Genomic DNA, 56952 nt, shown 5'->3' with positions numbered 1-56952 from the left:
CGACGGCGTGCGGGATTCCGACTGGTTCGAGCAACTTGCCAGGCGCGTGGCGGCCGCGCGCGGCGTGCTTGGCGCCGTGACCTATATGGTTTCGGATCTCGACGAACTGCTGGACCGCATGTTCCGCGCGGCGATCGCGCATGGCCTCGATCTCGATTTCCACGCCGACGAGACCGACAACATCGATGCGGTTTCGCTGAGGAAGATCGCGGAGGCGGCATTGCGCCATCGCTTCGAGGGAAAAATCCTCGTCGGCCACTGCTGCTCGCTGGCGCGCCAGCCGGACCATCATGTGCTCGACACGCTGGACAAGGTGGCGCAAGCGGGGATCGCAGTCGTCTCGCTGCCCATGTGCAATCTCTACCTCCAAGACCGCCGCCATGACGGCACCACGCCGCGCTGGCGCGGGGTGACGCTGCTGCACGAAATGAAGGCGCGGGGCATTCCGGTGTCGGTGGCCTCGGACAATACCCGCGATCCGTTCTACGCCTATGGCGACCTCGACATGCTGGAGGTCTACCGCATGGCAACGCGCATCCTGCATTTCGACCATCCGGTCGGGGACTGGCCGAAGACGGTCGCCGCGACGCCTGCGCAAGCGATGCGGCTGGACGGGGCAGGGATTCTGCGCGCCGGTGTGCCCGCCGATTTCATCATCTTCAAGGGGCGAAGCTGGACCGAGCTTTTGTCGCGGCCCGAATCCGATCGCACCGTCGTGCGCGACGGAAAACCCATCGAAGCCGAACTGCCCGACTACGCCGAACTCGATGATCTGATGGTGGGGGGATGATGGATATCGCAGCGCTCAAACGCGATCTCGATGGGCTGAAGATCGAGGACAACGAAAAAATCGTCCAGCAGAAGAGCCGCGATTTTTACTGGTACAGCCCCGTGCTGAAGCGCCAACTTGATACCGTCACCGGCGATCTCATCGTCTCGCTGAAGAACGAGGCCGAGGTGATCCGCGTGCTGGCCGCCTGTCATAGGCATGGCGTGCCGGTCACGCCGCGCGGCACCGGCACGGGCAATTACGGTCAGGCAATGCCGCTGTCGGGCGGCGTGGTTCTGTCGCTTGCCGACATGAACGAGGTCACGTCGATCTCGCCGGGGCGCGCGGTGTGCGGGCCGGGCGCGATCATCGCCGATATCGACAGGGCCACTCGCGCGCATTCGGGGCAGGAACTTCGCCTGCACCCGTCCACTTACAACACCGCTTCCATTGGCGGTTTCATCGCTGGCGGATCGGGCGGCGTCGGTTCGATCAATTTCGGCGGCTTGCGCGATTTCGGCAATGTGCTGCGCCTGCGCGTCGTCACCATGGAGGCCGAGCCGAGGGTGCTCGATCTCACCGGCGAAGACCTGCACAAGGTAACCCATGCCTATGGCACCAACGGCATCATCACCGAAGTGGAGATGCCGCTGACCGCTTCCTACGACTGGGTGGACGTGATCGTCGGATTCGACAGTTTCATGGGCGCTGCGCGCTACGGCAATGCGCTCGGCTGCCAGGACGGGCTTCTGACAAAACTCATCACCCCGATCGCCGCGCCCGTGCCGCAGGACTATTTCAAGCGACACCAGCGCTTCTTCCGGCCCGGCCAGAGCATCTGCCTGGTGATGGTGGCGCCGCATTCGCTGGACGCTTTCCTTGCCTTCACGCGCCGGGAGGGCGGCGAGGTGATCTTCAATGCGGCGGCCATGACGGATGAGGAGAAGAAGGGCCTGCCGCCGGTCTTCGAGTTGGCCTGGAACCACACGACGCTTAGGGCACTGCGCGTCGACCCGTCGATCACCTATCTGCAGTCGCTCTACCCGTTCCCCAACCAACTCGCGCTGGTGGAGAAGATGGACGCCATGTTCCCGGGCGAGGTGTTTTCGCATCTGGAGTTCGTGCGCTTCGACGGCAACATCACCTGCTTCGGCCTGCCGCTGGTGAAGTTCACCACGGAGGAACGGCTGGAAGAGATCATCCGCCTGTTCGAGGAAAATGGCTGCCCGATCTTCAATCCGCACCGTTACACGCTGGAAGAGGGCGGCATGAAGCAAACCGACGAAATCCAGCTGGCCTTCAAACGCGAGGCCGACCCGCAAGGGTTGCTCAATCCGGGCAAGATGATCGCCTGGGAAAACCCGGAATATGATTATCGGTCCGGCCGGACTTATCTCTTCAAGGGGCTGGAGAAGGTGGGATGAGCGCGGCATGAAAGTCCTCGTCGTCTATTGCCACCCCGTGCCGGAGAGCTTTTGCGCGTCGGTACGCGACACAGCACTCGAGGCCATAGCTGCCAAGGGTAGCGAGGCGCGGCTGGTCGATCTCTATGCCGAGAATTTCGATCCCGTGATGCGCGATGGCGAGCGGCGGGAATACAACGATCGCGCCCCGACCGATCCGGCGCTGGCCGCGCATATCGAGCACCTGAAATGGGCCGAGGCCATCGTCTTCGTCTATCCGACCTGGTGGTACGGCCTGCCGGCGATGCTGAAGGGCTGGCTGGATCGTGTCTGGGCGACCGACGTTGCCTTCCAATTGCCGAAGGGGCCGGGGCCGATCAGGCCGCTGATGACCCATGTCTCCAAGATTGCGGTCATCACCACCTGTGGTGCGCCACGCTGGTGGTCGCATGCGGTCGGTCATCCCGGCCGCAAGACGATCCTGCGCGGCATACGTTCGCTCTGCGGCTGGCGCTGCCGTACACTGTTCCTGGCGCACTACCTGATGGACAAATCGACGCCGGAGACTCGCGCCGCGTTTTTGCGAAAGGTGCGGCGCAAGCTGGAGGCGTTTTGAGGGCTTCCCTCCCACGGAGGAAGGGCATGGATGACTACGCCCTGACCCGCTCCGCCTTCGGATCATACATCGGCTTCAGCGAAGCTTCGGCCTCAAAGCGTTCGCCCGCGATCTCGATCTCATATTTCGCGCCGAGAATGTCGGCCTCGCTCTGGCCCTTGGCGGGCACGTAGCCCATGCCGATGGCACCGCCGAGATGGTGGCCGTAATTGCCGGACGTCACCGTGCCCACGATCTTGCCGTCGCGTACGATGGCCTCGTTGTGGAACAGCAGCGGCTCCGGATCGGTGAGGCGGAACTGCACCATGCGGCGATCGAGGCCGGCTTCCTTCTTGGAGAGCACCGCGTCGCGGCCGATGAAGTCACCCTTGCCGGTCTTCACGGCAAAGCCGAGGCCTGCCTCCAGCACGTGATCCTCATCGGTGATGTCGTGGCCGAAATGGCGGAACGCCTTTTCGATGCGGCAGGAATCGAGCGTGTGCAGGCCGCACAGTTTCAGGTCGAACTCGCGGCCGGCCTCTTCCAACGCCTCGAAGACGTGCGCCGTCTGGTCGGTCGAGACATAGAGCTCCCAGCCGAGTTCGCCGACATAGGTCACGCGATGGGCGCGGGCCAGCCCCATGCCGATCTCGATTTCCTGGAAGGTGCCGAAGGGATTGTTCTCGTTGGAGAAATCGTTGGGGCTTACCTTCTGGATCAGATCGCGCGAGCGCGGGCCCATCAGGCAGAGCACGGATTCGGAGGCCGTCACGTCAGTGATGACGACGAACTCGTCGCGCACATGCTTGCGCAACCAGGCCAGATCACGCTGCAGCGTGGCGCCCGGCACCACGGCGAAGAAGGCGGTCTCCGACAGGCGCGAGATGGTGAGATCGCTTTCGATGCCGCCGCGATTGTTCAGCATCTGCGTGTAGACGATCTTGCCCGGCGCGACGTCGAGATCGTTGGCGCACATGCGCTGCAGGAAGGCGAGCGCATCACGGCCCTCGATGCGGGTCTTGCCGAAGGAGGTCATGTCGAACAGGCCGACATTGTTGCGCACGGCCAGATGTTCCTCGCGGCCGTTCTCGAACCAGTTCTGCCGCTTCCAGCTGTAGCGGTATTCGCGTTCCTGGCCCTCCTTGGCGAACCAGTTGGCGCGCTCCCAGCCGGCGACCTCGCCGAAGACGGCGCCGCGCGCCTTTAGATGCTCGTGGATGGGCGAACGGCGCACGCCGCGCGAGGTCACCACCTGGCGATAGGGGAAGTGGTCGGCGTAGAGCAGGCCAAGTGTTTCGGAGACGCGCTCCTTGAGGTAGGCGCGGTTCTTCTGGAACGGCTGGGCGCGGCGAATGTCCACTTCCCAGAGGTCGAAGGGCGCTTCGCCGTCGTTGATCCACTGCGCCAGCGCCATGCCAGCGCCGCCGGAGGAGACGATGCCGATCGAGTTGTAGCCGGCCGCCACCCAGTAGCCGCCGAGTTCCGGCGCTTCGCCGAGATAGTAGCGGTCGTCCGGCGTGAAGCTTTCGGGGCCGTTGAAGAAGGTGTGGATGCCGGCGGTGCCAAGCATGGGCATGCGGTTCACGCCCATTTCGAGGATCGGCTCGAAATGCTCGAAATCTTCCGGCAGCTGGTCGAAGCAAAAGTCTTCGCGGATGCCTTCCATGCCCCACGGCTTCGCCTTGGGTTCGAAGGCGCCGAGCATCATCTTTCCGGCGTCTTCCTTGTAGTAGGCGCACTCGTCCGGCACGCGCAGCACCGGCAGACGGCCAAGGCCGTCGATGGCCTCGGTGACGAGATAGAAATGTTCGCAGGCGTGCAGCGGCACCGTCACGCCCGACATGGCGCCGAGTTCGCGCGCCCACATGCCGGCGCAGTTGATCACGATGTCGGTCTCGATCGTGCCCTGTTCGGCGCCTTGGGCCCAGGAAACGCCGGTGACGCGGCCATTTTTCTGGTGGACGGCGGTGACTTTCACACCCTCGACGATCTTCGCGCCGCGCTGGCGCGCGCCCTTGGCAAGGGCCATGGCGATGTTGGCCGGGTCGCACTGACCGTCGAGCGGCAGGTGCACGGCGCCGACCACGTCGGAGACGTTGAGATGCGGATACATCTCCTTGACTTCCTGCGGCGAGATCTCGCGCACGTCGACATCGAAGGCGCGGGCCAACGAGGCCTGTCGGTAGATCTCGTGCTTGCGCTCTTCCGTCAGCGCCACCGTGATGGAGCCGACTTGGCGCATGCCGGTGGCAACGCCGGTTTCCTCCTCAAGCTTGACGTAGAGGTCGGCGGAATATTTCGCCAGCCGCGTCATGTTCTGCGAGGCGCGCAGCTGGCCGATCAGGCCCGCTGCGTGCCAGGTGGTGCCGCAAGTAAGCTGCTTGCGTTCCAGGAGCACGATGTCCGTCCAGCCGAGCTTGGCGAGATGATAGGCAACGGAACAACCGGATACGCCGCCGCCGATGATGACGGCGCGGGCCTTTTGCGGCAGGGAGGTCATGCGATCTTGCTTTCCTTGGATGGGCTGTAGGAGGCGACGAAGCGGCGCAGGCGTTGGGCCGCTTCCATCAAGGTTTCTTCAGGCTGGCAAAGGCTGATGCGTATGTGGCCGGCCGCAGATTCACCGAAGCTCAAGCCCGGCATGACGGCGACGCTTTCAGCCTCGAGGAAGCCGAAGGCGAATTTCTCGCAGTCGGGCTCGACGGCGCTGATGTCGAGCATGACATACATACCGCCCGCCGAGCCCCGCACGGCGACGTTATTGAGACCGTGCACCGCATCGAGGAACACTGTGCGGCGCGCTGCGTAGCGTTCGGCGATGTCCTTCACGCCATAGCCGTTCTCCAGCGCCTCGGCCGCGGCGCGCGAGACGAAATCGCCCAGGCCGTAGGTGGTTACGAGGTTGAGGCTGGCCAGAACGGTGATGAGGTCCTTCGGGCCGGTCAGCCAGCCGATGCGCCAGCCGGTCATGCCATGGCTTTTCGACATGGAGTTGATGACCAGCGTGCGCTCGGCCATGCCGGGCAGCGCACGGGGCGACAGGTGCTCGTCGCCGCCGAGTGTCCAGTAGACCTCGTCTGACAGGAGCCAGAGGTCGTGCTTGCGACAGACTTCAGCGAGGCCTTCGAGGCTTTCGCGTGTGTAGACGGCGCCGGTCGGATTGTTCGGCGTGTTGATGAGGATGGCGCGCGTGTTGGGCCTCACCGCCTTTTCGATGTCCTCAGCACGCGGCTGGAAACCATCTTCCGAGCGCGCCTCGACCACGGTGAAATCAGCACCGGCCGCGCGGAAGGTCGGCGGGTAGGTGGCGTAGTAGGGCGCCACCACGATGGCGTGGTCGCCCGGATCGAGCACGGCCTGCGCGGCGGCGTAGAGCGCAAGCTGGCCGCCCGGTGCGGCGAGAATCTCGTCCGCGGTGGTGGGTACGCCGGTCGACTGCGTCGAAATCCGCGCCATGGCCTCGCGCAGGCGCGGAATGCCGGGAAGCTGCGTGTAGTGATGATAGCCGCCGCGCACGGCGGTCACGCAGGCTTCGACGGTCTCGGTCGGCGTGTCGAAATCGTGGTCGCCGACGGAGAGCATGATGATGTCCTCGCCAGCCTCCTTGCGGGTGATTGCTTCCAGATGCACCTCCCACCCATCCTTGCCGGAGGGGGTGATGCCGGACACGCGGGCGGACGGCTTAGGCATCGAAGGCTCCTGCGATTTCGAACCCATCGGCGACGAGGCGGTCGCGCAGGGCGGCGATGTGTTCCGGCCCGACCTCGCAGCAGCCGCCGATGATGGCGGCGCCGCGCTTCACCCAGCCGATGGCGAAATCGGCATAGGCGGCCGGGTCGAGATCATGACGGGCATGCAGCACGTCGACGGTGCCGCCATGCTTGAGCGCCTCGACGGCCGTGAAGCCGTTGGCGTATGCGCCAACCTTGCCGCCAAGCGCGAGTAGGTCGGCGAAGGCTGCATCGACCGCCTCAGGGCGGCAGCAATTGATGAGCCGCGCGGCGAGTGGCATGTCGCCAAGGGCCGCGTTGGCGGCGGCGAGGTTTTCGCCGCTACGCAGGCGCGGTTCGCCATGGTCGGCCAGCGTCCAGGAAACCCAGACCGGCTTGCCGCTCTCCGTCGCGGCGGTGACGGCGGCGCGTGCCTCGTCGGCCGAAGCCATGGTCTCGCAAAGGAACAGGTCGACGTGATCGGCCTGTTCGGCGACCACGCGGCGATAGATGTCCAGCGTCTCCTCATAGGAGATGGTCAGCGCCGGCGCATAGCTGCCGAACAGCGGCGGCAGGCAGCCGGCGATCGCCGCGTCTCCGGCCTCGTCGCGCGCCGCCTTGGCGAGCTCGATGCCGCGCCGCTGCAGCGGCTTGAACAACTCGGCCGCGCCCTCGCGCTCCAGCCGCTCGGGCGTGGCGGAGTAGGTGTTGAGCGTGATTACCCGGGCACCCGCCCGGATGAACTCCGCATGCAGGCCGCGCACCAGGTCGGGCTCGTCCATCAGCACCTTTGCCGACCACAGCGGCGTGGGCTCGCTTTTGCTTCGCCGCACGAGTTCCTGACCCATGCCGCCATCCGTGATGACAACCCTCGTCATGCACGCAACCTTTCGTTCTTCGGGTCCCACAGCGGCTGGTCTTCCTGCACCACCGCCGGGAAGTTCTCGCCGAAGATTTCTACGTGCACCTTGGTGCCCGGCTCGGCGAGATCAGCGCGGATCATGCCGAGCGCGATGGATTTGTCCACCCGGTAGCCAAAGCCTCCTGACGTCGTTTCGCCGACTACCTTGCCGTCGTGCCAGATGGTCGACATGTAAGGCGCGTCGCAGTCACCGGCCTCGACGACCAGCGTGACGAACCGCTTCGAAACACCCTGCTGCTTCTCGTTCTGGAGCGCTGCCTTGCCCTTGAACTCGGGCTTGTCCCACTTGACGAAGCGTTCCAACCCGCCCTGCAGCACGGTATAGTCTGTCGATAGGTCACCCTTCCAGGCGCGGTAGCTCTTTTCCAGGCGGAGACTGTCAAGCGCGAACATGCCGAACGGTTTCAGGCCGTGCTTCTGGCCAGCTTCCCAGACGGCGTCGAAGATCGCGGCTGTGTCCTCGATCTTTGAGTGGATTTCCCAGCCAAGTTCGCCGGCAAAGGAAACGCGCACCAGCTGGCACCAACGCCCGGCAACCTGCGCGCTCTGGTGGGTGAGCCACGGCTTTGACAGGTCGGCGTCGGTCAGTTCGCTAAGAATTGCACGCGAATTCGGGCCTGACAGGATCTGGCAGGAGAAGTTGTCGGTCACGTCCTGCAGCGTGATCTCCGTGCCCGCGGGCAGATGCTTCTGCAGCCACTCGAAGTCGTGCCACTGGGCGACCGCGGCGGTAATGAGGAAGAAGAAATCCTCGTCGATTGCCATGATCGACATTTCGGTGACGATGCGGCCGGCCTCGTCGGCGAAGTAGCCGAGGCCGATGCGGCCGGGCTTCGGCACTACGCCGGTGATCAGCGTCGACAGCCAGGCGCGCGCGCCGGGGCCCTGCAGGCGGAAGCGCGAGAAGCCGGGCAGGTCGAGGATGCCGGCGGCGTCGCGCACGGCCAGGCATTCCTCGCGGATTCTTTTCTCCCACGGTCCGGAGCGCTGGAAGGTCTGGGTCGACTCCTCGGACAGATCATCGCCGGCTTGAGCGAACCACGTCGCGCGCTCCCAGCCGTTATAGGCGTTGAACTGCGCCCCGAGCTTCTTGATGCGGTCGTGGATCGGCGAATGCTTGCGGTCGCGACCGGCCGGCCAGGCGTGGCGCGGGAACCAGATGGCGTATTCGTTGCCATAGATTTCCATGCCCTTGGCCACCGCGTAGTCGGGTGCGGCGGCAAACGAGGTGAAGCGGCGCGGGTCGCACGACCACATGTCCCATTCGGTCTGGCCCTGCGTGACCCATTCGGCCAACACCTTGCCGGCGCCGCCCGCCTGGGCGATGCCGAAGGTGAAGACGCAGGCCTCGAAGGCATTGGGCACGCCCGGCATCGGGCCGATCAGCGGGTTGCCGTCCGGCGCGTAGGGGATAGGGCCGTTGATGACCTTGGAGAGGCCGGCCGTGCCGAGGATCGGCACGCGGCGCACGGCGTCGTCCAGATACCATTCCAGCCGCTCCAGATCGTCCGGATAGAGCTGGAACGAAAAATCGTCCGGCATCGGATCGTCCGCGGTAGCCCAATGGGCGCGGCAGTTGCGCTCATAGGGGCCGAGGTTCATGCCGTGCTTTTCCTGGCGCAGATAGTAGGAGGTGTCGACGTCGCGCAGCAGCGGCAGTTTTTGGCCGGCTTCCCTCGACCAGGCGGCCAGTTCGGGGATTTCCTCGAACAGGATGTACTGATGGCTCATCACCATCATCGGCACTTCGCGGCCGAACATGCGGCCCACTTCCTGTGCGCGATAGCCGGCGGCGTTGACGACATATTCGCAGTGGATGTCGCCTTGCGCGGTGGAGATGACCCATTCGTCGTTTTCGCGGCGCACGCCGCTGACGGGGCAGAAGCGGATGATCTTGGCGCCCATGTCGCGTGCGCCCTTGGCCAGCGCCTGGGTGAGCTGGGCGGGGTCGATGTCGCCGTCGTTCGGGTCGTACAGCGCGCCTTCCAGCTCATGCGTCTCGATGAAGGGATAGCGGCCCTTGATTTCGTCGAGGCCGATCACCTCGATGTCCATGCCCTGGTAGCGGCCCATGCCCTTGGCGCGCTGGAACTCGCGCATACGCTCCTTCGAGTGGGCGAGGCGCAGCGAGCCGGTGACATGGTAGTTCATCGGGTAGTCGACTTCGTCCGCAAGCCCCCGGTAGAGCTCAGTGGAGTAGCGCTGCATGTTCATCAGCGACCAGGAGGACGAGAAGGTCGGCACGTTGCCGGCGGCATGCCAGGTCGAGCCGGAGGTCAGCTCGTTCTTTTCGAGCAGCACGCAGTCGGTCCAGCCGGCCTTGGCCAGATGGTAGAGCGCTGAGACGCCGACCGCGCCGCCGCCAATGATGACCACACGTGCCGTTGTCGGAAACTCCGCCATTCAATCCTCCTCAATGCGTCATCCGGGCACCGGCCTTCTTAGCCGTTGCTCGTCAAAGTCAATGTTGTCCTAATAGACCGGCGGCGAGATCACCCAGATCACCACCGCCGGTTCTTCTCCTGGATTCTTCCACCGGAACGGCTTGCCGCCGAACCGGAAACTGTCGCCTTCGGTCAGATGGTGCCATTGGCCGTCGACCTCGATGTCGAACTGCCCGGACACCACATAGCCCGCTTCCTCTGTCGGCCGGTTGGCGGGCTTTTTCAGCTCGGCGCCGGGCGCGAATTCGGAACGCAGCATCTCGAAGCTGCCGCCAAGGTCCGGCGACAGAAGTTCTTCCACCAGCCCGGTCTCGCTCGTGCCGAGCGAGCGGCGGCGGCCGGCACGCACGATCACGCCGCGCTCGGCCTCGTCGGGCACGTCGTGGCCGAAGAACAGGCTGACCGGCACGTCGAACAGCTCGGCGAAGGCGCGCAGGTCCCCGATGGACGGCGTCGACAGGCCGCGTTCCACCTGGCTCAGCCAGCCGACCGAGCGGCCGAGCGTCAGCGCCACTTCCGAAAGCGTCAGGCCACGCGCCTTGCGCAGCGCACGAAGATCGCGCGCCAGCAGCGCGTCGGCACTGCTTTCCGGCGGGCTTTCGGTCGCTCCGTGATGGGCCTTTTGCGGCGGCATGAAAATTTCTCCTCAATTTTCACCAGATGACAGTTCGATGAAAAATTCAAGGGGAATTTCATGAAATGCAGGTATTGCTTGCGAGACCGGGGAGGCTGGTGCAAATGCTTGGGCGACCAGGGCGAGGGGGGACGTTCCGGTTGCCGACCGCATTGAAGAGGGACAGGTCATGCTGGCACGTGGAACCGGGGAGCTTTCTAAGGACGTGGCTGACGCCGTCGACGAGGCGATCAGATCGCGCCGTTCGGTGCGCGCTTTCCTGTCGACCCCTGTCGATGACCAGACGGTCCGCGAGATACTGGAAGTTGCCGCACGCGCGCCCTCGGGCACCAACATGCAGCCCTGGAAGGTCTATGTCACCAAGGGCGAGACCAAGCAGCGCATCGGCGACGCGATCCTGAATTCCGGCATACGCGCCGAAAAGGTGGCGTGGGACGAATACAAATATTACCCGGACCAGTTCTTCGAGCCTTATCTCGCGCGCCGCCGCGCCAACGGCTTCGGCCTCTACAGCGCGCTCGGCATCGGTCGGCGCGAGGTGGAGCGCATGCGCGCCCAGCACGACCGCAACTTCATCTTCTTCGACGCGCCGGTGGGCATGATCTTCACGATCGACCGCAGGCTCAACCAGGGTTCGTGGATTGACTATGGCATGTTCCTGCAGAACATCATGATCGCTGCGCGGGCGAGGGGACTGGACACCTGCCCGCAGGCGGCCTTCGCGCCCTATCACCAGCAGATCAGGCCGATCCTGGACATTCCGGACGAGGAGATCGTGGTCTGCGGCATGGCGCTGGGCCATGAGGACACGAGCAAGCCCGAAAGCACTTTCCGCACCGACCGCGCCCCGCAAGAGGAATGGGTCACCTTCTGGAAGTGAGGCGGCTCAGCGCTTGCCGCCGATATAGGCGCAGCACTCCAGCTCCACCAGCGCGCCCAGTGCGAGGCCGTTGGCGCCGAATGCCGAGCGCGCCGGCAGACGGTCCGGGTCGAAATAGCTGACATAGACCTTGTTGAACTCGGCCCATTTCGACATGTCGGCCAGCATCACCGTGCACTTGAACACATCGGCGAAGCTGAGCCCGTTTTCCTTCAGCACCGCGCCGATGTTTTCCATCGCCTGGCGCGCTTCCGCTTCCATCCCGCCCGGAACGAGCTCCATCGTCCCGGGCCGGTTGCCGAGCGCGCCGGAGAGATAAAGAACATCGCCGACGCGCACCGCCTGACTGAACGGCAGCTTGATCGCCCTGGCCTCGGGCGAGTTGATGAATTCCATCATTTTGTCCTCCCTCGTAATGGCCGCTGGCGTCCCGGGCTATCGCACCTCGTAGCCGACTTCCTCCGACGCATGGCACAATGCCGTCCAGAAACTGCGCGCGAAGGAGCGGAAGACATAGAGGTCGAACTGCGTCGGCGCGGTACGCTGGATCTGCGCGAAGACGTCGTGATGCACCGTCGAGCGGCCGGCGCCGACGGGGAAGGCGGTGGGAGAAAAGTCGATGGCGAAGAATTTCGCCAGCACCCATTCCGCCTTCGGGCCGGCGACGCGGATCGCGGTGCGGCCATGCGACAGGTCGGTCACTGTGCCCACCGAAATGTCGACCTGCTTGTCGAAGGCTTCCGCCAAACCTTCCTTCTCATCCACCACGAGGAACTTTCCGGGCGCGAAGCCGAAGGCTGCCTTGGCATCGCCCGGCGCGCCACCACCTGCGCCGTCCGGCAGCGTCATGCCGGCCACCTTCTTGACGGCCGCGATGATGGCTTTTTCCTCCCCGGGCCAGGCCGCGAGCTGGACAATGGAACCCGGCGCGGTTTCCGAAAGATAGACGCCGACGCCGTCGGAAAAATTGCCGTGCGAGCCGGGCTTCCACACCGGCTTCAGCGGGGATTCCTGCTCAACCATGCATGCGGCTCCCTTCCGGGTCATAGAAGTGGTGGCTGACGATCTCGACCGGTCCGAAACGCTTGCGCAGCGGATCGGAGACGAAGGCGCGGGTGCCCCGGCGGCTCTTGCCGTCCTTCACCAGCGCCAGCGCGATGTATTTTCCGAGCGTGGGCGAATAGCACATGGCCGTGACATGGCCGATCGAGTCGCGCGGGCCGTCCTCGTGCAGTTGCTCGACGATATGCGCGCCGCCGTTCACCGGGCGGTTGTCGAGCGGGATGATGCCGACGAGCTGCAACCGGCCCTCGCCGACAAGCCCCTCGCGGTCCATCATGGCCGAGCCGACGAAGGGTTTTTTCTTGGACAGCATCCAGTCCAGATGCAGGTCGCGCGCGGTGGTGCGGCCGTCGATCTCCGCGCCGGTGACATGGCCTTTCTCGATACGCATGGTGCCCAGCGCCTCGAGACCATAAGGCACGATGTCGAACGGCTTACCAGCCTTCATCAGCGCTTCCCATACATGGGTGCCGTGGCCGGCGCCGCAATAGACCTCGTAGGCCAGCTCGCCGGAGAAGGAGAGCCGGCAGATCATCACTGGCGCGCCGTCGATCTCGCCATGAATGATGCCCATGAAGGGTAGCGTCTCGTTGTCGACCTTCGTGCCGGTCACGCATGCGGCGAGCACGTCGCGCGACTTGGGGCCTGCGATCGCGGCGCCCGCCCACTGGTCGGTCACAGAGGTGAGCTGCACCTTCAGCTCCGGCCACACCACGTCGAGCAGATATTCCAGATGCTGCATCACCTTGCCGGCATTGGCCGTGGTGGTGGTCATCAGGAAGTCGTGCTGGCCGAGCCGCCATGTCGTGCCGTCGTCGAGGACGAGACCGTCCTCGCGCAGCATCAGGCCGTAGCGGGCCTTTCCGACCGGCAGGGTCGAGAACGTGTTGGTGTAGACGCGGTCGAGGAATTCGCCCGCATCCGGCCCCTGCACGGCGATCTTGCCGAGCGTGGAGACATCGACGAGGCCGACGCCCTCGCGCACGGTCTTCGTCTCGCGCACATATGCTTGCTCGACCGTCTCGCCCGGCAGGCCATAGATCATGGGGCGGTGCCACAGGCCTGCGCCATACATGATCGTGCCGTTTTCGATGTGCCAGTCGTGCATCGGCGTCAGCCGGTCGGGCCGGATGTCGCCATAGCGTTCGGCCGCCAGCGAGCCCACCGAAACGGGCGCGAAGGGCGGGCGGAAGCGTGTCGTGCCGACTTCCGGAATCTGCTTACCAAGCGCGTCGGCCATGATGGCAAGGCCGGGCACGTTGGAGTTCTTGCCCTGGTCGGTCGCCATGCCGAGCGTGGTGTAGCGCTTCAGGTGCTCGACGGAGACAAAACCTTCCTGATGGGCGAGGCGCACGTCGTCGGCCGTCACGTCGTGCTGGTGGTCGACGAAGGCTTTTCCCTTGGCTTTGATTTCCAGGACGGGGGCCGGCTTCGGGTCGAGCCCGTCGGCGTCGACCGCCGGCAAGTCAGGCTCAGCGGAGGCGGGCGCATTGGCTGCCTTCAGGCCGGCGGCGTGACCCTCGGTCAAGGCTTCGGCAGTAGCGAAGCTGCCGTTGAAGGTACCGGCGCCGACCCAGTTCTGCGTCGCCTGCGGTGGCAGGAAGGCCTGGAGTTCGTCGTCCCAGACCGGATTGAGACCTGCCTGGCTGGCGAGGTGGATCGTCGGCGACCAGCCGCCCGACACCAGCAGGCAGTCGGCCTGGATGTTGCGCGGATCGCCCGAGAGATTGCCTGTTGCGGCGTCGATGCGCTGCACCTTGATGCCGCTCAGCTGGCTGCCGCCTTCGGTGTCGATCACGGCCTGTCCGAGAAGGTGCTCGCCACCGACCCTGCCGGCGATGTCGCGCGCGGCATCTGAGACCTCTGCGCGCACATCGATGATCGCGGAAACCGTCCCGCCGGCCTTCTTAAGCGCGAGCGCTGTGCAATAGGCGCTGTCGTTGTTGGTGAAGATCGCGACCTTGCGACCCGGCAGCACGCCATATTGGTTGACATAGCGCTCGGCGGCGCTGGCCAGCATCACGCCCGGGCGGTCGTTGCCGGGAAAGACGAGCGGGCGCTCCAGCGCACCCGTGGCCAGCACCACCGCTTGGGCGCGGATGGTCCACTGCCGATGGCGCGGCTCGCCCTTGGCGGGGGTGAGCTTGTGGTCGGTCACGCGCTCAAGCGCTGCCAGCGTGTTGCTGTCGTAATAGCCCCAGACGGTGGTGCGCGGCAGCACGCGCACATTGTCCCGTCCCTTCAGGTCGCGCAGCATGGCGGCCGCCCAGTCGGCGGCGGCCATGCCGTCGATGGTTTCGTCAGACCAGTTCGCCGAACCGCCGGGCGTTGCGTCGAGATCGGCGAGGATGACGCGCGCGCCCTTGTCGGCGGCCGCTCTCGCCGCCATCAGCCCGGCCGGACCGGCCCCCACCACCAGAACGTCGCAGAAGGCGTTCATGCGCTCGTAGCGCGACGGGTCCTTTTCCGTGCCGGCGCGGCCGAGGCCCGCGGCGCGGCGGATGAAATATTCGCAGAACATCCAGAAGCGGGTGCCCTTCAGCGGGCCGATCACCGGTCCCATGAAGGTCTTGTAGTAGAAGCCGGCGCCCAGCACCTTGCTGCCGAGCTGGTTGATCGCGCCGATGTCGAAGGCGAGCGACGGGAACCGGTTCTGGCTTTCAGCCACCAGCCCGTCATAGATCTCGATCATCGTGGCCGGGATGTTGGGTTCGCGCACCGCGCCGTGGAGCACGGTGACGAGCGCGTTCGGCTCTTCCACGCCCGCCGTCAGCACGCCGCGCGGCCGGTGGTATTTGAACGAGCGACCGAACAGCGTCACGCCGTTGGCCAGCAGGGCAGACGCCAGCGTGTCGCCCGCATGCCCGGTATAGGGCCGGCCGTCGAAGCTGAAGCGGATGGTGCGCAGACGGTCGATCCGACCGCCCGATACGGCGCGGCGCGGGCTCATGCCTGGGCTCCCGTCTTGCGATGGCCGCCTGACTTGCGGTGCCCGGCGTCGCGGGCGAAGCCGACGCTGGAGATCTCATGCGTCAGCGTGTTGCGCGTGACCTTGAGATGCGCGCGGCAACCGCCCGAGTGTTGCCAGATTTCATGGTGCTCGCCGCGCGGGTTCAGCCGGTCGTAGACATAGGCATTCCATGCCTCCTGGTCGGTGGAGGCAGGGTCGGGGCGCGTGCGGTTGCCATCGCCTTGATAGGTGTATTCGGAGACGTCGCGCGGGCCGCAATAGGGGCAGGTGATCAGCATCGCAAATGTCCGCTCAGTGCAGGCGAGGGGTCGCGCCCTGGCCCTTGTCGTCGATGATGGCGCCGCGGTGGAAGCGGTCAAGCGTGAAGGGCGCGTTGATTTCGTGCGGCTCGTCCTTGGCGATGGTGTAGGCAAAGGACCAGCCGGAGGCAGGCGTTGCCTTGAAGCCGCCGTAGCACCAGCCGCAGTTCAGATACATGCCGGGCAGGGGGCCGGTGGTGATGATCGGCGAGCCGTCCATCGACATGTCGCACAGGCCGCCCCAGGAGCGCAGCACGCGCACGCGCGCAAGGCTAGGGAACAGCGCCAGCATCTCGCTGTTCACTTCCTCGACGATGGGCAGGTTGCCGCGCTGGGCGTAGCTGTTGTAGCCGTCGAGGTCGCCGCCATAGATCAGGCCGCCCTTGTCGGACTGGCCGACATAGAAGTGGCCCATGCCGAAGGTCACGACCGTGTCGAGGAACGGCTTTAGCGACTCCGACACGAAGGCCTGCAGCACGTGGCTTTCGATCGGCAGCCGATCGATGCCGGCCATATTCATGACATGCCCGGTGGAGCCGGCAACGGCGACCGCGACCTTCTTGGCGCGGATTTCGCCGCGAGTGGTGGTGACGCCGACGACACGGTCGCCGTCCTTGATGAAGCCGGTGACTTCGCAATTCTCCAGAATGTCGACGCCGCGCCGGTCGGCGCCGCGCGCATAGCCCCAGGCTACAGCGTCGTGACGGGCCGTGCCGGCGCGCCATTGCATCAGCCCGCCGATGATCGGGAAGCGGGCCGAGCCGGAAACGTCGAGCGCGGGCATCAGCCGTTTGATCTCGGCCGGCGTCATCAGGACGGAGTCGGCGCCGGAATGGACGATGGCATTGCCGCGACGTGCGTAGTCGTCAAGCTGGCCGGGCGTGTGCGCGAGGTTCAGCACGCCGCGCTGCGAGAACATGACGTTGTAGTTGAGGTCGTGGGAAAGGTTCTCCCACAGCTTCATCGAGTGCTCGTAGAAGCGGATGTTCTCCGGCAGGAGATAGTTGGAGCGCACAGCGGTCGTGTTGCGCCCGACATTGCCGGACCCGAGATAACCCTTCTCCAGCACCGCCACATTGGTGATGCCGTGTTCCTTGGCGAGATAGTAGGCCGTCGAAAGCCCATGCCCGCCGCCGCCGATCACGATCACGTCGTAAGAGGGTTTTGGGTCCGGCTTGCGCCAGGCAGGCTTCCAGTCGCGGTTTCCAGAGAACGCGTTCTTTAGAAGCGAGAAGACCGAATATTCCGCCATTATTCCATGTCATCCGGTTTTGGGTGTGGCGCACAGTATAGAGACGGCGTGTGCGCCAGCGCCAATAATGCGCCATGGCTTTTCGTATGGCCGACTTCGGTGGCGATCAAGCGGCTTGCCCCGTTGTCCAGCCGTCTTTATCACTGGTGCCGTTTAGAAACTGGTTTGTGAACTCTTTGAATCGTCAGCTTCGTCTTCCCATTCTGCAGCGGCTTGCCGCCGTGCTGTTCCTGGTCCTCCTTGGCGTGGGCGGCACTTTTGTTGCGCACGCTGAGCAGTCTGCGACGCCGCCCGCATCCGAGGCGCCCGCCGCGCAGGCCTCGCCGCCAGCGCCCGAGGCTCCAGCGGCACCGCCCGCGTCCGCTGCGCCCGCACCGGCTGCCCAAGCACCGGCTGCCTCGCCATCTGCCGGCGTGGTGGCCGAACAGCGCCAGAAGATCGAGGACCTGACCAAGCAGGTCGACGTCTTGGGCAAGAAGATCGATGCCAAGGGGGAGGATGACGCTGCGCTTGTCGACATCCGCACGCAGCTGGAAGCCGTCGACAAGTCGCTGCTCGACAGCGGCGTGGCCTTCCGCCCCCGCCTGGCCGAAATCAACTCGCGCATCGGGCAGCTTGGCAACCCGCCCGCCGAAGGACAGCCGCCGGAACCGGAGATCGTGTCCAACGAGCGCCAGGCACTGGCCACCGAAAAGGCGGAGATCAACGTGATCCTTGGCAAGGCCGAAGATCTTTCGGTGCGTGTCAACGGCCAGCTCAACAAGGTTGCGGCGCTGCGCCGCGACCTGTTCACCAACATGCTGACCAAGCGTTACGAATTGGGGACGACGCTCAACGGCGAGGTTGGACAGGCGGTCCAGTCGGAATTCTCGCGCCTCTACAATTCCGTGTCGGCCTGGCTGCGCTTCGTCGTTCAGTTCAAAAACCGGGCCTTGGTCGCGGCCACCTTCTTCGCGCTGGTCGCCGCCGCCGTGCTGCAATTCGGCGGCCGCCGTGTCTTCGGGCGCCTGATCAAGCGCGACCCGGCAATCGAGGACCCGTCCTATCTCAGCCGCCTGTCCGTTGCGTTCTGGTCCACGCTGCTGCCGACGCTGGCGATGGGCGTCTTCCTCGCCAGCACGGACGTTCTGTACCGCTATTTCAACGTGCTGCGCGGCGACATCGGCGTCCTGCTCGAAGGTGTCTTCACCATCATCTTCGTCAGCTTCTTCGTCAACCGGCTGAGCCATGCCGCGCTTTCGCCGAACAAGCCGAACTGGCGGCTGATCCCGATCGAGTCGCGCGCCGCGCGGCTGCTGGTCTGGCTGATGACAGTGACGGCGCTGGTAGTCGGCCTCGACTCCTTCATGGGCGTGGTCAGCGACACTTTGAGCTCGCCCCTGTCAGTGACCGTGCTCAAGAGCCTCATCGCGTCGCTGACGGTCGGCGTGCTGCTGCTGCTGATCGGCCGGGTCAAGCCTTTTGTCGATGCCACGGGCGCGCCACGTCCATGGCCGGCGGCTCTGCGCTACTTTTTCTATCTGGTCGCTTCGGCCACCATCGTTGCCGCACTGTTGGGCTATGTCAGCTTCGCCCAGTTCGTGTCGCAGCAAATCGTGGTGACCGGCGCCATGCTGGCCACGGCCTATATCGGCTTTCTGTCGGGGCAGGCCATCGCGGACGAGGGCAGTTTCGCCGACACCTCCATCGGCCGCTGGCTGAAGAGCCGCTACGACATGGAGGAAACCACCCTCGATCAGCTGGGGCTTGCCGTCAGCGCGTTGATCAACATTCTGATCGTCGTGGTGTTCCTGCCCTTCATCCTTTTCCAATGGGGGTTTCAGCCGGGGGACATGCTGGTCTGGCTCAACAAGCTGGCCACCGGGTTCAAGATCGGCAGCTTTTCCTTCTCCCCGCTGGCCATCGTCACGGGCCTCGTCGTCTTCGTACTGGGCTATTTCATCACGCGCTGGTTCCAGGGCTGGCTCGACGGCTCGGTCATGGCGCGCGGCAAGGTGGATGCCGGCGTGCGCAATTCGATCCGAACCGTCATCGGCTATGCCGGCATCGCGCTGGCGGCGCTGATCGGCATTTCGTCGGCAGGCATCGATCTGTCCAATCTCGCCCTGGTTGCCGGCGGTCTCTCGCTCGGCATCGGCTTCGGCCTTCAGAACGTGGTGTCCAATTTCGTCTCGGGCCTGATCCTGCTGGCCGAGCGCCCCTTCAAGGCCGGCGACTGGATCGTGGCCGGCGCGGTTTCTGGCACGGTCAAGAAGATCAGCGTTCGCGCAACCGAGATCGAAACCTTCCAGCGCCAGACGGTGATCCTGCCCAACTCCGAGCTGATCAATGGCGCGGTCGGCAACTGGACGCACCGCAACAAGCTCGGGCGCATCGAGATACCGGTCGGCGTGGCCTACGGCTCGGATGTGAAACGCGTGCACGAGATCTTGCTCGAAATAGCGCGAGGCCATCCGCTGGTGCTGAAGAACCCGGAGCCATTCGTGCTCTTCGCGGCCTTCGGCGAGTCTTCGCTCAACTTCGAAATCCGCATGTTCCTCTCGGACATCGGCAACGGCTCGATCGTACAGAACGACATCCGTTTCGCCATTCTGGAAGCTTTCGAGAAGGAGAACATCCATATCCCGTCGCCGCGCCGCGACGTTCTGGTCAGGACCGAGTCGCCTGCCCAGAAGTGGCCACTAGACGACGAGAAGGCGGAGGCCGAATATCTCGAGCATCTGAGGGAAACGGCAGCGGCTGCGGCGGCCGCCGGAAGGCTCGCGCGGGGCAGGCGGAAAAGGCCGGACCCCGCCTGAATGCGTGCAGGTGGTCTCCTTCGTGGCTGAATCATGGCATGAACGTGTCATTCAGTTGCCGTTCATGCATCAACTCCTATAAAGTCACGCAAAGACAAGGGGCGGGAATGCCTGCGAACTGCAACAGAGGCGGTGGCGACACCGATAGTGCGATGAGGACAATCATTCTTGCGGCTGTCGCCCTTCTTGGCGTGAGCAGCGCGGCCTTTGGCGCCAGTGCCGTCAACAAGGACGCTGAGCCCCGGTCACTGATGGTGACGGAAGGCGGCAGCAAGTCCGAGTTGGCGATCGGCGCCGGCGAGACCGTCGACTTCTGCTACAACGGCTGTTTCGTCACGCTGCCCAATGGCGACCGCGAGGCCCTGACCGGCAACGAGACCATCGAGATCCTGGGCGGCGTCGCCCGCATCAGGTAAGTGAACCGCCGTCTTGGTGGTCTGGAGGCCGGGCTTGCCCGGCCTTTGCTTGTCTGCGGTAGCAGCTTCTTAACGACGTCGCGCGAAAGTGCGGCCGCGGCGGCCATTCCGGCCTGCCGGTTTCACGGCACCGAAAACATCATCCAGGTGATGGATCGGGCAGGCGCGAAGAACCTTGTCCACTACACCGCCGACATGATCTACGGGCACTCCTACACCTACCCGCAGCTGTTCCTGGCAATGTTGGCCGGATGGGCGCTGCTCTACCGCGCCGGGCGCGCCGGAACGGGTCGTGAGAATGCCCTGATATTCGCGCTCGCAATTGGCTTGCTTGGCAAGTTCGTCAGCTTCCCGTTGCCTGACGACCGCTTCTATTTCGTCTTCACCGCAGGCATGGCAGTGCTGCTGGTGGCCATGTTGAAACCGCGCTTCGATATAGCGCCGACATCGGCAATGTCATCGTCAAGCTCATGAAGACCTCTACGCTGAGGACGTCTGGGCCTTCGCCTAAGCCAGTCTCGGGCGAGCCCTGAAGGGCGCATCTAAAAACTTAAGCGTACGGCCCGTCGCTCGGCCATTTTGGAATGTCGCAAACAGGCTGCAATCCGACCGGCCCGTCGCCCTATAGTCTGGCCGCAATACCACTTTGGAGTCGCGGGTAATGGCAGGGTTTCCAGAAAAAGCGAAGGTCGTCATCATCGGGTTGGGCGGCATCGTGGGCGCGTCCGTCGCGCACCACCTGATCGAGCGTGGATGGGATGATATCGTCGGCATCGACAAGTCCGGCATCCCCACCGACATCGGCTCGACGGCGCATGCGTCGGACTTCTGCTATATGACCAGCCACGACAATCTGTCGTGCTGGACATCGCTCTATTCACTCGAATTCTTCGAAAAGATGGGCCACTACGCCCGCGTCGGCGGTCTCGAGGTCGCTCGCGTCGGTGACGACGCCCGCATGGACGAGATCAAGCGCAAGGTCGCCTCGGGCAAGGCGTTCGGCACGCGCGCCCGCCTGATCGAACCTGCCGAAATCAAGGAAAAGTTCCCGCTCATCGAAGAGAGCCTGGTTCAGGGCGGCATGTGGGATCCGGATGCGGGTCTCGTCATCCCGCGCTCGCAGACGGTTGCCGGCAAGCTGGTCGACCAGGGCGTCGCCGCCGGCAAGCTGCAGGCCTTCGCCAACACGCCGGCCAAGTCGCTCATCATCGAGAACGGCCGCATCAAGGGCGTGGTGACCGACCGCGGTACTATTCATGCCGACTACGTGGTGGTCTGCGCCGGCCTCTGGGGCCGCCTGATCGCCGAGATGGCGGGCGAGGACCTGCCGGTCATGCCGGTCGACCATCCGCTCACCTTCTTCGGCCCCTACAACGAGTTCGAAGGCACCGGCAAGGAGATCGGCTGGCCGCTGCTGCGTGATCAGGGCAACTCGGCCTACATGCGCGACACCGGCGACCCCAAGACCGCCGAAGGCGGGCAGATCGAGTGGGGCTACTACGAGGAGACCAATCCGCGCCTTTGCCATCCGCGCGATCTCCTGGAGAAGCACGAAGCTCGCCTTTCGCCGTCGCAGCGCGACCTCGAAATGGAGCAGATCCTCGAGCCGCTGGAGCGCGCCATCGAGCTGACGCCGATCCTGGGCGAGCTTGGCTACAACGAAGGCCATTCCTTCAACGGCCTGCTGCAGGTGACCGCAGACGGCGGCCCGTCGATCGGCGAAAGCCAGAAGGTGCGCGGGCTCTGGTATGCCGTCGCCATCTGGGTGAAGGACGGCCCTGGCTTCGGCAAGCTGATCGCCGACTGGATGACCGACGGCCGCACTGCCATCGACCACGCGAAGATCGACTACTCGCGTTATTATCCGCACCAGATGGAAGAAAAGTTCGTCGAGGGCCGCTGCGGCGAGGCTGCGCAGAAGATCTACAACCCGGCGATCCATCCGCGCGAGCCCTATGCCACCGGCCGCAATGTGCGCCACTCGCCCTTCTATGAGCGCGAGAAGGAGCTTGGCGGCTACTTCATGGAGCTCGGCGGCTGGGAGCGCGCTCACGGCTATGCTGCCAACGAGCATCTGCTGGAAAAGTACGGCAACCGCGTGCCGGTGCGCGAGAACGAGTGGGACAACCGCCACTTCTGGCGCGTCTCCAATGCCGAGCATCTCGCCATGAGCGAGGACTGCGGCATCGTGAACCTGTCGCACTTCTACATGTTCGATGTCGAAGGGCCGGATCATGTCGAGTTGATGGAATGGCTGTGCGCGGCCAAGATCGGCGGCGACAACAACATCGGCAAGGGCATCTACACGCACTTCCTCGACGACGAGGGCATGGTGCGCGCCGACCTGACCGTCATCCGCATGGCCGACCGCTGCCGCGTGATCGACGGCGCTGACGCCGGCCCGCGCGACTTCCACTATGTGCGCCGGATGGCCGAGGACAAGGGTTTTGACGTCACCGTCACCGACGTCACCGAGAAGTTTGTGACCATCGGCATCTGGGGTCCGAACGCGCGCGCCACGCTGCAGAAGGTGGTGGAGAATCCGGAAGGGCTCTCGCACGAAAACTTCGCCTTCGCTTCGATCAAGCCGATCAAGATCGCCGGCAAGGACGTATCCGCCTTCCGCATCTCCTATGTCGGCGAGCAGGGCTGGGAACTGCACATGCGCTATGAGGACGGCCTGGCCGTCTGGGACGCGCTGCGTTCCACCGGCGTGATGGCCTTCGGCGTGGAAACCTATGCGAACAGCCGCCGAATGGAAAAGAGCCTGCGCCTGCAGAATGCGGACCTGCTCACCGAGTACAATCTGATCGAGGCCGATCTTGCCCGCCCGAAAGTCAAGGAAGCCGACTTCCGCGGCAAGGCCAAGCATCTGGAATACAAGGCCCGTGCCAACCAGCCGGCCATGCTCTGCACGCTGGTCATGTCCGACCACGTCGACTCGAAGGGCGTCGCCCGCTATCCGGTCGGCATCATGCCGGTGATGGACCCGGAAACGGGCGAGACGTTGGTCGACGAGCTCGGCCGCCGGTCCTACACGACATCGGTCGCCTACGGCCCGACCATCGGCAAGAACATCGCGCTCGCCTATCTGCCCTGGGCGCATTGTCAGGAAGGCCGGAAGCTGACGGTCGAGTATTTCGGCGAGACCTATCCGGTCGAAGTCGTGGGCATCGGCTACAAGCCGCTCTACGACCCGGAAAACCTCAAGCCGCGCAGTTGAGCAAGCTTGCCCTCTTCCTTCGCGGAGAGGGCACTTCAAAAAGGGGTGGGCCGCGGCGCGTGCTGGGCCTTTCCTGCGAAGCGCACGCGAGCCCAAAAAGATAAAAGGCCCGGGTCTTCCCGGGCCTTCGTCGTTCTGTGTGCCTTCGCAGCTCAGGCAGCCATGAGCTGCTTGCGATCCACGCGTTCCTGCTGCGGCGAGCGTGCGTAGAGTTCGCGATAGCATTTGGAGAAGTGCGAGGCTGAGACGAAGCCGCAGGCCACCGCCACTTCCACCACCGGCATGGAAGACTGGATCAGGAGGTGCCGGGCACGGTCGAGCCGGATTTCCAGATAGTAGCGGGCAGGGGAGCGTCCCATTTCGGTGCGGAACAGCCGTTCGATCTGGCGGCGCGAGAGGCCGACATGGTCGGCGATCTCGATCAGCGACAGCGGCTCCGAGAGGTTCGCCTCCATCAGCTCGATGATGGTCAGCACCTTCGAGTTCTGCACGCCCAGGCGCGCGCGCAGCGGCAGGCGCTGGCGGTCGGTGGGGCTGCGCACGCGGTCGGTCAGGACCTGCTCGCAGACGCGGTTGACGAGGTTGTCGTCAAAGTCCTCGCCGATCAGCTTCAGCATCATGTCGAGCGCAGCGGTGCCGCCGGCGCAGGTATAGATGTTCTGGTCGACCTCGAACAGGTCGGCGAAGACATTGGCCTTGGGGAAGGCTTCCTGGAAGCCGGGCAGGTTTTCCCAGTGGATGGCGCAGCGCTTATTGGACAAGAGCCCAGCGGAAGCCAGCACATAGGCCCCGGTGCAGAGGCCGCCGATGGCGACGCCGCGGTTATATTCCTCGCGCAGCCAGGCGAAGACCGACTTGTTGTGGTACTTCTCGACGTTCATGCCGGTGCATACCACCGCCATGGACGGGCGATCGGCACCGGCCATCTTCTTGCGCTCGTCTTCCAGCGATGTGTTGACCGAGCACTCCACGCCATTGGAGGCGCACACGGGCTTGCCGTCCAGGCTGGCCAGCCGCCAGCGATAGGCCTCGTAGCCGAGCATGCGGTTGGCGATGCGCAGGGGATCGAGCGCCGTCGCGAAGGCGACCATGGTGAAATCGGGAACCAGGAAGAAGACAATCGATCTCTTGATCGGATGTTTTACGGCGTTCAAGGAGGCCTCACGCAAACCCAAATTGGCGCGAACATGGATGTCGCGATCAGAAAAGCGTCATCAGGAAAAACTTTTCCTGTCAATGGGGTGGAATGATGGCCAAAAGCTAAATTTGCGACATGGCGTGACGGCCCGGCTACGCGTGCATGCGGCGGCCGCGATGCGGGCTCAATATGCAATGAAAAACCGCGCGGTCCTTGCGGGCTCGCGCGGCAGCCGAAAATCGGAGCCCGCTCGTCCGGGCGGATGCAATCTGTAGTTCTTTAGCGAACCAGGCAGCCGAGGCGGGCGCCGGCGATGGCGCCGGATTGGCCGGGCATGGTCTTATTGAGACGCTGGCGTTCAAGCGCGGTCGTCAGGTTCATCTGGCGGCGGCTGCCGCCGAAGAAGCGGGAAAAGAGTTTCATGACACGTATCCATGCACTGGGGTTACACGGGGTGCCTTCGCTTGATGGAGTGGGGCAGCTCGTTTGATGTGGTCCATATAGATGCTTTGGAGCAAATGTTCAGCGGCGAAAGCGAAGTCCTTGGCAGCGAATGCGACATGCAAAACGGCATTATGTTGCATGAAAACCAATAAAGCCTAGTTCTTTCAATGTATTGGCTTCATCTTTCCTGGCTATGCGCCATGTTCATATGCGACCTGCGTGCAATGCATGGCTGCGCTTTTTACAGCCGTGCGGCGTTGCTCGCGGGACGAGCCTGCCGGACATCCTGTCTGCTGCCCGGCGGGCATGACCTTGCACCACCATGATCAGTTCGCACCCGCCCTGCATCCATGCGGAAGGCATTTCGTCTGAATGTCCGGCCAGCCGATGTCCTTTTGGATTTCGAACGGCAGCGCGCGCACGGTCCGCTCGGTCAAATAGCGAGCGCGAACTTTCGAGTAATAGGTGGCCAGACTGCCGATCCTCTCAAGGATAGACATGACACTCTCCTGCTGGTTGTGGTGGCGGAACTGCTGCTCTTCGGCGCCTGTTTTGCCGACGCCGCGACCGGGATTTGGGTGTCCGCCGGCCCTCTCTCTTCACAGTGTTGACTATCCTCCTGTTCTCCTATTCAATCAAACGAAATGAAGTGATTGATTAGATCAGAAAAATTGAAAGAGTAGGCCGTGACCGCTCCCCTCAATCATCCCTTGCCGGTGCTTGATCTCGACGTGCTGCGCACCTTCGTCGCCATCGCCGAAACCGGAAGCTTTACCACCGCCGCCAATGCCGTCTTCCGTACGCCCTCGGCCGTCTCCATGCAGATCAAGAAGCTGGAGGACGTGCTGGGGCGCACGGTGTTTTCGCGCGATGCCCGCTCGGTGTCGCTGACCACCGACGGCGAGATCCTGCTCGGCTATGCCCGGCGCATGCTGGCGATCAATCGCGAGGCGGTGTCCAAGTTCATCGTGCCCGATATCACCGGCGTCGTGCGGCTCGGCTCGCCGGACGACTATGGCGAGCGCATCCTGCCGCATGTGCTCAAACGCTTCGCGCAGTCGCATCCTTCGATCGCCGTCGACGTGGTTATCGACCAAAGCAAGAACCTGTGGCGGCGCATGGACGACCGCACGCTCGACATCACGCTTCTGACCAATTCCTACCAGACCAACATGCCGGGGGCCGAGACGCTGATGACCGAGCCCATCGTCTGGGCCGGTGCCAAGGGAGGCTGCGCGCATCTACGCGAGCCCTTGCCGGTGTCGCTATGGGAGGAAGGCTGCGCATGGCGTGCCGGAGCGCTCGAGGCGCTGGGGCGGGAAGGGCGCAACTACCGCATCGCCTATATGAGCGCCCATACCGCCGGCCAGCGCGCGGCGATCCTGGCCGATCTGGCGGTTGCGCCGCTGCCGCGTTCCTTCATCGGCTCCGAGTTCATGGAACTGGGCGCCAAGGACGGCATGCCGGACATCGGTACCTACAGCCTTGCGATGGTGGTGACGCCCGAGGCCACCGCGCCTGTCCGCGCCGTGGCCGACCATATCCGCGCAACGTTCGACGTGTTTCGCGAAACAGGCAAGTTCTTCTGAGCGCCGCCTTGCGGGCGGGATGACGTGTTGGCGAAAGGCTGGGCCTTTCGCCAGCTAACCCCGCAGATAGGCCACGATGTGGTCGCGGGCGCGACGGCCTTCCGGCATGTCGACCAGCGGCCAGACATGGAACATGTCCGGCTCCAGCAGCAGTTCCATGTCGACGCCCTGCGCGCGTGCCTTCTCGGCGAAGATGATGTTGTCGGGCGTCAGCAGGTCGCGCGTTCCAGCCAGCAGTAGCGTTGGAGGCAGCACCGACAGGTCGCCGTTGATCGGGCTGATGCGCCAGTCGCTGCGGTCCATGCCCGCGCCGTAGAGGCGGATCGCCTCCAGCCCGCCGGGTATGTCGAGCCAGGGGTCCTGAGGGGCCATGCGCCAGATGGCCTCGTTCGTCAGCGTCATGTCGAGGCCGGGCGAGATCAGCACATGGCTTGCGGGCGCGGGGATGCCTTCCAGCGCGCCCATCATGGTCATCACCACCGCCATGGTGCCGCCGGCGGAGTCGCCCATGAAGACGATGTCGTCTGCCGCCGTCTCCCGTAGCATGCCGCGATAGACGTCGAGCACCATGGCATACATGTCGTGAATGTCGTGCTCCGGCGCGATGGGATAGATCGGCACCGTCACGCGCATGCCAAGGCGCTCGGCCATCTCGACCGCCAGGAACCAGTGATAGCTTGTGATCTCGAAGCAGTAGGCGCCGCCGTGAAGATAAATTAGCCGGCGCGGGCCGGCGTCGGGTGGCACGATCTCGTAGACGGGGAAGCCGCGCGCCGCGCCCCGCCTGAAGAGAATGCGCCGGGCAAGGCGAGGCGGCGGCTCATGGCTCTCGGTCTTTCGGGCGGCGGCGATCCAGCGGTTGAGGTTCTGGGCGCTGCGAATGCCTTCTTGCGGCTGTGCTTGACGACAAGGGCGACGAGGCGGCTCTTGAGACTGGACATGCAACAAACTCCCGGATTTCCCGGCTGCTCGGTGTCGCCTCCCAGTCTCTGAATTTGTGCGCGGCCGCTCGATCGTCAAGGCCTGCGCGGCCGGGGCATCAGCCCCGGCGTCTTGCGGCACGCTCCTCGCGCGAGCGCCGGCGCGGGGCACCGTCTCCGGCTGCTTCTTCCGACAGCACCTTGCGCGGCGGCAGCTTCACCTGCTCTGCGAGCTTGGGGAAGGGGTCCACCTTGTTGGGCATGGCCATGGCGTCGATGAAGAGCTGCTGGAAATGCGGCTCCAGCGCCGTCTCGATCTTCTCGATGCGGCTGACTTCCTTCTCGATCTCGCGGCGATGGCCGCGATTAAGCAGCGCCATCAGCGCGCCCGTGCCGGCGGCGTTGCCGACCGCCTTCACCTGTTCCAGGTCGCAATCGGGGATGAGGCCCAGCACCATTGCGTATTTCGGGTCGATGAAGGTGCCGAAAGCGCCGGCGAAGCGGATCATGTCGACCGTCTCCACGCCCTGCTTCTCCATAAGCAGCTTGATGCCGGCATAGAGGGCGGCCTTGGCCAGCTGGATGGCGCGCACGTCGTTCTGGGTCACCGTGATGCGCGGTTCTCCGTCGCGCAGCAGGTAAGAGAAGGTGCGGCCGTTCTGGAGGATGCGCGACGAACGTGCGGCAAGCGAGCCGTCGACAACGCCATCTTCCGAGATGATGCCGGAGAGGTACATTTCCGCCACCACCTCGATGATGGCCGAGCCGCAGATGCCGGTGACGCCGGTGGCCTTGGCTGCTTCCTCGAAGCCGTCCTCGTCCGACCACATGTCGACGCCGATGATGCGGAATTTCGGTTCCAACGTCTCGGGGTCGATGCGCACACGCTCGATGGCGCCGGGCGCGGCGCGCTGGCCCGACGAGATTTCCGCGCCCTCGAAAGCTGGTCCCGTGGGCGAAGATGCCGCCACGACGCGGTCCTTGTTGCCCAGGATGATCTCGGCATTGGTGCCAACGTCGACCAGCAGCATCATCTTGTCCTGCCGGTACGGGCCCTCCGAAAGGGCCGCGCCGGCGGCGTCGGCGCCGACATGGCCGGCGATGCAGGGCAGCAGATAGACGCGGCCGCCGCGACTGACCTCAATGTCGATGTCATGCGCCCAGTATTGCGTCGCGCCCGAAACGGCCAGCGCGAACGGCGCCTGGCCGAGCTCGGTCGGGTCGATGCCCAGGAACAGGTGGTGCATGATCGGGTTGGCGACGAAGACCGAATCGAGAATGTCGTGGCGGTTGACGCCGCCTTCCTCGCAGACCTTGCCGATCAACGTGTTGACCGCCTCGCGCACGGCCTTGGTCATGGCCTCGCGCCCATCAGGGTTCATCATCACGTAGGACACACGGCTCATCAGATCCTCACCGAAGCGGATCTGCGGGTTCGACGTGCCCGACGAAGCGACGATGCGGCCCGAAAGCAGCGACACCAAATGCATGGCAATGGTGGTCGAGCCGATGTCGCAGGCGATGCCGTAGGCCTCGTTCTTGAGGTCCGGCCACAGGTCGATGATGTAGGGCTGCGACGAGGGAGTGTCGCGGTGGATCGCGGCGGTCACGCCCCAGTTGCCCTTGCGCAGTATGCCCTGCACCTCAGGGATCAGGTGGGGAGCGATGGCGAGGTCCTTCCAGCCCCAGTCCTTCTCCAGCACCAGCTTCAGCCGGTCGAGATCGCCGAGCGGCTTGTGCATGTCGGGCTGTTCGACCTCGACATAACAGAGCTGGATAGCCGGGTTGCGCTCGATGTGGCGGTCGACGGCGGCCTTGCGCACCACCTGTGCGTTGATGACCGTGTCCTGCGGCACGTCGACGACGAGGTCGCCCTGGATCGTGGCCGAGCAGGAGAGGCGCCGGCCTTCGGGCAGGCCGCGCACGCGCTCGTAGCGCTCTTCCTTCGGGCCCTTGGCCGAGATGTGGTCGTTGGACGAGACGATCTTGTGCTTCGCGAAGTTGCCTTCCTGCACTTCGATCTGGCAGCGGCCGCAGGTGGCGCGCCCGCCGCACACGCTTTCGACATAGACGCCGAGCTGGCGCGCGGCATCGAGCACCGGCGTGCCGACGGGGAAGCGCCCGCGCTTGCCCGACGGCATGAACAGGACCAACGGATCGGTGATGTTGGCGGGAGAGTTCATCTCAGGCACTCCTTGCGGCCGCGCTCAGTCCTGCCAGCTTCCGGCAGGTTGCCGCACTGGCGGCCGTCGTCATCTGTAGCGCAGCAATTGTCTTGCGAAACGGGTCAAGGCCCGCCCATCGGGCAGGCCAGGGTCTATGCGATAAAATGTAAGGTCTTCCGCTGGGATTCCGGAAAATTCGGTCGCCAACGCCCGCGGCTGAAAGCCGTTGTCCTGCCGTCCGGCCAAATGCGCCGGACGGAACTGACTGGACATTATGCGACACGACGTTCTCCGGTCGAATTATCCTCGTGCCATGCGCGCCTCGCGGCCGCCCCGACGGCGTCCGCCATTGTTTGCGGCAGCTTCGCCGGGAGCGTTGACGGCAACAGGGGCAGGCGCTGCGTGCTCGCCCGGCTTATAGTCCTTGTAGGTCTTGATCCAGGTGGTGCAGTTCTCGTCGGTGCCGTTCAGCACGTTGGCGCCGCGCACCGCTTCCATCTCCTGCGGGCGGCAGGGGTTCATGATCGCGCTGGTCATGCCCGCGCCGATCACCATCGGGATGAAGGCGGAGTTGATGCCGTGACGGTGCGGCAGGCCGAACGAGATGTTCGAGAGGCCGCAGGTGGTGTTGACCTTCAGCTCCTCGCGCAGGCGACGCAGCAGCGCGAACACCTGGCGGCCGGCATCGCCCAGCGCGCCGATCGGCATCACCAGCGGGTCGACGACCACGTCCTCGGGCTTGATGCCGTGATCCATGGCGCGCTCGACGATCTTCTTGGCGACCGCGAAGCGAACGTCGGGGTCCATGGAGATGCCGGTCTCGTCATTGGAGATGGCAACCACCGGCACGTCATACTTCTTGACCAGCGGCAGGATGGCCTCGAGCTTCTCTTCCTCGCCGGTCACGGAGTTGACCAGCGGGCGGCCCTTGGCGACCTTCAGGCCGGCCTCGATTGCCGCCGTGACCGAGGAGTCGATCGACAGCGGCAGGTCAACCAGGCCCTGCACGATCTCAAGCGTCTGCACCAGCAGGCCTGGCTCCGTCGCGTTCGGATCCACGGCGGTCACGCCGGCATTGACGTCGAGCATCGTGGCGCCGGCGGCAGCCTGTTCGAGTGCGTCCCTGATGACCGTCTCGAAATTGCCAGCAACCATCTCGGCGGCCAGCTTCTTGCGGCCGGTCGGGTTGATGCGCTCGCCGATCACGCAGAAAGGCTGGTCGAAGCCGATGATGATTTCCTTGGTCGCCGAGGCGACGATGGTACGGGTCATGAAGTTCTCCGTTGGGATATAAAGATTTCTTTATATCGTTGGCTGTTCTGTTTCAATTACGGCAGGCGCGCTCAGTGGGCGGCCTTTTCCACCAGCTGCATCGGCTGCTGTGTCGCGTCGTCGTGCAGGATGTGGTCGAGCCGGTCGGCAACCATCTGGTCGTCCGCGCGGACCTCGCGCTTCCAGGGGTTGCGGCCCTTGAGCACGCCCGATTCATGCACCATCTCGGCGACGTATTCTTCCTGGCGATAGGCCATCACGTGGATGCCGGAGACGCCGGCGATCTCCTTCACCTCGTTGATGATGTCGATGCAGATCTGCTTGCCTTCCTTCTTCTGGTCCTGCGCGCCCTCCAGCCGCTTGATGACCGAATCCGGAATGTGGACGCCCGGCACGTTGGAGCGGATCCACTTGGCCGTCTTGGCAGAGGCGAGGGGACCCACGCCGCACAGGATGAAAACCTTCTCGGTCAGGCCGAGGTCGCGCGCGCGTTCCATGAAGGTGCGGAACATCGGCACGTCGAAGCAGTACTGCGTCTGCACGAACTGCGCACCGGCGGCGATCTTCTTGGCGAGATGCACCGGGCGGAAATCGTAGGGCGGCGCAAATGGGTTCACGGCGGCGCCGAGAAAAACCTGCGGCGGCGTGGTCAGCTTGCGGCCCGACAGGAATTTTCCGTTGTCGCGCATGATGCGGACGGTTTCGAGAAGCGACGAGGAGTCGAGGTCGAACACCGGCTTTGCGCCAGGCTGGTCGCCGGCCTGCACGCCGTCACCGGTCAGGCAAAGGATGTTGGCCACGCCCATGGCGGCCGCGCCCAGCACGTCGCCCTGGATGGCGATGCGGTTCTTGTCGCGGCAGGCGATCTGCATGATCGGCGCATAGCCCATGCGCGTCAGCAGCGCGCAGATGCCGACCGAGGACATGTGGCAGTTGGCGCCCGAGGCGTCGACCGCGTTGATGCCGTCCACCCACCCGTCGAAGATCGCGGCGCGTTCGTAGACGTCCTGCGGGTTGGCGCTGTCGGGCGGGTTGAGCTCGGTGGTGACGGCGAACTCGCCGCGCCGCAGCACGCGCTCGAGGCGTCCGCGCGAGGAGTGGCCGGGCAGCGGGTCCAGCGGCAGGTCGATGCCGGCCGGGTTTTCGTCTGGGTGGGGAGGACGCGGCGTGGCCATGTTCATGCGGGTTCCTTGTTGGCGGCCTCGCGCGCGGCGGCGGCCTGCGCGGTCACGCGCAGCCAGGCCGAGGTTTCGCGCAGCGACTGGTCGACCGGCTTCTGGACGTTGAGGATGGCATCGCCCTTGGCCATGTTGCGCGAGCCTTCCCAGGCCTTCACCCACACGCAGGGCATGTCGGGCTCGACCTCGCAATTGCCGTTGGCGCGCACCCCGCCGCAAGGGCCGTTGCGCAGCTGCTTGGGGCAGTTCATCGGGCAGGACATGCCGGTGGAGGACAGCACGCACTGGCCGCACATGCGGCAGTCGAACATGAAACCCTTCACGCGCTTTTCGACGAACTTCACCGGCGCCTCGACGCGGGAGTAGCCGATGCCCTTCCAGAGCGGATGCAGCAGAAGGAAAACATCCGCGAAGCGGGCATAAAACCATTCGAGCAGGCGCGAATGGCGGATCGACCACAAGCGGACACTGTATTTGCGCTGCAGGCGTCGTTGCGGCGACACGTCGGCCGGCTTGTAGTCGCTTTTCGGCGCAGCCTGCTTGACCAGGGTAGCCTGGGTGACGATCGGTTTTGTCTCAGACATTTTCTTTTCCGCCCGCCTTGACCAAGGCGACCAGCCGCTCGCGGGTGAATTCGCTGTCGAGCGCGGCCGCGGCCTTGTCGGCCTCGGCTTCGAGGTCATCGCTCACCGGCACCGGGTCGGCCTTGCGCCACTCGGCCAGATAGGCGTCGGTGTCGCCGGCACCCGTGCGCATGGCGCACATGTCGATCGCCTCGGTGAAGCGCAACGGCAGTTCGCGCTTTGCGTTCTGCCGGCCCTTCTTGACGATGACCTGGGCAGGGATGTCGCGCCAGTAAACGATGATCAGATCGGCCATTTCGGTCTCACTTTGTTGCTGACCGAGCATTGCCGCAACCGCCGCCACGTCGCTTGTTATGGGACGACGCGCGTGCCTTCAAAAGCGACGTGGCGGGGTGTCGCAAACAGGAATGGCGCTGGAGGCTTCAGGCGGATGCTAGCGCCTGACGCAAAAGACCTACCACACCCCGCGGCGGATGCCGTTCCACAGATAGGTCCAGATCGGCGGGTGATACCACTGCTTCGAGGGCAGGCCGGTCTCGACCGGCACGAGACGGCCCGCCTGCGCGTCCTCGATGGCGCGCACGCACATCCCGCGCGACATCGCGGCCAGCCGCAGGGCGTAGGAGGTGATGTTGTCGCCGTGGCCGGGCTTGCCGTGCAGTTGGTAGAGCACGGCGCCGGTGTCGACGCCTTCGTCCACCAGATGCACGGTGGAGCCGAAATTTTCTGTGTCGCCGGTGGCAAGCGCCCAGTAGGCGCCGTTCATGCCGCGGTATTTCGGGTTGATGGCGGCGTGGTAGTTCAGCACCGGGCAGTCGGTCGCGGCGAGCGTGTCGCGTGAGAGCATGCGGCAGCCGGCCAGGAAGACGACGCCGGGCCGGATTTCCCGGATCGCTGCCAGGCATTCGGGCGAATTGGCGGAAGGCACATGAACGATTCGCTGGCCGGGTTGCGGCTCGGTGACGAGGCCGTTTTCGGCAACGATGCGCTGTGTGCGCGGCGCCAGGAAGCGCTTGCCGAGCCTTGTCAGCACCATAGTCGCCAGTTGCCCACCGACCGATATCCAGCCTTGCCGCCGAGCCCGGCGCTTGAGGATGGCCGCCTTCGATTCCGGCGCTTCGAGAATGACGGTGACGGGGCCGAGCGCTATGGTGATGGCGTTGATGATGGCCCAGATATGAGGACCACCTTCGGTCACCACGACGATGGGCTTCTTGTCCGGCTGGGGAATCATGGGAACTCGATGGGTGCTGGCTGGCGGACGGCTGCTCACGCAGGCGACCACAGCCAACAACATGGCATGCGAATTTTACCGTCGGCTTAATGAGGCCGCCGGATCGCGGCTCAGCGTTTGAATTCGAGAATGTCGAAAGCGGACTCATAGCGCCGTGCGGGAAGCTCGATCCGCCATTCGTCCGTTCCTGTGCGGAAGGTGTAGCCCACCTCGTCCCTGCCAGGTCCGAGCGGATAGCGTTGCGGCTTCTCGCTGGCGAAATGTCGCGTGCCCAGATAGGTCAGGCGCGTGTCGCTGTCGGTGAAGAAGCGACCGCTTGTGCGCTGCGAACCGGTCAGCATTTCCAGTCGCCAGCCGGAACCGTCATCGGTGACGCGGCATTTGCCCCAGTCGGCGATAACAAGCGGGCTGGTGCCGTCAGTCTTGATCACGCGGCATTGCCAGTTGCCGGTCATGTCGAAGCCGCTGAAGAAGATGGGCTTCCTCGCAAGGACAGCGTCCAGCGTTGCCACGTCGCTGGCTGAGTTGCTCAGGTGTGCCTGCTCGAGCGCGGTCTTGCGGATGGCGTCGAACTGTTTCAGGCGGGCGCGCTCGGCCGGTTTGATCAAGCGTTCGATTTCGCCCGTCGCCAGTGCCTGCCAAGAGGGCAAGCAGCACATCAGGACCAGCATGGCTTTGCGTAGTTTCATTGGCGACTCCTCTCCTCACGCTGACCGGAGCCGGCAATTTTGGCGCTTTCGCGATCAGGTGCCGGCGGCGCCCGCCGCCTCGGCCAGCGACGAGGTCAGGTCACCATAGCCGGTGAATCGGCGTTCGTAGGCAAGGCCTAGCAGCCTGGCGGCATCCTCCGCCACCTTGTCCAGTTCGGGGTCGTTCGTCTGGGCCAGATAGACGACCTTCTGGTAGTGGCCGAAATAGTCGCGGATCAGCTCCGGATGCTTGTCGAGGCCAAGCGGCTTGATGAAGAAGGCGTCGAACTGCCGGCACAGGAAATCGGTCATATAGAACGAGAGCATGTCGCCGTCGCCGATCGCCTCGAAGGCTTGCATGCCCTGATAGAAAGCGAAGCAGTGTGGCCCGGCCATGCGCTCAACGCCGTGTTTTTCGCAGACGCTGTCGAGCATGCCGCCGGTGCCGCAATCGGCATAGCCGACGAAGATGCGGTCGTATCCCTCGGCCTTGGCCTTGAGGATGGCCTTGTCCAGCGCCGGCGGAATCCGATCGGGATAGTAGTGGAACTCGGCCGGCAGGCATGTGAGGTCGAGATGGTCGAGTGCAAGCTGCTCCTTCACCGCCAGAACTTCGCGCGCGATCATGCCACAGCCGATGACCAAAAGCCGGTCGGGTCTGTCTCGGGCTATGTTCGGTACGTTTTCCATCGGAGGTGTGGGTTTTTTGCCCTTGCGCGTATATCCCGTCTATCTAATACCAGCGCGGCCTATTTGCATCCAACAGGGAGACACCCCATGAAACTGTCGCGCTTCGCGTCGCTTGCCGCCATCCTGGCTTGCGCACTGGCGATTTCCGCCTGTGCCAATACGGTTCGCGGTGTCGGCAAGGACGTCAAGTCGACCGCGAAGGCCGTCAAAGAGGCCGTCGTCAATTAGGGGCAGGTTTAGGGGCGGGGGCCCCAATCCGGCTTGTTGCCGGAAAGAAAAAGGCCGCGCCGAAGCGCGGCCTTTTCCGTATCAGGCGGAGGCGCGGGCGTTGTGCCTGCGCTTCATGTATTCCTTGGCCGTCTCGACGGCCACCGCCGCGTCGCGGCAGTAGGCGTCGGCGCCAACGGCCTTGCCGAACTCTTCGTTGAGCGGCGCGCCGCCGACCAGCACGACGTAGTCGTCGCGGATGCCCTTTTCCTTCATGGTGTCGATGACGACCTTCATGTAGGGCATGGTCGTGGTCAGCAGGGCCGACATGCCGACGATGTCGGGCTGATGCTCTTCGATCGCAGCGAGGTAATTCTCGACCGGGTTGTTGATGCCGAGGTCGACGACGTCGAAGCCCGCGCCTTCCATCATCATGCCGACGAGGTTCTTGCCGATGTCGTGGATGTCGCCCTTCACGGTGCCGATCACCAGCTTGCCCTGCTTGGGCGCGCCGGTGGCGGCCAGCAGCGGGCGCAGGATGGCCATGCCGGCCTTCATCGCGTTGGCCGAGAGCAGAACCTCCGGCACGAACAGGATGCCGTCGCGGAAATCCTCGCCCACGATGCGCATGCCCTCCACCAGCGCCTCGGTCAGCACCTTATAGGGAATCCATCCGCGCTCGAGCAGGATGTTGGTGCCTTCCTCGATTTCCTCCTTGAGGCCATCGTAAAGATCGTCGTGCATCTGCTGCACGAGTTCGTCGTCGGAAAGCTCGGAAAGGATGATCTCGTCGTCGGACATTTTTCAGGCTCCTCGTGGCCGCGGGCCAAACCCGGCGCGGCGCAAAATTTCGTCCCAATAACTAGCTTGCAAAGGCCATTGCGCCATAGCTGATTTGCGACTTCCTGCAAAAGGAAAGCGACCGCCGTTTTGCGTCGTTCTTGTCGATTTTGAGACAGCTCTTGGCGCTCGCGGGCCGTTTCGCTAATGACGCATGACTACGATCCGGACAAGGGCGCGATCTGAGGCGCCCCATGTGTGATTTCTAAGGATGACTTCGATGGATGAGAACCTCTCGGCAGAGCAGGAAGGCTCCGGCACGCGGCGCGGCCGTGGTGCAGGCGGCGGCGCTGCGGCGCGCCGCGCGGCCCGTGCGGGCGGCGGACCCGGCGTGCAGCAGACCTATATCAACCGCAAGATCAAGGTTTACGAAGTCCTCGACGAAGAAGGCCTGTCGCTGATTGAACAGAACGCCGAGACCGTTCTGGAGGAAGTCGGCATCGAGTTCCGCGACGACGCCGAGGCCTTGGCGCTGTGGAAGGAAGCCGGCGCCGACGTGAAGGGCGAGCGCGTGCATTTCCCCAAGGGGCTCTGCCGCTCGCTGCTCAAGACCGCGCCCTCGACCTACACCCAGCATGCGCGCAATGCCGCCCGTTCGGTGCAGATCGGCGGCAACGCCACGGTGTTCGCGCCGGTCTACGGCCCGCCCTTCGTGCGCGACCTCGACGGCAACCGCCGCTACGCGACGATCGAGGATTTCCAGAATTTCGTGAAGCTCGCCTATATGGCGCCGTCGATCCATCATTCGGGCGGCACGGTGTGCGAGCCGGTGGACGTGCCGGTCAACAAGCGCCATCTCGACATGATCTATGCGCATATGCGCTATTCCGACAAGCCGTTCATGGGCTCGGTCACCGCGCCCGAACGCGCGGAAGACACGATCGCGATGTGCAAGGTCCTCTTCGGCGAAAAATTCGTCGACGAGAACACGGTGCTGACCAGCCTCATCAACGCCAACTCGCCCATGGTCTTCGACGAGACCATGCTTGGCGCGCTGAAGGTCTACGCCCGCAACAACCAGGCCTGCATCGTCACGCCGTTCATCCTCGCCGGCGCCATGAGCCCGGTGACGGTGGCCGGCACGCTGACCCAGGTTTTGGCCGAAGTGCTGGCCGGCGCTTCCTTCACCCAGCTCATCCGCCCCGGTGCGCCGGTGATCTTCGGCACCTTCGCTTCCTCGATCTCCATGCAGTCGGGCGCGCCGACCTTCGGTACCCCGGAGCCGTCGCTGGTGTCCTACGGTGCCGCACAGTTCGCCCGCCGTCTCGGCCTGCCGTTCCGCACGGGCGGCTCGCTCTGCGGTTCCAAGGTCCCGGACGCACAGGCGGCCTATGAAAGCGCCAACACGCTGAACTCGACGGTTCTGGCCGGCACCAACTTCGTGCTCCACGCCGCCGGCTGGCTCGAGGGCGGTCTCGCCTCCTGCTACGAGAAGTTCATGATGGACATCGACCAGCTCGGCATGCAGCAGAAGTTCGCCGAGGGCGTCGACCTTTCGGAGAACGGCCAGGCGATGGACGCCATCCGCCAAGTGGGTCCGGGCAGCCACTTCCTGGGCTGCGACCACACCCAGGCCAACTTCCAGAGCGCGTTCTACCGCTCGACCATTGCCGACAACAATTCCTACGAGCAGTGGCTGGCCGAAGGGCAGAAGACCGCGCCGCAGCGCGCCAACGAGCTCGCTCGCCGCTGGCTGGAAAGCTACGAGGCACCGCATCTCGACGAAGGCATCGACGAGGCGCTGAAGGACTTCATCGCCAAGAAGAAGGAATCGATGCCCGACGCCTTCACTTGAAGAGAGCCCGATTCTGGCCGGGCTAAAGTGGCCAGCATCATCCACAAGGAAGTCTGGCGGACGGCGTTTTCCGATCCGGTCCGGAAGGGGTGACGATTGTCGCTCCGCTTCCTTGAAGGGATTTCCGCCGTGCTGGCTGAGCATGGTCTCATCCCGCGCGGCGGTTTCGTTTTTGGCGATGGCGAGGACATGCCGCCCGGATCATCGGGCGCGCCGGCGAAATCGGTGCTGCTGGTAGGGCAGGCTGGGGCTGCGCCCTGGCCGCATTTTTTGCGCTGGCGGGAGCGCCAGCCTGTGGACCTTGAGAACCCGCTGGACACGTGGTCGCGCGAGGTGATCGGGCAGGTGGCGCAAGAATTCGGCGCGCGCGCCGTGTCGCCATCGGACAAGCCGTATCTGCCGTTCCAGCAATGGGCCATGCGTGCCGAGGGTCTAAAACCGTCGCCGCTGGGCATCCTCATGCACCCCGAATACGGCCTCTGGCACGCCTATCGCGGCGCGCTTCTGTTCGAGGTTGAGATTCCGATTCAAGAACCTCGCAATTCGAGTCACCTTTGCGATGCATGTGTCGGAAAACCTTGCCTGAAATCCTGTCCGGTGGATGCCTATTCGGCATCTGGATTCGCCTACGAGGACTGCCTGGCGCATGTGCACGGAACCGATGGCTCGGCCTGCCGAGGCGTTGGTTGCCTTGACCGCAACGCCTGTCCGCATGGCGCGCACTACCGCTATCCGGCCGAAGTGCAGGCGTTCCATATGGCAAGTTTTGCGCGGCGTGGAAGTTGATCGATCGGCTGCAGCTTGCCACCGACGAGTTCCGATCTCGCTTCGCACAATCTTGATCGCTTGCATCGGTCGAGCGGTTGACGAATAGCGACTGACGGAGCTATTGGAAAAGTCATCAGATGATTTGACGAATGCTCCTATGCAGCCCGCAACCCGAACCAATCTTGCTGACAGCGCCGCCGAAAGCCTGCGCCGCGAAATCACGAGCGGGCACTGGGCGGTAGGGCAGCGCATCCCCAATGAGGCGACTCTCAGCGAGATGCTGTCGATCAGCCGCGGCACGGTGCGCGAGGCGGTGCGCGCGCTGGTTTCCCAGGGCTTGCTTGAAACCCGGCAAGGCTCCGGCACCTATGTGCTCTCGGCGATCGATCCCAGCGCAGCCCTGGACCGCGTCAAGCGCGCGGGCCTGCGCGACCAGTGGGAGGCACGCACCGCCCTCGACGCCGAGGCCGCGCGCCTAGCCGCCATTCGCCACACGCCGGCCGACCTCGAAAAGCTGCGCAGGCTGCTTGCCGCGCGCGGCACGGCGGCCGATCCCGACCGCGAGGCCTTCATCCGCCGCGACATCGCGTTCCACAGGGCGATTGTCGAGGCTTCCGGCAACCGCGCGTTGATGGAACTCTACGACTTCTTCACCGGGGCAATCGCCGAGACGATTGATTCCACCCTTGCAGGCCAATTGCCCGAGCCGGATGCAGCCGCCCACACAGCCATTGTAGATGGCATCGCTTCCGGCGATCCGGACCGGGCCGCTGCTACCGTCCGCGCCTTCATGGCGCCCGTACTCCACGAACTCGATCGGCTTCTTTCGCAATGAACCAGAATATTTCCAGCCGGGACGACCAGCAGGCCCGGCACGCCGCCATGAACGCGCTCGACGACCAGCTGCTCATCGACGCGGAGGCCGACAGCCTCCCCCAGCCGCAGCCGCCGGTGCTTGGCGGTCCCGGCGCGCGAATCCTGCTCGGCGCGAGCCTGGTGCTGATCGCCTTCAACCTTCGCCCGCTTTTCTCCAGCCTGTCGGTGCTACTTCCAGAGGTGATGCGCGAGACCGGGCTCTCGACCACCGGCGCCAGCCTGCTGACGACACTTCCGGTGGTCTGCCTCGGCCTGTTCGCGCCGCTGGCGCCGAAGCTGGCGCAGCGCTTTGGCGCCGAACGCACGTTGCTCGGCGCGCTGCTGCTGCTCGCGCTGGGCACGGCCCTTCGAGGTGTGGAATCCGTGCCGCTGCTGTTTCTTGCGACCTTCTCCGCAGGTGCAGCCATTGCCGTCGGCAATGTGCTGCTGCCGGGCCTGGTGAAGCGCGACTTTGCCGACCGGGCCGCGATCATGACCGGGCTCTACACCATGGCGCTGTGCGCCGGCGCGGCCAGCGGCGCAGGGCTGACCCTGCCCATCGAGCATTCCCTGACCGGCTCCTGGTCGGGCGCGCTTGCCGCCTGGTCGCTGCCGGCAGTGATCGTGCTGCTGGTCTGGACGCCGCAGGCGCTCGGCCGCAAGGCGCACGCCAGCCATGCCGGCTTCCGCGTGGTGGGCCTCTGGCGCGATCGGCTGGCCTGGCAGGTCACGCTGTTCATGGGACTGCAGTCGGCGCTTGCCTACTGCGTCTTCGGCTGGCTGGCGCCGATCCTGCGCGAGCGCGGCTTCGATGCGGCGGAGGCCGGCGCCATCGTGTCCATCTCCGTCATGGTTCAGGTCATCACCTGCCTGGCCGTGCCGTCTCTCGCCGTCCGCTGCAAGGACCAGCGCGGTATCAACGTGGCGCTGCTCGTCGCGGCAGTGATTGCGCTGCTGGGGCTCCTGTTCGCACCGACCTCGACCGTGCTGGTCTGGGCGGTGCTCCAGGGCATCGGGCAGGGCGGCCTGATCGCAGTGGCCATGACGGTCATCGTGCTGCGTTCGCCCGACCCGCATGTCGCGGCGCATCTGTCGGGCATGGCGCAGGGCGTCGGCTATGTGTTGGCGGCGATCGGCCCGCTGCTGGTCGGCCTCATCCGCAGCTGGACCGGCAGCTTCGACGCGGCCGCGCTGCTCTTCATCGCTCTTGGCGTCGGCGCGGCGATCATGGGGATCGGCGCCGGCCGGGCGCTTCATGTCGGCGCGCGGACGGTGAGCGTTGAGGACAGGTGATCCGGCGTTCCCCGCGACTTGCCGATATGTTGAACGGATGAGCCCGCCGAAGCCTTGTCGTCGCTGCGCGCACGGGTATCTATCGCGTCAGGGATAGGCGAGGGAGCGGCGATGTCGAAGAGAGACATTGAAATCAGGACCGCGGACGGCACGGCGAAGGCCGGCCTGTTCGGCAAGGGCGCGACAGCCGGCGTGATCCTCTACATGGACGCATTCGGGCCACGTCCCGCGCTGGACGAAATGGCCGAGCGGCTTGCGGCCGAGGGCTATGCCGTGCTGGTGCCCGATCTTTTCTACCGGGATGCGCCCTACGGGCCGTTCGACGCGAAGACGGCCTTCACTGTCGATGAGAGCAAGATGGCGCTGATGGCGATGGTCGGCGGTACCACGCAGGAGATGACCATTCGCGACTCCGGGGCTTTCCTGGACGCGCTTGCGGCCGAAGGCGTCACCGGCCCGATCGGCACGGTCGGCTATTGCATGGGCGGGGCGCGCGCGCTCAATGCAGCAGCAAGCTACCCCAATCGCATCAAGGCGGCGGCCTCGTTCCATGGCGGGAACCTGGCAAGCGACGCGCCGGACAGCCCGTATCATCATGTGGCCGCGATCAAGACGCGGGTCTATGTCGGCACGGCCGGCGTCGATCGCAGCTTTCCGCCGCAACAGTCGGCACGCCTTGCCGAAGCCCTGCGCTCCGCCGAGGTGGATCACATCATCGAGAACTATGTCGGCATGGCGCATGGCTGGTGCATGCCCGATCACGGCGCCTTCGACGTGGCAGGTGCCGAGCGCCACTGGAAGCGGCTGACAGTGTTCTTCGCCGAGACGCTGAAGCAGGGCTGAGATGGCCGAAGCGGCGGATCCTTTCGATCTTGCCCGCTTCGTCCGGGCTCAGGACCGCGTCATATCGTCGGTGCGCGCCGAGCTGAAGAACGGCCGCAAGGCCAGCCACTGGATGTGGTTCGTCTTTCCCCAGATCGCCGGGCTCGGCATGAGCTCCATGTCGCAGAGATATGGCATCGCATCGCTCGACGAGGCGCGAGCCTACTTGGCGCATCCGGTGCTTGGGGCCCGCCTCAGGGAATGCGTGGAGATATTGCTCGCGCTGCCGCCGCGTTCCGCGCATGACATTTTCGGCAGTCCTGACGACCACAAGCTCCGGTCCTCGCTCACGCTTTTCGAGCAGGCAGCACCCGGGGAGGCGCTGTTTGCCCGCGCGCTCGAACGCTATTACGGCGGCGGCCGGGATAAGGCCACTCTCAAGCTGTTGAGCGCGTGAGCCATTCCGGCAAACCGCGCCCTTCGTAAGATTTGAATCGAATGCGAACGCCCGCGGAAATGCTTCGGCAAGGTGATCCTGCTATCGGGCTGCTCGTGAGGATGTTTTGGGGGGCGGGATGCAAATCGGCGGCGTTTCGGGTTCTGGGCTTGGCCGCGCATCTGCGACCGAAACCCTGCAGAATAGCCCAACGCGCGATCAGCCTGCGGTCGAACGTATCCGGCAGGATGTCGCCGCCGCACGCGACGTCGCCCGCTCAGCCCTCGCCAACGAGCGCTTTGGCCGCATGCTGGAGCAGATATTCAGCCCGGCTCTGTCGGACGCGCTGATGATGATGAAGGACGACACCGGCCGTACGGACCTGCGCTCTGCGCAGCAGCACTACGGCGAAGCCGGCTCGGACTGAGCTACGCGAAGGCTCGCTGACGCCCGAGCAGGCCTCAAAGGCCCCGACGCGCATCCGTGCGACAGGGCCTGCTCTTTGGGGGAGCAATGCTTGCCGGGTGGCGATAGGTCAGCCGCGGCTGCGCCGGCGCCGGCCGCCTTCGCTCTCGCCTCCCGCGCCGCTCTCGTTCGCGGTCTTGTTGCGCAGCGGTCCGATGCGGTCAACGATCGTCTCGAGCGTCGGGCGGGTGGCCTTGTGGTGCGCGTCCAGCGCTTCGCGCATGGCGGCGAGATGGGCGAATGAGGTGCCGCAGCAACCGCCTATGATCTTGGCGCCGCTGTCGACGGCCAGCCGCACATAGTCGGACATCAGCTCGGGCGTGCCGGAATAGTGGATTTCGGTGCCGCGGAATTCGGGGATGCCGCAATTGCCCTTCACGATCACCGTCGCTTCCGGCTTGGCGGCGGTCATGTCGAGCAGCGAGGCGAGGATGTCGGAGGCGCCCACGCCGCAATTGGCGCCGACCGCGACGGGATTTTCGCTCAAGCCGCCGGAAACGCCGTGAATGTCCTTCGGCGCCAGGCCCATCATCGAGCGGCCGGCGGTGTCAAAGGAGACGGTGTAGGTGTAGGGCAGGCCGACGTCGATGGCGGCCTGGGCGGCCGCGCGCGCCTCGTCGGGAGCGGACATGGTCTCGATCCAGGCGATCTCGGCCCCGCCTTCCTTCAGGCCCCTGATCTGCTCGGCAAAGGCCTCGACGGCTTCCTCATAGGTGAGGGCGCCGAGCGGCACCAGAAGTTCGCCGGTCGGCCCCACCGAACCGGCCACGATGACCTTGCGGCCTACCTTGTCGGCAACGGCACGCGCGATCTCGGCGGCGCGCCTGTTGAGCTCGTAGACGCGATCCTGCGCATGGTGCAGCTTCAGGCGGTGGCGCGTGCCGCCGAAGGAATTGGTCAGGATGATGTCGGCGCCGGCATCGACGAATTTCTGATGCAGCGTCGCGATCTTCTCGGGCGCGGTCTCGTTCCAAAGCTCCGGCGCTTCGCCGGCCTCCAGCCCCATGCCGAACAGATTGGTGCCGGTGGCGCCGTCGGCCAGAAGCACGCCCTTTTCCGCCAAGAGCGCGTCGATGGGATTGGTCATGGAAAGATACCTTCCGATAGCGAGATTGGAGATAAGGATATAAAGAAGTCCTTATATCCAGTCAATCACCCGGCGGATGTTGCGCCCCGTCACCCGGAAAGGCCGGTTTCGGCCAGCTGGCGGGCGAAGCCGGCCGCCTCGTGAGCATTGATCTCTGCGCTGCGGATCAGATTGTCGAAATGCCGCGTCAGCGTTCGGATGGGCGCGGTGGCGTTCAGCACCAGATACATGTCGCCGACATAGATCGCGGCGCGATAGGGGCCGAAGATGGTGTAGGGCACCGAGTAGCGCAGGCGCCCGTCATAGAGGAACAGCCGGAAGGTCGGATAGAGATCCTCCATGAGGTCGGCCATGTGGATGAGTTGCTCGCGCCGGTCGCTTTCGGTCAGGCCGCTCCAAACGCCCATGCCGCGCGCGAAGACCTCCAGCGTGTGGCGCGGCATGCACACTTCCATGTCGGTTTCCGGCCGCCGATTGTAGTCGATGCGATATTGCGTCTCGCCGGCCTGCGTCTGGCGGCTCCTGTTGGTGATGTCGGCCTCGTAGTCGACCAGCACGTCGGTACGTAGCAGGTCCGGAATGCCGGCCGGCACGTAGCGGATCTTGGTGCCGGCTGCTTCCGCGTGCCACTTGGCCAGCAGCGTGCGGTCGAAGCTGCCGGAGCCTTCCTCGATCTCGAGGCTCTCGCGAATTTCGCCGGTCAGGCCCTCGTCTTGGCTGAGGCCCAGCAGCCAGTCGAGAGAGACCTTGTGCTCGGCCGCGATCGTCATCAACGTCTCGGCGCGCGGCAGGCGCGTTGTTTCCTCGGACAGGAGCTGGGAGAGGGCGGAGCGGTCGATGCCGACGGAGGCGGCGAAGGCCGACTGATTCTGGCCGGAGCGCAGCAGAAGCGTCTTCAGCCTCTCGCGAAACAGTCCGGATAGGTCACGTTTGTCCACGGCGGGGCTCCAGGCAACCGAGTTCTGCTGGCTTCACGTTTATGAACGCGCACAACATCGCCTTCGTTCCATGGTTTTGTTTACAATGCACAACAATTGCGCATTTAGAAGCGCAAAATAAACATTCTGTTCCCATTGTCGCGTTGAATCTTGCCCTGCCTACTGACAGCATCCTGTCAGGACATGCCGCTTCAATGGCATGCGGGGAATTGGGGCATGGCACACGAACGAGACATACGCGGCAACAGCGCGCCGGCGATTGAATGGCCGACGGTCATTCTGATCCTGGCGACCTACGGGCTCTGGGCGGGTACGGGCTTTTTCCTTTGGCCGAGCTACCCGACCCTGACGCTGCTGATATTGGGCTTTTTGCTCGCAATGCAGTCCTCGCTGATTCACGAGGCCCTGCACGGCCATCCGACACGCAAGGCCTGGGTCAACGAGCTGCTGGTCGGCCTGCCGATCGGGCTGGTCTATCCCTATCGCCGCTTCAAGGCGCTGCATCTACGCCACCACGCGGACGAGAGCCTGACCGATCCCTTCGACGATCCGGAAAGCTTCTACCAGGCTGTCTGGAAGCACCACGAACTGCCGCGCTACATGAAGCTCCTGCTTGTCGCCAACAACACCATGGTGGGGCGTTTCCTGCTCAACCCGGTGCTGGGCACGGTCGGCTTCCTGCTTTCCGACGCGCGGCTGATCGCCCAGGGCGACCGCGCGGTGCGCAAGGCGTGGCTGTTGCATGCCATCGGCCTTGCCATCGTCGTACCGCTGGTGGTGTTCGTGTTCGAAATCCCGTTCTGGCTTTATGTGCTGGTGCCGGTCTGGCTCGGCCAGTCGTTAATCTCGGTTCGTACCTTCGCCGAGCACCAGTGGTCGGAGCGGCCGGACGGACGCACGGTTATCATCGAGCGCTCGCCGCTGGCCTTCCTGTTTCTCAACAACAACCTTCATTTTGTTCACCACAACAGCCCGACCGTAGCATGGTATAAGCTGCCGAAACTGTTCCGCGAGCGCCGCGAAGAGTGGATCGCGATGAACCGCGGCTATGTGTTCCCGAACTATTTTGCGCTGCTTCGCCAATATGCGTTCCGCGCCAAGGAGCCGGTGGTGCACCCCATGCTGCGCCGGGCGCCGGAAGTGGGCCGTGCCTTTGCGCCGCGTATCCGTGCCCGCTCGGTACACGGGCTGGGAACCGTGCCGGTGCCGGCCGAGCCGCCCAAGGAATAGGGTGTCTCCATCATTTCACATAGCAAAGCAGTTTCATGAGCCGATTTATCGCAGCACTGCCCATGTATGACTGGCCCGAGGCGCGGGCCGAGACGGATGCCGAGTGGGCGCGCCTGCGCGATGCCTTTCGTGCTACTGGTGTCGACGCGCCCGAGCATCTTGCCCGCCGTAATGCCGACATGCCGCCGGTGCCGGGCGGCATCCAGGATGCCGAAGGCAATTTGATCGCGCCCGACCCGGCTAGCCTGCCGCCCGACGAATTCGACCTGCCGACGCTCTGGCGTCACCCCGATCTCCTGTTCGCCCAGACCTGCTGGGGGCCGATGGAGCTTGGCTTGTCGCAGCATGTACAGGTTGTGGGCCAGCCCGACTATTCCGCCTTCGAGGGCGGCCAGGGCGAGCTTTATTCCAGCGTGCTGCTGATGCGGATGGACGAGCCGTCTGGTACTTCCGTCGAGGGTACGGCGCACATCTCCCTCGACGTGATCCGGAACAAGCGCCTCGCCTACAACAGCGACGACTCCATGTCGGGCATCATCGCGCTGACGCGCGATCTCGAAGCGATGGACGAACGCCTCGAGCTGTTTTCGGAACTGGTCGAGACCGGCGGCCACCGCCTGTCGATGATCGCGGTTGCAGAGGGGCGGGCGGATGTGTGCGCGGTCGATTGCCGGAGCTGGACGCTGGCCAGGCGCTTCGAGCCGGCCGCGGCCGGGCTGCGCGTCGTCGGTCGGACGGGGCTGCGCAAGGGGCTACCCTTCATCGTGCCGGCCGGCATGCCGAACGAGACATTTGCGAAGCTGAAATCCGCGCTGAATTCTTCGGCTCAGCCCGCCTTGAGCCTCGCGTCCAACGGATAGCTCGACAGCTTCTCGTTGCCAGAGCCGGTGATCAACACCTGCTCCTCGATCTTTACCCCCTCGTGCCCGCCGAGGCGTCCGATATAGCTTTCCACGCACAGCACCATGCCCGGCTCGAGCTCGCCGTCCGGCGTGTCTGCCGTCCAGTCGGACGCATGCGGCAAGGTCGGATATTCGTCCGCAAGCCCGACGCCGTGATAGAGCACGCCGTAGCGGGCGGGAAAACAGTCCGGCGGTGGCACTTTCGAGCGCTCGACGAGATCGCGGAACGAAACGCCCGGCTTCATCAATTCGGTGTTGTGGGCGATCTGGTCGGCGGCGATGCGGTAGAGGTCGCTCTGCTCGTTGCTCGGCTGGCAGTCGCCGCAGAGCCATGTGCGCGACAGGTCGGCGCAGAAGCCATAGGGCCCGATGAGATCGGTGTCGAAGGCGACGAGATCGCCCGTCTCGATGACGCGCGACGAGCATTCTTGGAACCAGGGATTGGTGCGCGGGCCGGAAGACAGCAGCCGCGTCTCGATCCACTCGCCGCCGCGCGCGATGTTGCCGCGGTGCAGCTCTGCCCATAGCTCGTTTTCGGAAATGCCGGGTTTCAGCGCGGCTTCCATCTCGCCCATGGCGGCTTCGCAGGCGACGATGGAGCGACGCATGCAAAGCAGCTCGTCGGGCGATTTGATGAGGCGGGCATTTTCCATCACCGCCTCGCCACCGCCGACCGTAACCCCGAGCCGCGCCAGCGCCTCAACGCCTTCGTGATCGAGATGATCGACGGAAATGCGGCTGTTGCCGCCGCCATGCTCGCGCACCAGATCGGCAATCCCCGCCGCCCAGCGCCGCACTTTCATGTCGGTCAGCTCGCCGCTGTAGAGATACATCCACGACACCGCTGGCCGGACTTCATCGACAACGCCCGAATGGTCGGAAAGATGCTCGCAGGAAAAATAGTCGAATAGCACCACCGGCCCTTCGGTCGCGACGAAGCAGTGGCGCGTCGGGTTGTGCGCGACCCAGAGCTGCATGTTGGTGGAGTCGGTCGCGTAACGGATGTTGACCGGATCGTACAGCAAAGCCCCGGCATAGTCGCGTCGCTTCAACTCGGCGCGAATGCGCTCCAGCCGGTAGCGCCGCATGGCCGCCAGGTCGGGCACCGGGATACCAGCCTCGCGCCATTCGCGCTCGGCCACTTCACCATAGCCCAGCACATGCTGGTTCAGCGCGGCGGCCTTGTCGCGTGCAGCGGCGCGCAGATCTTCAACGGAAACGGGCGGCGAAGAACCTCCGCCGCCCGGTTCGAATGGCATGATCTTGCGATGCCGGCCGAAATTCGCAGATGTCCGGCCGGTCATCGTCATGGTTTAACCCCGCATCTTTTCGCCGGCCGGGTCGAACAGCGGCAGCACGTTGATGCGGGCCGGGCGGCGCTTGCCCAAAATCTCGATCTCGAACATGCCTTCGCTCTCGTCCTCGGCAAGGGCTGCGGGCACATAACCCTGCGCCAAAGACTTCTGGACGTAGTGCGCATAGCCGCCCGAGGTGACCCAGCCCACCACGCGCCAGTCGCCGTCGACGATGCCGCGAATGGCCGATGCGCCGTCGGCAGCGGCCGAGCCGCGCACTTCCTTGCCGGTCTCGTCAAAGCGCGGCGCGCCGTAGCCATGCGGCTTTTCCACCGTGCCGTAGTCGGTCGAGATTTTTGCCCAGATCGGCTCGTCGCCCATGACGTCGGCGCCGTCGGCCTCCACCACCATGGAGACCCGGCGCAGTTTGGGACCTTCCTCCTGTTCCTTCGCGGCTGCCTCACGGCCGATGAAGTCGTTCTTCTCCATGCGGATGAAGCGGTCCATCGAGCCTTCGAACGGCCCGTAGATCGGCCGCAGTTCGCGGAACCAGGTCGGGAAATTCTTTTCCAGGCGCATGGACAGCAGTGCGCGCATGCCGAAATCGACAATGCCGAATTCCTCGCCGGCTTCCTTGATGCCCTTGTAGACGAGGCGCTGATAGGCCGGTTGCATCCAGATCTCGTAGCCGAGGTCGCCGGTGTAGCTGATGCGGTTGACCATGCAGGGCGCGCCGCCCACGGCCATCTCTCGATAGTCCATGAAGCGGAAGGCTTTTGTCGAAACGTCTGCATCGACCAGCTTGGCGAGCAGCGCCTGCGCGCGCGGGCCAGCGATCGACAGGCCCACCAGCGTCTGGTCGAAGCGGTGGAGCTTGACCGAACCGTCCTTGGGCAGGTGACTCTCGAACCAGCGCATATGGTATTTCTGCGCGGCGGAAGAGCCCCAGATCATGAAGCGGTCTTCGGCTGCCTTGGCGATAGTGAAGTCGCCGATCAGCTTGCCGAACTCGTTCAGCATCGGGGTCAGCACCAGGCGGCCGATCTTCGGCATCCGGTTGGTCATCAGCCGGTTGAGGAAATCTTCCGCGCCCGGTCCCGCCACTTCATACTTGGCGAAGTTGGCGATCTCGGTCACGCCGACGCGCTCGCGGGTGGCGCGCACCTCGTTGCCGATATGCTCAAAATCGTTGGAGCGGCGGAAGGAAACGATGTCCTTCGGCTCGGTGCCCTTGGGCGCGAACCACAGCGGGGTTTCCAGGCCCCAGCTGTCGCCCATGACGGCGTTTTGCGCGACCATGGTGTCGTAGAGCGGGGTCGTTTGCGCGGGGCGGGCGGCCGGCAGTTCCTCGTTGGGGAAGCGGATCGAGAAGCGGCGCGAATAGTTTTCGCGCACCTTGGCGTTGGTGTAGCGCAGCGTGGCCCACTCGCCGTAGCGGGTCACGTCCATGCCCCAGACGTCGAAGCCCGGGTCGCCATGCACCATCCAGTTGGACAGCGCGAGGCCGACGCCGCCGCCCTGCGAAAAGCCGGCCATGACGGCGCAGGCGGTCCAGTAGTTGGTCAGCCCCTGCACCGGGCCCACAAGCGGGTTGCCGTCGGGCGCGAAAGTAAAGGGGCCGTTGATGATCTGTTTTATCCCCGCATTGGCAATGCCGGGAAAATGCTTGAAGCCGATTTCCAGCGACGGCGCGATGCGGTCGATGTCGGGCTGCAGAAGCTCGTGGCCGAAGTCCCACGGCGTGTTGACCGGCGACCATGGCTTGCAGGCCTTCTCGTAGGTGCCGAGCAGGATGCCGTTGCGCTCCTGGCGGGTGTAGATCTCGCCCTTGAAGTCGAGCACGCCGACCAGCTCGCGGCCAGTCGACTTGTTGAACTCTTCCACTTCCGGCATCGGCTCGGTGAGCAGATACATGTGCTCCATGGCCAGAACCGGAAGTTCAAGACCCACCATGCGGCCCACTTCGCGCGCCCACAGGCCGCCGCAGTTCACCACATGCTCGGCCTTCACCGTGCCCTTCTCGGTGACGACGTTCCAGGTGCCGTCGACGTCCTGCGTCAGTTCCTTGACCGGATTGCGCAGAACGATCTCGGCGCCCAGCTTCTGAGCCGCCTTGGCGTAGGCGTGCGTGGTGCCGGAGGGGTCGAGATGGCCTTCGACCGGGTCCCACATGGCGCCGACGAAATTCTTCTCGTCCATCAGCGGGAACATCGCCTTGGCTTCCGACGGCGTGATCAGCTCGGTGTCCATGCCCAGATAGCGGCCCTTGGCGTGGGCAAGGCGCAGGAAGTCCATGCGCTCGGGGCTGTCGGCCATCATGATGCCGCCGGTCAGATGCAGCGAGCAGGACTGGCCGGAAATCTCCTCCAGTTCCTTGTAGAGCTGCACCGTATAGGCCTGGAGCTTGGCGACATTGGGATCGCCGTTCAGCGTGTGGAAGCCGCCGGCCGCGTGCCAGGACGAGCCGGAGGTCAGCTCCGACCGCTCGATCAGCATGACGTCCTTCCAGCCGGCGCGGGCGAGGTGATAGAGCACCGAGCAGCCGACGACACCGCCGCCGATGACTACAGCTTTTACGTGGGATTTCATGGTGTTGAGGCTCTCAATCTGATGGAGTGAGTCAAGATGTGGGAGACCCGCTGACTCTTAATCAGCGGGTTCAGAACGGTCAGAAGTCGGTCGGAGCGCCGCCTTCGGCCTTGCGCTTTTCCACGAAGGCGTCGAGTTCCTCGCGGATGGCTGGGTCGATCGCCGGCTCCTCGTAGTTCGCCAGGCGCTCTTTCCAAACCCGATTGGCCTTCTCCACCGCAGTAGGCGCGCCGGCCTCCGTCCAGGTCTCGAAGTTGCGCCAGTCGGAGATGACCGGTGCATAGAACGCGGTCTTGTAGCGCGCCTGCGTATGCGCGGTGCCGAAGAAATGGCCGCCGGGGCCAACATCGCGGATCGCCTCGATGGCCAGCGCGTCCTCCGACACGTCGAGCGGGGTCAGGAATTCGGCCACCATCTGCAGCAGGTCGATGTCGAGGATGGTCTTTTCGTAGGAACAGGTTAGGCCGCCTTCGAGCCAGCCGGCCGCGTGCTTGATGAAGTTGCCGCCGCCCTGGATGCACCCCCACAGCGAAAAGACGCTTTCATAGGCCGCTTGCGCGTCGACCGCGTTGGCGGCGCAGACATTGGAGGTGCGGTAGGGGATCTTGTAGCGCCGGGCGAGCTGGCCGCCGACGAGCTGGGCTTTCATATATTCCGGCGTGCCGAAGGCGGGCGCGCCCGACTTCATGTCGACATTGGAGGTGAAGCCGCCATAGCCGACCGGCGCGCCTTTCCTCACCATCTGGGTAAAGGCAATGCCGGCGAGCGCCTCGGCATTCTGCTGCACCAGCGCACCGGCCACGGTGACGGGCGCCATAGCGCCGGCCAGCGTAAACGGCGTGACGATGACGACCTGCCCGTGCGAGGACATCTGGATGATGCCCTCCATCATCGGAATGTCGAGCTTCAGCGGCGAGTTGGTGTTGATGATGGTGAGCAGGGATGGCTCTTCCACGAACTGCTCCATCGGAACGCCGCGGCCGATGCGGCAAATCTCGATGCCGTCCAGATTGCGCTCCTTGCCCAGCGAATAGGCGTGAAATGCCTTGTCGGTCAGAAGCACGAAGTCGCGCAGGCATTCCAGGTGGCGGATCGAGGGATGCAGGTCCACCGGCTCGACCGGATAGCCACCCGTGACGTGGAGGATATTGTGCATCTGGCCGAGCTTCACCAGATTGCGGAAATCCGGGTGGCTGCCGGCCCTGCGGCCCCGGTCGAGATCGGAGCAATTGGGCGCAGACGCCATCTGCGAGAAGACGAGATTGTTGCCGCCCAGGCGCACATTGTGCGCGGGGTTTCGCGCATGCAGCGTGAATTCCGGCGGCGCGTGCGAAATCAGCTCCATGATCATGTCGGCGTCGAAGCGTACGCGCTCTGAACCCTCGCGCACATCGGCGCCATGACGCTTCATGATCGCCCGGGCCTCGTCGTGCAGCACGTCGACGCCGATTTCCTTCAGCACGCGCAGCGAGGCGAGGTGGATTGCTTCGAGCTCGTCGTCGGAGACTATTCGCGTGGGCTCGAACGGTATGCGCAGTTGCCGGAACGGCGGCTGGTCGAAGCCCGTCGAGCCGCCTGCACGTTTTCCCGCACGGCCGCCACGGCGGCTGCGGTCGGTCGCGAGAACCGGTTCTGCGGGGTTCAGGGCAGCGGTCATGGTGAGCCTCATGGCATGGCGAAGATGGACGGTATAATGGACCGGGCGGGTATCCTTTATTGCGGATGCGACGACCATTAGCGCAAGCAAAGCGACATGCCGGAGGAGTCTGGACCGCGATCCCTCCCGTCAGCTAGATGTGACGCGCCGGAACTTGAGGGCGACGCACCGCGCGTCACCGGTGAGGCAATTCGCATGCGTGGGGGGATTCATGAACATCGTTCGCAACGAGGCCGAGCTGTCCGCGGACGTGCCGTGGGTGCCCATCCTCGGCGTCATCGCCACGGTTTCGGTCTTCGCCATCGCGCAGGGCCTCAGCTATCCGCTGTTCACCTTCCTGATGCAGAAGCAGGGCATGCCGCCGGCGCTGATCGGCCTGTCGGCGGCCATGACGCCGCTCGGCCTCATCGCTTCGGCGCCTTTCGTGCCGTGGCTGGTGCAGAAGGTCGGCGCGACGCGCATCGTCGTCAGTTGTGCGCTGGCGGCGGGCGTTCTGTTCCTGCTCGTCGGCTCTTTGCAGAACGCCTTTGCCTGGTTCGTGCTGCGTTTCCTCATCGGCATCGTCATCGACCCGCTCTATGTGCTGAGCGAGGTCTGGATGCTTTCGCTTGCGCCGCCATCGCGGCGCGGCCGGCTGATGGGCATCTATACGGCCATCATCGGTGCCGGCTTTGCGGCAGGGCCCTTCAGCCTCATGGTGGTGGGTACTGACGGCTGGCCTCCCTTCGCCATCGGCATCACCGCCTTCCTCACCTGCGCCGTGTGCCTGGCGTTCGTCGCGCCGCGCCTGCCGTCCATGTTCGATGACAATGGTCACACGCCCCTGTCGGGCTTTGTCCGGCACGCGCCTGCGCTGCTTCTGGCCGTCGTCGTTTCCTCCGCCTTCGAACAGAGCGCCTTTGCGCTGCTGCCGGTCTATGGCGCCAGCTACGAGATTCCGGAGCGCATCTTGGCGGCGCTGCTCGCCACCATGGTCGCGGGCAATGTTGCGCTGCAGATACCGCTGGGCCTGCTCGCCGAACGCTTCACCGCCCGCGCCGTCATGATTGCCTGCGCGGTGGCGAGCCTCGCAGGCGCTGCCCTGCTGCCGGTGCTGATCGAGACGCCTGCGATCTGGCCGATGCTGTTCGTGCTCGGCGCCGTTTCCTACGGCATCTACACCATGGCGCTGATTGAGCTCGGGAACCGTTTCAGCGGCTCGATGCTGGTGGCAGGCAACGCCGCCTTCGGCCTGATGTGGGGGTTGGGCGGCATTGCTGGTCCGCCCGGCGCGGGCAGCGTGATGCAGTTCGTCGGCATCCAGGGGCTGCCCGTCCTGCTGGGCGTTCTTTGCGTCGTTCTGATCGGATTTGCCGGCCTGCGCGCCTGGCAGCGCCGAAACGAGGCTTGAACATCGGGCCTCGCCTCGTCTAGATTTGAGACATGGTTCAACGACGCATGTCCTGCGCGCTTCTGGTTGTTGCCGTGACGCCTTCGCCGCGTACACGGCACACCGAGCTTTTGCGCCTGTGTGCCCGCATTGGCTATTCGCCGCCGCCCTCCTTCAGCTGAAACATCCGACCGGCCTTGCCGGAGTGATTCAACTGGAATGGATAACCCCATGACTTACCAGAACTTTTCCCTTTCTCAGCTGCAGGCGATCGACGCCGCGCACTATCTCCACCCCTTCACCGACCACAAGGACCTGCGCGCGGCCGGTACACGCATGATCGTGCGCGCCGACGGGCCGTTCATCTACGATTCCGAAGGCCATGCGCTGCTCGACGGCATGGCCGGCCTGTGGTGCGTGAATGTCGGCTATGGCCGCAACGAGCTGGCTGAAGCGGCTTACGAGCAGATGAAGGAGCTGCCCTACTACAACTCCTTCTTCCGCTGCGCGACGCCCACCCCGGTGCTGCTGTCGAAGAAGCTGGCCGAGATCGCGCCCAAGCACATCAACCAGGTGTTTTACGGCTCGTCAGGTTCGGAATCGAACGACACCGCCCTGCGTCTCGTGCGCCACTACTGGTCGCTGGAAGGCAAGCCCGAGAAGAACATCATCATCTCGCGCAACATGGCCTACCACGGCTCCACGGTCGCCGGCACGTCGCTCGGCGGCATGAGCGGCATGCATGAGCAGCTCGGCGGCGCGGTGCCCAACATCGTCCACGTGATGATGCCCTATGCCTACGAGCTCGCGCTGCCGGGCGAGAGCGACCACGATTTCGGCCTGCGCGCGGCCAAGGCCGTCGAGGACGCCATCCTAGAAGCCGGTGCCGAAAACGTTGCCGCCTTCATCGGCGAGCCGATCATGGGCGCGGGCGGCGTGAAGATCCCGCCGGCAAGCTACTGGCCGGAAATCCAGCGCATCTGCCGCAAGTACGACGTGCTGCTAATGCTCGACGAGGTCATCACCGGCTACGGCCGCACCGGCGAGTGGTTCGCCGCGCAGTCGATGGGCATCGAGCCCGACACCATCACCACCGCTAAGGCGCTCACCTCCGGCTACCAGCCGCTGTCGGCGCTGCTGGTCGGCGACCGCATCTCCAAGACGCTGATCGAGAAGGGCGGCGAGTTCTACCACGGCTACACCTATTCGGGTCATCCGGTGGCCTGCGCCGTGGCGCTGAAGAATCTCGAGATCATCGAGAACGAGGGCCTCATCGAGCGCGTGAAGAACGACACCGGCCCGTATTTCGCGAAAATGCTGCAGGAGCGCATTTCCGGTCACCCGCTGGTGGGCGAAGTGCGCAGCTTCGGCCTGATGGGCGCCATCGAGATCGTGAAGGACAAGGCGACCCGCGAGCGCTTCCAGCCGGAAGGCAGCGCGGCCGTCGTCGTGCGCGACCACGCCATCGCCCAGGGCATGATGATGCGCGCCACCGGTGATTCCATGATCCTGTCGCCGCCGCTGATCTGGACCCGCGAGACCATCGACATGGCGGGCGACCGCATCGCCAAGGCACTCGATCTCGCCTTGGCCGACCTGAGCAAGGCCAAGTAAGGTTTTGTCCAACGACGGGCGCGGAACTCCTCCGCGCCCGTTTCACATTCGGGAGGCGTTTCATGAGCAGCAAGCCGATCGTTCCCCTGATCGAATATGAGGCGGCGAGCGAGGAAGTCCGCGCCGTCTATGACGACATCATGCGCACCCGCAACGTCGACTGGATCAACAACTTCTGGAAGGTTCTGGCGCACGACCCGGCGCTGCTTAAGCGCACCTGGGAAACGCTGCGCGACGTGATGGCGCCCGGCGCGCTCGATCCTCTGGTCAAGGAGATGATCTACATCGCCGTCTCGGCGACCAACGGTTGCGAATACTGCACCTATTCGCACACCGCCTCGGCGCGGGCCAAGGGCATGAGCCAAGCCGAGCTGATGGAACTGCTGGCGGTCGTCGGCATGGCCAACGAAACCAACCGGCTCGCCAACGCCTTGCGTCCGCCTGTGGACGAAAAATTCCAGCCGCGTGACTGAGCATCCGACTCTCCGCCGGGGAACAGGGGCTGGCTCAGGACGTCTTTGACAAAATTGAAAAGGCAAAAACCGCGTCTTCCGTCGGCCGGAAGAGCACGGCTTTGCCATAGATACGCATGGCCCTTCGCGACCTTGATACGCTGCGAAGGTAACGGCTCCGGTACGCGAGACCTGATCCGGAGCGTTTGGGCGGGTTGCGATGTCCGCCTGCACACCGTTCTAGCGGCACATCGTTACCGCGTGGTTAGCGAGTGCTTAATCAAACCTAAATTTGTAATTTTTTCCGGCTGTTTCGCAAAAAACATCAAGCGGCCTTCTTATTGGCCGGCGCCGCGCAGGAAGTTGATGATGCCCGAGAAATCGACGCCGCCCTGGCCCTGCGCATTGAACAGCGCATAGAGCTGCGCAGCCTCCGCGCCGAGCGGCGTGACGGCGCCCGAGCCTTGCGCGGCTTCCTGCGCCAGCTTCAGGTCCTTCAGCATCAGCGCTGCCGCAAAGCCGGGCTTGTAGTCGCGATTGGCCGGCGAGGAGGGCACGGGCCCGGGCGCCGGGCAATAGCTGGTCAGCGACCAGCACTGGCCGGAGGACGTTGAAGCCACGTCGAACAGCGCCTGGTGCGACAGGCCGAGCTTTTCGGCCAGCACGAAGGCTTCGGCGACGCCGATCATCGAAATGCCGAGGATCATGTTGTTGCAGATCTTGGCTGCCTGGCCGGCGCCGTCGCCGCCGCAATGCACGATCCGCCCCGCCATCGGCTTCAGGATCGGCTCTGCCTTGGCGAAGGCTTCGTCCGAGCCGCCGGTCATGAAGGTGAGGGTGCCCGCCGCCGCCCCGCCCGTGCCGCCCGAAACCGGCGCGTCGATCGAGGGTAGGCCGTGCCTGGCCGCGATCGCATGCGCCTTGCGTGCCGATTCCACATCGATGGTTGAGCTATCGATGAACAGAGTGCCCGTTGCCGCCTTCGGCGCGATGTCCTCATACACCGCCAGCACATGCCTTCCGGCCGGCAGCATGGTGATCACCACCTCCGCATCCT

The 56952-nt window shown here is 64.5% G+C and carries 50 protein-coding genes and 1 pseudogene (2 of these 51 only partly in view); 22 read left to right on the top strand and 29 right to left on the bottom strand.

What is annotated here, in order from left to right; translation table 11 throughout:
• The 3 genes in view from ABLE85_RS05830 to ABLE85_RS05820 are tightly spaced (at most 7 nt apart) and all read left to right on the top strand, a layout consistent with a single transcriptional unit that may run on beyond the window.
• On the top strand, positions 1–790 hold the 3' portion of the coding sequence (locus ABLE85_RS05830; protein WP_348791757.1) for a cytosine deaminase. 527 nt of this gene lie to the left of the window's left edge; 790 of the gene's 1317 nt are visible here — the last part of the coding sequence; its start codon lies beyond the left edge, outside the window; it ends in the stop codon at positions 788–790.
• The gene (locus ABLE85_RS05825) at positions 790–2193 is read left to right on the top strand and encodes an FAD-binding oxidoreductase (protein ID WP_348792115.1); all 1404 of its coding nucleotides are present in this window, start codon (positions 790–792) and stop codon (positions 2191–2193) included. The genes ABLE85_RS05830 and ABLE85_RS05825 overlap by 1 nt, the downstream gene beginning before the upstream one ends.
• A gap of 7 nt (positions 2194–2200) precedes the next feature.
• The gene (locus ABLE85_RS05820; protein ID WP_348791756.1) at positions 2201–2788 is read left to right on the top strand and encodes an NAD(P)H-dependent oxidoreductase; all 588 of its coding nucleotides are present in this window, start codon (positions 2201–2203) and stop codon (positions 2786–2788) included.
• A 34-nt stretch (positions 2789–2822) separates the two neighbouring features.
• Here ABLE85_RS05820 and ABLE85_RS05815 read toward each other — a convergent pair whose 3' ends face one another.
• From ABLE85_RS05815 to ABLE85_RS05795, 5 genes are all read right to left on the bottom strand, one after another.
• Complete coding sequence (locus ABLE85_RS05815; RefSeq protein WP_348791755.1) at positions 2823–5267, bottom strand: FAD-dependent oxidoreductase; 2445 nt, start codon at positions 5265–5267, stop codon at positions 2823–2825.
• The gene (locus ABLE85_RS05810; protein WP_348791754.1) at positions 5264–6457 is read right to left on the bottom strand and encodes a pyridoxal phosphate-dependent aminotransferase; all 1194 of its coding nucleotides are present in this window, start codon (positions 6455–6457) and stop codon (positions 5264–5266) included. The genes ABLE85_RS05815 and ABLE85_RS05810 overlap by 4 nt, the downstream gene beginning before the upstream one ends.
• Positions 6450–7355: a homocysteine S-methyltransferase family protein gene (locus ABLE85_RS05805; RefSeq protein ID WP_348791753.1), complete on the bottom strand. Its 906-nt coding sequence runs from the start codon at positions 7353–7355 to the stop codon at positions 6450–6452. Before ABLE85_RS05805 ends, ABLE85_RS05810 begins: the two co-directional genes overlap by 8 nt.
• On the bottom strand, positions 7352–9802 hold the full coding sequence (locus ABLE85_RS05800) for an FAD-dependent oxidoreductase (RefSeq protein WP_348791752.1): 2451 nt from the start codon (positions 9800–9802) through the stop codon (positions 7352–7354). The genes ABLE85_RS05805 and ABLE85_RS05800 overlap by 4 nt, the downstream gene beginning before the upstream one ends.
• Before the next feature lie 69 nt (positions 9803–9871).
• Positions 9872–10477: an XRE family transcriptional regulator gene (locus ABLE85_RS05795; protein WP_348791751.1), complete on the bottom strand. Its 606-nt coding sequence runs from the start codon at positions 10475–10477 to the stop codon at positions 9872–9874.
• 169 nt (positions 10478–10646) lie between these two features.
• Between ABLE85_RS05795 and ABLE85_RS05790 the strand changes: the two genes are divergently transcribed.
• A complete protein-coding gene (locus ABLE85_RS05790; RefSeq protein ID WP_348791750.1) occupies positions 10647–11357 on the top strand; it encodes a nitroreductase in 711 nt (236 codons plus the stop codon).
• A 6-nt stretch (positions 11358–11363) separates the two neighbouring features.
• Here the strand turns inward: ABLE85_RS05790 and ABLE85_RS05785 are convergent, their stop codons facing one another.
• Genes ABLE85_RS05785 through ABLE85_RS05765 form a run of 5 tightly spaced genes read right to left on the bottom strand, consistent with a single transcriptional unit; the run spans position 11364 to position 16941 of the window.
• Entirely contained in the window at positions 11364–11756 is a 393-nt protein-coding gene (locus tag ABLE85_RS05785) for a Rid family detoxifying hydrolase (RefSeq protein WP_348791749.1), read from the bottom strand.
• A 36-nt stretch (positions 11757–11792) separates the two neighbouring features.
• Entirely contained in the window at positions 11793–12380 is a 588-nt protein-coding gene (locus ABLE85_RS05780; protein ID WP_348791748.1) for a sarcosine oxidase subunit gamma, read from the bottom strand.
• Positions 12373–15369, bottom strand: coding sequence for a sarcosine oxidase subunit alpha (locus ABLE85_RS05775; RefSeq protein WP_348791747.1), 2997 nt, complete (start codon positions 15367–15369; stop codon positions 12373–12375). The genes ABLE85_RS05780 and ABLE85_RS05775 overlap by 8 nt, the downstream gene beginning before the upstream one ends.
• Entirely contained in the window at positions 15366–15668 is a 303-nt protein-coding gene (locus ABLE85_RS05770; protein WP_348791746.1) for a sarcosine oxidase subunit delta, read from the bottom strand. The genes ABLE85_RS05775 and ABLE85_RS05770 overlap by 4 nt, the downstream gene beginning before the upstream one ends.
• A 13-nt stretch (positions 15669–15681) precedes the next feature.
• The gene (locus ABLE85_RS05765) at positions 15682–16941 is read right to left on the bottom strand and encodes a sarcosine oxidase subunit beta family protein (protein ID WP_348791745.1); all 1260 of its coding nucleotides are present in this window, start codon (positions 16939–16941) and stop codon (positions 15682–15684) included.
• A 416-nt stretch (positions 16942–17357) separates the two neighbouring features.
• Between ABLE85_RS05765 and ABLE85_RS05760 the strand changes: the two genes are divergently transcribed.
• The 4 genes and pseudogenes from ABLE85_RS05760 to ABLE85_RS05745 all read left to right on the top strand — a co-directional run bounded on the left by ABLE85_RS05760 (position 17358) and on the right by ABLE85_RS05745 (position 23378).
• Entirely contained in the window at positions 17358–19739 is a 2382-nt protein-coding gene (locus tag ABLE85_RS05760) for a mechanosensitive ion channel family protein (RefSeq protein WP_348792114.1), read from the top strand.
• A 152-nt stretch (positions 19740–19891) separates the two neighbouring features.
• Positions 19892–20155: a hypothetical protein gene (locus tag ABLE85_RS05755; protein WP_348791744.1), complete on the top strand. Its 264-nt coding sequence runs from the start codon at positions 19892–19894 to the stop codon at positions 20153–20155.
• Between the two features lie 120 nt (positions 20156–20275).
• Positions 20276–20383: pseudogene (locus ABLE85_RS05750) on the top strand (NAD(P)-dependent oxidoreductase); the annotation flags it as partial.
• Between the two features lie 433 nt (positions 20384–20816).
• Positions 20817–23378, top strand: coding sequence for an FAD-dependent oxidoreductase (locus ABLE85_RS05745; RefSeq protein WP_348791743.1), 2562 nt, complete (start codon positions 20817–20819; stop codon positions 23376–23378).
• 152 nt (positions 23379–23530) lie between these two features.
• Here ABLE85_RS05745 and ABLE85_RS05740 read toward each other — a convergent pair whose 3' ends face one another.
• The 3 genes from ABLE85_RS05740 to ABLE85_RS05730 all read right to left on the bottom strand — a co-directional run bounded on the left by ABLE85_RS05740 (position 23531) and on the right by ABLE85_RS05730 (position 25460).
• Complete coding sequence (locus tag ABLE85_RS05740; protein WP_348792113.1) at positions 23531–24469, bottom strand: GlxA family transcriptional regulator; 939 nt, start codon at positions 24467–24469, stop codon at positions 23531–23533.
• 326 nt (positions 24470–24795) lie between these two features.
• The gene (locus ABLE85_RS05735) at positions 24796–24939 is read right to left on the bottom strand and encodes a hypothetical protein (protein WP_348791742.1); all 144 of its coding nucleotides are present in this window, start codon (positions 24937–24939) and stop codon (positions 24796–24798) included.
• A gap of 347 nt (positions 24940–25286) precedes the next feature.
• Positions 25287–25460 carry a hypothetical protein gene (locus tag ABLE85_RS05730; RefSeq protein WP_348791741.1) on the bottom strand — a complete coding sequence of 58 codons (174 nt, stop codon included), beginning with the start codon at positions 25458–25460 and terminating at the stop codon, positions 25287–25289.
• Positions 25461–25646: 186 nt separating this feature from the next.
• Here ABLE85_RS05730 and ABLE85_RS05725 point away from each other — a divergent pair, with 186 nt between their 5' ends.
• Positions 25647–26549 (top strand): LysR substrate-binding domain-containing protein, encoded by a 903-nt coding sequence (locus ABLE85_RS05725; RefSeq protein ID WP_348791740.1) that lies wholly within the window; start codon positions 25647–25649, stop codon positions 26547–26549.
• 54 nt (positions 26550–26603) lie between these two features.
• Here the strand turns inward: ABLE85_RS05725 and ABLE85_RS05720 are convergent, their stop codons facing one another.
• The 9 genes from ABLE85_RS05720 to ABLE85_RS05680 form a co-directional block, all read right to left on the bottom strand.
• Positions 26604–27494: an alpha/beta hydrolase gene (locus ABLE85_RS05720; RefSeq protein WP_348791739.1), complete on the bottom strand. Its 891-nt coding sequence runs from the start codon at positions 27492–27494 to the stop codon at positions 26604–26606.
• A 94-nt stretch (positions 27495–27588) separates the two neighbouring features.
• A complete protein-coding gene (locus ABLE85_RS05715; RefSeq protein ID WP_348791738.1) occupies positions 27589–29652 on the bottom strand; it encodes an ASKHA domain-containing protein in 2064 nt (687 codons plus the stop codon).
• 282 nt (positions 29653–29934) lie between these two features.
• Positions 29935–30906 (bottom strand): methyltetrahydrofolate cobalamin methyltransferase, encoded by a 972-nt coding sequence (locus ABLE85_RS05710; RefSeq protein ID WP_348791737.1) that lies wholly within the window; start codon positions 30904–30906, stop codon positions 29935–29937.
• Between the two features lie 71 nt (positions 30907–30977).
• Complete coding sequence (locus ABLE85_RS05705) at positions 30978–32087, bottom strand: methylenetetrahydrofolate reductase (protein WP_348791736.1); 1110 nt, start codon at positions 32085–32087, stop codon at positions 30978–30980.
• Positions 32084–32668: a methylenetetrahydrofolate reductase C-terminal domain-containing protein gene (locus ABLE85_RS05700; protein WP_348791735.1), complete on the bottom strand. Its 585-nt coding sequence runs from the start codon at positions 32666–32668 to the stop codon at positions 32084–32086. The genes ABLE85_RS05705 and ABLE85_RS05700 overlap by 4 nt, the downstream gene beginning before the upstream one ends.
• A complete protein-coding gene (locus ABLE85_RS05695; protein WP_280822198.1) occupies positions 32661–32963 on the bottom strand; it encodes a virulence factor in 303 nt (100 codons plus the stop codon). Before ABLE85_RS05695 ends, ABLE85_RS05700 begins: the two co-directional genes overlap by 8 nt.
• A gap of 159 nt (positions 32964–33122) precedes the next feature.
• Complete coding sequence (locus ABLE85_RS05690; RefSeq protein WP_348791734.1) at positions 33123–33902, bottom strand: formyl transferase; 780 nt, start codon at positions 33900–33902, stop codon at positions 33123–33125.
• Between the two features lie 110 nt (positions 33903–34012).
• Positions 34013–34573: a DUF4893 domain-containing protein gene (locus ABLE85_RS05685; RefSeq protein WP_348791733.1), complete on the bottom strand. Its 561-nt coding sequence runs from the start codon at positions 34571–34573 to the stop codon at positions 34013–34015.
• 72 nt (positions 34574–34645) lie between these two features.
• On the bottom strand, positions 34646–35281 hold the full coding sequence (locus ABLE85_RS05680) for a DUF1638 domain-containing protein (RefSeq protein ID WP_348791732.1): 636 nt from the start codon (positions 35279–35281) through the stop codon (positions 34646–34648).
• An 87-nt stretch (positions 35282–35368) separates the two neighbouring features.
• On the opposite strand from ABLE85_RS05680, the gene ABLE85_RS05675 reads away from it, so the two are divergent.
• The gene (locus ABLE85_RS05675; RefSeq protein WP_348777207.1) at positions 35369–35509 is read left to right on the top strand and encodes an EncA/B family entericidin; all 141 of its coding nucleotides are present in this window, start codon (positions 35369–35371) and stop codon (positions 35507–35509) included.
• An 81-nt stretch (positions 35510–35590) separates the two neighbouring features.
• Here the strand turns inward: ABLE85_RS05675 and ABLE85_RS05670 are convergent, their stop codons facing one another.
• Positions 35591–36289: a B12-binding domain-containing protein gene (locus ABLE85_RS05670; RefSeq protein ID WP_348791731.1), complete on the bottom strand. Its 699-nt coding sequence runs from the start codon at positions 36287–36289 to the stop codon at positions 35591–35593.
• A 250-nt stretch (positions 36290–36539) separates the two neighbouring features.
• Between ABLE85_RS05670 and ABLE85_RS05665 the strand changes: the two genes are divergently transcribed.
• From ABLE85_RS05665 to ABLE85_RS05635, 7 genes are all read left to right on the top strand, one after another.
• Complete coding sequence (locus ABLE85_RS05665) at positions 36540–38123, top strand: trimethylamine methyltransferase family protein (RefSeq protein WP_348791730.1); 1584 nt, start codon at positions 36540–36542, stop codon at positions 38121–38123.
• A gap of 96 nt (positions 38124–38219) precedes the next feature.
• The gene (locus ABLE85_RS05660; protein WP_348791729.1) at positions 38220–38909 is read left to right on the top strand and encodes a 4Fe-4S dicluster domain-containing protein; all 690 of its coding nucleotides are present in this window, start codon (positions 38220–38222) and stop codon (positions 38907–38909) included.
• 139 nt (positions 38910–39048) lie between these two features.
• Positions 39049–39726, top strand: coding sequence for a FadR/GntR family transcriptional regulator (locus ABLE85_RS05655; RefSeq protein WP_348791728.1), 678 nt, complete (start codon positions 39049–39051; stop codon positions 39724–39726).
• A complete protein-coding gene (locus tag ABLE85_RS05650) occupies positions 39723–41039 on the top strand; it encodes an MFS transporter (RefSeq protein WP_348791727.1) in 1317 nt (438 codons plus the stop codon). The genes ABLE85_RS05655 and ABLE85_RS05650 overlap by 4 nt, the downstream gene beginning before the upstream one ends.
• Positions 41040–41150: 111 nt before the next feature.
• The gene (locus tag ABLE85_RS05645; protein WP_348791726.1) at positions 41151–41882 is read left to right on the top strand and encodes a dienelactone hydrolase family protein; all 732 of its coding nucleotides are present in this window, start codon (positions 41151–41153) and stop codon (positions 41880–41882) included.
• A 1-nt stretch (position 41883) separates the two neighbouring features.
• A complete protein-coding gene (locus ABLE85_RS05640; protein ID WP_348791725.1) occupies positions 41884–42318 on the top strand; it encodes a DUF1810 domain-containing protein in 435 nt (144 codons plus the stop codon).
• A gap of 118 nt (positions 42319–42436) precedes the next feature.
• Positions 42437–42724, top strand: a complete 288-nt coding sequence (locus ABLE85_RS05635) for a hypothetical protein (protein ID WP_348791724.1) — start codon at positions 42437–42439, stop codon at positions 42722–42724.
• A 108-nt stretch (positions 42725–42832) separates the two neighbouring features.
• On the opposite strand, the gene bmt is transcribed toward ABLE85_RS05635, so the two are convergent.
• Both bmt and ABLE85_RS05625 read right to left on the bottom strand, forming a co-directional pair.
• Positions 42833–43849 (bottom strand): betaine--homocysteine S-methyltransferase, encoded by a 1017-nt coding sequence (gene bmt / locus ABLE85_RS05630; RefSeq protein WP_348791723.1) that lies wholly within the window; start codon positions 43847–43849, stop codon positions 42833–42835.
• Between the two features lie 89 nt (positions 43850–43938).
• A complete protein-coding gene (locus ABLE85_RS05625; protein WP_348791722.1) occupies positions 43939–44787 on the bottom strand; it encodes a helix-turn-helix transcriptional regulator in 849 nt (282 codons plus the stop codon).
• Positions 44788–45003: 216 nt separating this feature from the next.
• On the opposite strand from ABLE85_RS05625, the gene ABLE85_RS05620 reads away from it, so the two are divergent.
• Positions 45004–46017 (top strand): fatty acid desaturase, encoded by a 1014-nt coding sequence (locus ABLE85_RS05620; RefSeq protein ID WP_348791721.1) that lies wholly within the window; start codon positions 45004–45006, stop codon positions 46015–46017.
• Between the two features lie 35 nt (positions 46018–46052).
• On the top strand, positions 46053–46877 hold the full coding sequence (locus ABLE85_RS05615; protein WP_348791720.1) for a PhnD/SsuA/transferrin family substrate-binding protein: 825 nt from the start codon (positions 46053–46055) through the stop codon (positions 46875–46877).
• On the opposite strand, the gene ABLE85_RS05610 is transcribed toward ABLE85_RS05615, so the two are convergent.
• From ABLE85_RS05610 to ABLE85_RS05600, 3 genes are all read right to left on the bottom strand, one after another.
• A complete protein-coding gene (locus ABLE85_RS05610) occupies positions 46844–48223 on the bottom strand; it encodes a Xaa-Pro peptidase family protein (RefSeq protein WP_348792112.1) in 1380 nt (459 codons plus the stop codon). The two genes, ABLE85_RS05615 and ABLE85_RS05610, sit on opposite strands and share 34 nt — an antisense overlap.
• A 9-nt stretch (positions 48224–48232) precedes the next feature.
• Entirely contained in the window at positions 48233–50803 is a 2571-nt protein-coding gene (locus tag ABLE85_RS05605; RefSeq protein ID WP_348791719.1) for an FAD-dependent oxidoreductase, read from the bottom strand.
• 79 nt (positions 50804–50882) lie between these two features.
• On the bottom strand, positions 50883–52460 hold the full coding sequence (locus ABLE85_RS05600) for a trimethylamine methyltransferase family protein (RefSeq protein ID WP_348791718.1): 1578 nt from the start codon (positions 52458–52460) through the stop codon (positions 50883–50885).
• 211 nt (positions 52461–52671) lie between these two features.
• On the opposite strand from ABLE85_RS05600, the gene ABLE85_RS05595 reads away from it, so the two are divergent.
• The 3 genes from ABLE85_RS05595 (at position 52672) to ABLE85_RS05585 (ending at position 55916) form a co-directional block, all read left to right on the top strand.
• Entirely contained in the window at positions 52672–53850 is a 1179-nt protein-coding gene (locus ABLE85_RS05595) for an MFS transporter (RefSeq protein WP_348791717.1), read from the top strand.
• 210 nt (positions 53851–54060) lie between these two features.
• The gene (locus ABLE85_RS05590) at positions 54061–55443 is read left to right on the top strand and encodes an aspartate aminotransferase family protein (RefSeq protein WP_348791716.1); all 1383 of its coding nucleotides are present in this window, start codon (positions 54061–54063) and stop codon (positions 55441–55443) included.
• Between the two features lie 62 nt (positions 55444–55505).
• Complete coding sequence (locus tag ABLE85_RS05585; RefSeq protein ID WP_348791715.1) at positions 55506–55916, top strand: carboxymuconolactone decarboxylase family protein; 411 nt, start codon at positions 55506–55508, stop codon at positions 55914–55916.
• 317 nt (positions 55917–56233) lie between these two features.
• Here ABLE85_RS05585 and mmsB read toward each other — a convergent pair whose 3' ends face one another.
• Positions 56234–56952 carry the 3' portion of a 3-hydroxyisobutyrate dehydrogenase gene (mmsB, locus tag ABLE85_RS05580; RefSeq protein ID WP_348791714.1) on the bottom strand. 166 nt of this gene lie beyond the right edge of the window, so 719 of the gene's 885 nt are visible here — the last part of the coding sequence; its start codon lies off the right edge, out of view; it ends in the stop codon at positions 56234–56236.

This window comes from Mesorhizobium sp. KR1-2, assembly GCF_040045035.1.
In the GTDB taxonomy this organism is placed as follows: Bacteria; Pseudomonadota; Alphaproteobacteria; order Rhizobiales; family Rhizobiaceae; genus Pseudaminobacter.
Note: the sequence above shows the minus strand (reverse complement) of the source record. Positions and strands in the feature narration are given on the sequence as shown.

Bases quoted from the DNA above. Each gene is read 5' to 3' on its own strand.
- ABLE85_RS05825 (WP_348792115.1), top strand. From the start codon at position 790: ATGGATATCGCAGCGCTCAAACGCGATCTCGATGGGCTGAAGATCGAG.
- ABLE85_RS05820 (WP_348791756.1), top strand. From the start codon at position 2,201: ATGAAAGTCCTCGTCGTCTATTGCCACCCCGTGCCGGAGAGCTTTTGC.
- ABLE85_RS05815 (WP_348791755.1), bottom strand. From the start codon at position 5,267: ATGACCTCCCTGCCGCAAAAGGCCCGCGCCGTCATCATCGGCGGCGGC.
- ABLE85_RS05810 (WP_348791754.1), bottom strand. From the start codon at position 6,457: ATGCCTAAGCCGTCCGCCCGCGTGTCCGGCATCACCCCCTCCGGCAAG.
- ABLE85_RS05805 (WP_348791753.1), bottom strand. From the start codon at position 7,355: ATGACGAGGGTTGTCATCACGGATGGCGGCATGGGTCAGGAACTCGTG.
- ABLE85_RS05800 (WP_348791752.1), bottom strand. From the start codon at position 9,802: ATGGCGGAGTTTCCGACAACGGCACGTGTGGTCATCATTGGCGGCGGC.
- ABLE85_RS05795 (WP_348791751.1), bottom strand. From the start codon at position 10,477: ATGCCGCCGCAAAAGGCCCATCACGGAGCGACCGAAAGCCCGCCGGAA.
- ABLE85_RS05790 (WP_348791750.1), top strand. From the start codon at position 10,647: ATGCTGGCACGTGGAACCGGGGAGCTTTCTAAGGACGTGGCTGACGCC.
- ABLE85_RS05785 (WP_348791749.1), bottom strand. From the start codon at position 11,756: ATGATGGAATTCATCAACTCGCCCGAGGCCAGGGCGATCAAGCTGCCG.
- ABLE85_RS05780 (WP_348791748.1), bottom strand. From the start codon at position 12,380: ATGGTTGAGCAGGAATCCCCGCTGAAGCCGGTGTGGAAGCCCGGCTCG.
- ABLE85_RS05775 (WP_348791747.1), bottom strand. From the start codon at position 15,369: ATGAGCCCGCGCCGCGCCGTATCGGGCGGTCGGATCGACCGTCTGCGC.
- ABLE85_RS05770 (WP_348791746.1), bottom strand. From the start codon at position 15,668: ATGCTGATCACCTGCCCCTATTGCGGCCCGCGCGACGTCTCCGAATAC.
- ABLE85_RS05765 (WP_348791745.1), bottom strand. From the start codon at position 16,941: ATGGCGGAATATTCGGTCTTCTCGCTTCTAAAGAACGCGTTCTCTGGA.
- ABLE85_RS05755 (WP_348791744.1), top strand. From the start codon at position 19,892: ATGAGGACAATCATTCTTGCGGCTGTCGCCCTTCTTGGCGTGAGCAGC.
- ABLE85_RS05745 (WP_348791743.1), top strand. From the start codon at position 20,817: ATGGCAGGGTTTCCAGAAAAAGCGAAGGTCGTCATCATCGGGTTGGGC.
- ABLE85_RS05740 (WP_348792113.1), bottom strand. From the start codon at position 24,469: ATGGTCGCCTTCGCGACGGCGCTCGATCCCCTGCGCATCGCCAACCGC.
- ABLE85_RS05735 (WP_348791742.1), bottom strand. From the start codon at position 24,939: ATGAAACTCTTTTCCCGCTTCTTCGGCGGCAGCCGCCGCCAGATGAAC.
- ABLE85_RS05730 (WP_348791741.1), bottom strand. From the start codon at position 25,460: ATGTCTATCCTTGAGAGGATCGGCAGTCTGGCCACCTATTACTCGAAA.
- ABLE85_RS05715 (WP_348791738.1), bottom strand. From the start codon at position 29,652: ATGAACTCTCCCGCCAACATCACCGATCCGTTGGTCCTGTTCATGCCG.
- ABLE85_RS05710 (WP_348791737.1), bottom strand. From the start codon at position 30,906: ATGACCCGTACCATCGTCGCCTCGGCGACCAAGGAAATCATCATCGGC.
- ABLE85_RS05705 (WP_348791736.1), bottom strand. From the start codon at position 32,087: ATGAACATGGCCACGCCGCGTCCTCCCCACCCAGACGAAAACCCGGCC.
- ABLE85_RS05700 (WP_348791735.1), bottom strand. From the start codon at position 32,668: ATGTCTGAGACAAAACCGATCGTCACCCAGGCTACCCTGGTCAAGCAG.
- ABLE85_RS05695 (WP_280822198.1), bottom strand. From the start codon at position 32,963: ATGGCCGATCTGATCATCGTTTACTGGCGCGACATCCCTGCCCAGGTC.
- ABLE85_RS05690 (WP_348791734.1), bottom strand. From the start codon at position 33,902: ATGATTCCCCAGCCGGACAAGAAGCCCATCGTCGTGGTGACCGAAGGT.
- ABLE85_RS05685 (WP_348791733.1), bottom strand. From the start codon at position 34,573: ATGCTGGTCCTGATGTGCTGCTTGCCCTCTTGGCAGGCACTGGCGACG.
- ABLE85_RS05680 (WP_348791732.1), bottom strand. From the start codon at position 35,281: ATGGAAAACGTACCGAACATAGCCCGAGACAGACCCGACCGGCTTTTG.
- ABLE85_RS05675 (WP_348777207.1), top strand. From the start codon at position 35,369: ATGAAACTGTCGCGCTTCGCGTCGCTTGCCGCCATCCTGGCTTGCGCA.
- ABLE85_RS05670 (WP_348791731.1), bottom strand. From the start codon at position 36,289: ATGTCCGACGACGAGATCATCCTTTCCGAGCTTTCCGACGACGAACTC.
- ABLE85_RS05665 (WP_348791730.1), top strand. From the start codon at position 36,540: ATGACTTCGATGGATGAGAACCTCTCGGCAGAGCAGGAAGGCTCCGGC.
- ABLE85_RS05655 (WP_348791728.1), top strand. From the start codon at position 39,049: ATGCAGCCCGCAACCCGAACCAATCTTGCTGACAGCGCCGCCGAAAGC.
- ABLE85_RS05650 (WP_348791727.1), top strand. From the start codon at position 39,723: ATGAACCAGAATATTTCCAGCCGGGACGACCAGCAGGCCCGGCACGCC.
- ABLE85_RS05645 (WP_348791726.1), top strand. From the start codon at position 41,151: ATGTCGAAGAGAGACATTGAAATCAGGACCGCGGACGGCACGGCGAAG.
- ABLE85_RS05640 (WP_348791725.1), top strand. From the start codon at position 41,884: ATGGCCGAAGCGGCGGATCCTTTCGATCTTGCCCGCTTCGTCCGGGCT.
- ABLE85_RS05635 (WP_348791724.1), top strand. From the start codon at position 42,437: ATGCAAATCGGCGGCGTTTCGGGTTCTGGGCTTGGCCGCGCATCTGCG.
- bmt (WP_348791723.1), bottom strand. From the start codon at position 43,849: ATGACCAATCCCATCGACGCGCTCTTGGCGGAAAAGGGCGTGCTTCTG.
- ABLE85_RS05620 (WP_348791721.1), top strand. From the start codon at position 45,004: ATGGCACACGAACGAGACATACGCGGCAACAGCGCGCCGGCGATTGAA.
- ABLE85_RS05615 (WP_348791720.1), top strand. From the start codon at position 46,053: ATGAGCCGATTTATCGCAGCACTGCCCATGTATGACTGGCCCGAGGCG.
- ABLE85_RS05610 (WP_348792112.1), bottom strand. From the start codon at position 48,223: ATGACCGGCCGGACATCTGCGAATTTCGGCCGGCATCGCAAGATCATG.
- ABLE85_RS05605 (WP_348791719.1), bottom strand. From the start codon at position 50,803: ATGAAATCCCACGTAAAAGCTGTAGTCATCGGCGGCGGTGTCGTCGGC.
- ABLE85_RS05600 (WP_348791718.1), bottom strand. From the start codon at position 52,460: ATGACCGCTGCCCTGAACCCCGCAGAACCGGTTCTCGCGACCGACCGC.
- ABLE85_RS05595 (WP_348791717.1), top strand. From the start codon at position 52,672: ATGAACATCGTTCGCAACGAGGCCGAGCTGTCCGCGGACGTGCCGTGG.
- ABLE85_RS05590 (WP_348791716.1), top strand. From the start codon at position 54,061: ATGACTTACCAGAACTTTTCCCTTTCTCAGCTGCAGGCGATCGACGCC.
- ABLE85_RS05585 (WP_348791715.1), top strand. From the start codon at position 55,506: ATGAGCAGCAAGCCGATCGTTCCCCTGATCGAATATGAGGCGGCGAGC.